The sequence below is a fragment of the Brevundimonas sp. AVps5 genome (assembly GCF_058681515.1).
Map to the genome: position 1 here is coordinate 1,785,341 of NZ_CM178740.1, position 57,671 is coordinate 1,843,011.

Below are 57,671 nucleotides of genomic sequence, written 5' to 3' on the forward strand. Positions count from 1 at the left end.
ACCGCGTGGCGAGACGCCGGCAGGACGGCGACCACGCCGTCGAAGGGCGCGTGCACCTCGCCCTCGGTCGGTTCTATGGCCAGGCCGCCACCGAGCATGGCTTCGGAGAAGACGACGTCCGGCACCTCGCTCAGCGGCGCCGCCCAGCCGGTTAGAGGGGCGAGGATCACGAAGTCCGGCATCAGTTCGCGCCTTCCGGGGACAGCCGGACCCAGTCCACGCCCCACAGGGGGTCGATGCCGTTCCGGGTGAAGGTGAGGCACAGGTCATGGCGACCCGGCACGGCCGGGAGGGCACCCTTGACGATCGTGACGCCGTCGGATCGCGCGGCCTCCGTCAAAGGGATGACCAGGGCCGGAACGCCTGTGCATCCGTCAACGCGCACCTCCAGTTCGCCCGCCGACGTGGCGGCCGGATGGACGACGACCTTGGCCTTGTCGGCACCGATCTGGAAGTTGAACGGAACCTGGCCCACGGCAGCTTCGAACGCGACGCCCCGGGTCAGGTCGGCCTGCTGATAGGTCCAGCAGGGGTTCATGATGTCCATGGTGAAGGCCGCCCGCTCGCCCTCGATCGGGGCATCGTCGATCAGGGCGATGGCGATGGCGCTGCTGCACAGGGTCATCTGGTGATCATAACGGCGCTCGCCGTCGGGCGGCAGCGGGGCGGCAACGGCATCCAGGGCGCTGTCGGCATAGCGGATCCCCAACGCCCGGTACCGCGCCAGTTGCGGCTGCAGACGCTGCCAGAAGTCCGAGAATTCGGTCCGCTCCGGCGCAGACCAGGCCAGCTCCGCGAGGGCTGCGATCCGGGGATAGGCCATGTATTCGACCCGCGCTTCCGTCACCATGTGTTCGGTGAAAATGTTGGCCTGGACGCCCAGCAGGTGTCTGGACTGCTCCGGCGTCATGCCCGCCTGCGGATCAAAGTCGTAAAGTCCTTCCAGGGTGGACAGGACCACACGGCCGGGTGCCCCGTCATTCGGGCTCTGGCGATAGTCGAAATAAAAGGTCGGCCCGGGGGTCAGCACAGTGTCGTGGCCCAGCCGCGCCGCCTCGATGGCGCCGGTGACACCCCGCCAGGACATGACGGCCGCGTCGCCCGGCAGCCCGCCCTCGAGAATCTCGTCCCAGCCGATCAGACGACGGCCGTGGGCGGTCAGATGGTCCTCCATCTGCTTCATGAACCAGGCCTGCATCTGCATCTCGTCGCTCAGGCCCAGCGCGCGCATGTGCGCCTGCACGGACGGCGAGTTCTCCCACTGCTCCTTGGCCGCTTCGTCGCCGCCGAGATGGATGTACTCGCCCGGGAACAGAGCCATGACCTCGTCCAGCACCGAGGTCAGGAAGGCGATGGTCTCCGGCCTGGTGTTGAACAGGTTATGATAGACGCCCCAGTCTGAGGGCACGGCCGTCACGGCGCTCTCGGGCGCGTCCTGTACCCCGAGTTCCGGATAGGCCGCGACCGCGGCGCTGGCGTGCCCCGGTACGTCGATCTCGGGCACGACGGTGATACCCAGCGAGGCTGCATGGGCGACGATCTCACGCACCTGGGCCTGGGTGTAGAAGCCGCCGTAGAGACGGGGCTGTCCCGTCGCCGGATCGATGTCCTTCAGCGGCGCGGCTCCCGCCGGCACCCGCCAGGCTCCGACCCCGGTCAGGCGCGGATGAGCGCGGATCTCGAGACGCCAGGCCTGGTCGTCGGTCAGATGCCAGTGGAACATGTTGAGCTTGTGCAGGGCCATCCAGTCGATGAAACCCTTGATGAACTCGGGCGACTGATAGTGCCGCGCGGAATCCAGCATGACACCGCGCCAGGCGAACCGCGGCTGATCGGCGATGGACACAGCCGCGATCGGCGCGGGCCCTTCCGACGTCTGGGTCGCCAGCTGCCAGAGGCTGACGGCACCATACAGAAGGCCGGCGTCGTCGGACGCGGCGATGCGGGCACCTCCCGGGGTGACCTCAAGCGTGTAGGATTCAGGGGCCGCGCCCGTCGAGCGCGACAGAACCACCTCCCCTGCCCCGCCTTCGCTCACCACAAGGGCCAGGCCGCGCGTTCGCTGCATGAGTTCGACGAATTGGGAGGCGACGCGATGGGCGGCGGCGTCACCGGCGGGCACGGCGATGCGCGCCCCGCTGTTCAGGATGAACTGACCCTGGCCGGGCTCGACGACCAGAGGCTGAGGGATGACAGCGGCGACCGGCGCTGTGACGGTGTGTCCCGGTATCGGGCGGAACTGGTCTGCATCCGGATCGCTCGCACACGCGGCGAGGGCAAGGGCGGCGGCCATCGGGACAAACATCGACTTCAACATCTTGCGCTTTCAATCCGGCGAGCCGCGCGGCCCGGACGGAGCCTAGCGCTCGGCGCGTCGCGAGAAAAAGGAGCGGGACGGCGAACCGTCCCGCTCCAGGTTACGCTGGGAAGTCAGTAGCGGTAGCGAACACCGGCGAAGAGCGCGCGTCCATTGTCATAGACGGCCCGCGGGCGGATCCGATCGCCCGCGAACTGGGTGATCTCCTCGTCCAGCAGGTTCTGACCTTCGAAGGTCAGGGCGATCTGAGGCGTCACGTTCCAGGCGAACGAGCCGTCGAGCGATCCCATCTCGTCCTGGTTCAGCTGGGTCGAACGGTCGAAGGTGACGAAGAACTCCGAACGATAGTTGTAGGCCAGCCGCGCCGAGATCAGGTCGTTCTCGAAATAGACCGCTGCGTTGTAAGAATGCTCCGAGTTGCCGGGCAGCGGATCGCCGCTTTCGGTCTCGACATCCGAATAGGTGTAGTTGGCCTGGATGCCGAAGCCGTTCCAGAGCGGCTTCTGCACCGCCAGCTCGAGGCCCTGCAGTCGCGCCCCGCCGCCATTGGAACGGCGATTGATCACGAACTCGCAGTTGAACAGGACGGCGCTGGCCGGACTGACCCGGGTGCAAAGCGACGTGTTCGGCGTCGATGTCTCGATGTTGAACCGCTCGCGTGTCGGCGCGTCCGTGATGAAGCTTTCGATGTCCTTGTAGTAGTAGGCCGCCGAGAAGATGGCTCCGTCTTCCGGATAGTATTCGACCGACAGATCGTACTGGTTGGCCCGGTAAGGGTCGATGTTCGGATTGCCGCCAACGCCGGTCAGGGAGCCGGGGTTAAGCGAGGTCCGCGGCGCCACATCCGTGAAGTCCGGCCGCGCTATGGTCCGGGCCGCAGCGAAGCGCAGCACCAGATCGTCGGTCAGGTCGAACATGAAGTTCGCGCTCGGCAGGACGTCAGTATAGCTGCGGTCGGCCGAGACCGGGGTGAACGTCCCGAAGGCATTCGAGACATTCCGCGGCGAGGCCACCACGGCGGTGCTGAAGCCGGTCGAGTTCTGATCGGTGTCGACGATGCGAACGCCGACATTACCGCGCCAGCCTTCGCCCTCAAAGCGCCCCATGACGTATCCGCCAAAGGCCTTCTCGTTGACCGAGAAGAGTTCAGGATAGTTGGACACGCGCTGGCGTACCGATGCGGGCAGGCCGTAGAGGATGTTCTGAACCGCCTCGCGGTTGACCTGCCAGTAACGGGTCAGGGTTCCGGACTGGGCGACATCCTCGAGGAAGTCGCCGGGCGTCAGATTACCGGCGAAGTTGGTCGGGCCGCACGCGCGGCCGCCGCATCCCGTGGCGAGCAGCGGCAGGAAAAAGCCGCCGTAGGTCGTGGCCTGGAAGTCGGTCTCACGTTCGTGGTCGGTATATTTCAGTCCTACCTTGACCGACTTCAGGGCGCCCAGATCCAGCGCATACTCGCCGTTGACGTAGGCATAGGTCTCGCTGTCGTCGTTGGTCACCTCGTGCAGTGAGGCGAAGTCAAACACCATGTCACGGGGGTTGGTGGGATTGTGATTCAGGAACTGGACCTGAGGCGTTCCACCCCGGAGGTCGTAACGGAAGGCGGCCGGCGCGCCGAACTCGACGAACGGCTGATTGGTGGTGTCGCCGCTGGCCTGCGTATAGCCGATCTTGAAGTCGAGGGTCAGGCGGTCGTTCGGTGTGAACGTGCCGTCCAGGGCGATGTTGCTGGTGGTGGCCTCGGCGTCGCGATCGATCGCATCAAACACCACGCCGCGGCCGCCGGGGGTGGAGGTGATGGTTCCGGCCACGGCCGTTCCATTGACCACCGTAGTGCCCGTCAGGGTCCCGCCGCCGCCGATGGCGTTGGAGCCCCAGGCCAGGAAGTTCTGGTTGAAGTTGTCGGCACCGAAGCGGGAATAGAGACCCGTTAGCGTCAGGTCGATCGTGTCGTTCGGCCGCCATTGAGCGGCGAAGTTCGCGCCCTGGCGGACCCGTTCCTGTTCGAACAGGGCGGAACCGATCAACGACGGCGTCAGGAGCTCGGCAGGACCGGGATCGCTGTCGAAATAGCCCAGCACCTCGACGGCGTCGCGACGGATGTTGCGCTTCTGATAGATGCCCGCGACCAGCACGCCGAAGGTGCGGTCCTCGTTGCGCCAGCTGACCAGGGCAGATCCGTTGGGGTCGATGTCGCCGGCGTTCTCGTTATACGCGCCCTGGATTGAACCGAAGGCCTCGAACGTCTGCAGGTCGAGCGGCCGGCGTGTGCGGGTGTCGATCGTGCCGCCGATGCCCCCTTCCTCAATGTCAGCCATCGGGCTCTTGTAGACCAGCGACTGGCCGATGATTTCCGAAGGCAGCATCAGGAAATTGAAGCTGCGGGTCGCCGACAGCTGTTCGAGGATGAACCAGTCGGCCGTGGCCAGGCCGTGACCGTCGATCAGGGTGCGGGTCAGGTTCGGCGAGGTGCCACGAAGGGAGACGCGCTCGCCCTCTCCGAACTCGCGGTTGATGACGACGCCCGGGATACGCTGCAGAGCCTCGGCGACGTTCTTGTCGGGAAACCTGCCCACGTCCTCTGCAGTGATGACGTCGACGATGGCGTCCGCGTTCCGCTTGGTGTCGATGGATTCCTCGATCGAGGCGCGGATCCCGGTGACGATGACCTCGTCGATCTCCGTCGCGTCCGAATCCTGAGCCATCGCCGATCCCGCACTCAGCGCAAGCGCGCTGACCGTGCCGATCATCAGTGTCCGACAGTACCGCATCTCCAACCCTCCATGCGCCGGACCGGTCCCCACCGGTTACTCCGACAATGCCAATAGAAGACCATTCAAACGATCTTCCAATCCGGACAATCCCCGCAAACTGGCGATTGAGAGTGCACACTGTCATCGAATATTCACCGCTGGCAAGCCCAAATCGACACATTGGGCTTATCCTTTTTTAATATTGGTTCTTGATTGGTAAGGTCAGATAGGTTGTGATGTTGCTGGCGATGGGCGAAGCATGTCCGTCACGAGGACAGCATGGCTTTTTCAGAACTGATCGGAACGCTCGACCCGACACGGCCCGCTCCGCTGTACCAGCAGCTTCAGCAGGCGGTGCGCGCAGCTATCCAGCAAAAGACGCTGAAGGCCGATGAGGCCCTGCCCGCCGAGCGCGACCTGGCGGAAGCGCTCTCGGTCTCCCGCATCACGGTTCGCAAGGCCTTCGACGGCCTCGTCGCCGAGGGGCTGCTGTCCCGCCGCCAAGGGGCCGGCACCTTCGTCGCCGCCCGGGTCGAGAAGAGTTTCTCGAAACTGACGTCATTCTCCGAAGACATGGCGGCGCGCGGGCGCAAGGCGACCAGTTCCTGGCTCGGCAAGAGCCAGGGGACCGTGACGCCTGAAGAATCGCTCACCCTGGGACTCAGCCCAGGAACCGCCGTCTATCGCTTTCAGCGGATTCGCTACGCCGACAGCATGCCGATGGCGCTCGAATACTCGACGGTGCCGGCGTCCTGCCTGCCATCGCTGGAGGCGGTGGAGGCGTCGCTCTATCAGGCTCTCGACGCCAACGGTCAGAGACCGACCCGGGCGCTGCAGCGGCTGCGCGCCGTCCTGTTCACCTCTGAGCAAGCGGACCTTCTGGGCGTCGCTGCCGCTGCGGCGGGCCTGCTGATCGAACGTCGGGCCTTCGCACCGAGCGGCCAGGCAGTCGAAGTGACCCAATCCTTCTATCGGGGCGACGCCTATGATTTTGTCGCCGAACTGAACGACGGTCCCACGTGATGACTGGCGAGACCACCCAGATGTTCCGCGAAGCGGCGGACGCCGGTCGCGTGGTAGCCGAACAGCTCAGGCTGAACCGACCGATCGCGCAGGCCCTCGGCGAACGGCTGAGGGCGATGAGCCCAACCGCCGTCGTGACCTGCGGTCGCGGCAGTTCGGATCACGCCGCCCTCTATGGCCGCTATCTGATCGAGACCGGAACCGGCCTTCTGGTTTCGTCGGCTGCACCTTCGATCGCCTCGGTCTATGAGGTGACCCCCAGGCTCCAGGGCGCGCTCTGCATCGCCATCTCCCAATCGGGCAGGAGCCCGGACCTTCTGGCCTCGGTTGGTGCGGCGAAATCTGGCGGTGCCTTTGTCATCGCCCTGGTCAATGTCGAGGATTCGCCGCTGGCCCGGATCGCAGACGCGGTCCTGCCGCTCCGCGCCGGTCCCGAGACCTCGGTGGCCGCGACCAAATCCTTCATCGCCAGCCTGTCGGCCCTGGCTCAGTTGACCGGCTACTGGCTGCAGGACGACGACCTGCTCCAGGCGCTGGACGCCCTTCCCGAACAACTGGACGCCGCCTGGGCCCTGGACTGGACGGCGGCTGCGCCCATTCTGATCGAGGCGAACGATCTCTATGTCGTCGGGCGCGGTCCCGGCTATGGCGTCGCGTGCGAGGCCGCGCTGAAGTTCAAGGAAACCTGCGGCCTGCACGCCGAAGCTTTCAGCGCCGCTGAGGTGCGTCACGGCCCGATGGCCCTGGTCAAATCCGGATTCCCGGTCCTGGTCTTGCCCCAGGGCGACGAGACCGAAGCGGACACCGTGGGTCTGGCCGCCGAGTTCGCCGGGCGGGACGCCCGGGTAATGATGGCGGGCGTCGGAGGCGACCCCCGCATCATCGACCTGCCCGTCCTGACGGCGCATGCCGCCATGCAGCCCATTCTCATGATCGAGAGCTTCTACAGGCTGGCGGCCACGGTCTCGGTGGCGCGCGGCTACGATCCCGACCGTCCGCCTTACCTCAACAAGGTCACCGAGACCGTCTGATGATCACCTTCCATAACGGGCGCATACTTCTGGACGGCGTCCTGACCGAAGGCGCCGCGGTCACGATTGAGGGCGACCGTATCAGCCGAATCGATCGGGAAGGATCGTCGCCGGGCGGCGAAACAATCGACCTCAACGGTTGTATGCTGGTTCCGGGTTTCATCGACACTCAGGTCAACGGCGGCGGCGGAGTGTTGTTTAACGAATGTCCGACGGTGGACTGCATCGCTGCGATCGGCGAGGCGCACCGGACCTATGGAACCACGGGCTTTCTGCCGACACTGATCAGCGACGACCTGTCGGTAATCGACACGGCGATCGCAGCGGTGCAGGAGGCGATCGACCAAGGGGTCCCGGGCGTACTCGGTATCCACATCGAGGGGCCCTATCTCAACGAGAGCCGTAAGGGCGTCCACGACGCCTCCAAGTTCCGAACCCTGGACGGCGAGGCGATCGCCCGGCTGACCCGTCTGAAGACCGGCCGAACGCTGGTCACCCTCGCGCCGGAGATGACGACCCCGGACATGATCCGCCGGCTGGTCGGGGGCGGTGCCGTCGTCGCCGCAGGTCACACCGATGCGACCTATGCCGAGACCCGGGCGGGGATGGAGGCCGGAATGACAGGCTTCACCCACCTGTTCAACGCCATGTCGCCACTGAGCCATCGCGCGCCTGGCGCGGTCGGCTTCGCCCTCGAGGATATCCACGCCTGGTGCGGCCTGATCGTGGACGGGCACCATGTCGACCCGGTGGTCTTGAAACTCGCCTTGCGCTGCAGGCCACTGAACCGGTTCATGCTGGTCACGGACTCTATGCCGAGCGTCGGCTCCGGCGAGGATCATTTCATCCTGCAGGGACGCCGGATTGAAGTCAGGAACGGTGCCTGCCTGGCCCCGGACGGCACTCTGGCCGGATCCGACCTGAACATGGCCGCAGCGGTGAGAAACGCCCGGGACATGCTCGGTCTTCGGCTTGAGGACGCCCTCTCCATGGCGTCGACCTGGCCTGCGGCCTTCATGGAGCTCACCAGCACCGGAGTGATCGAGAAGGACAAGAGCGCGGATCTCCTGATCGTAGACGACGATCTCGATGTGATCTCGTCGTGGATCCGCGGCCAACCTCGCGCGCGAGCGAGGGCCCCGAGACGCGGACCCAGCTTGACCCATCCTCGAATTCGTGGCGAAGCGGGGCTTCGGCAGGGCGACATCGTGTGACTGATCACCGCTGGCCGCGCCGTCCACAGGAGATTGCCCAGTGAAACGAGTTACGTTGATCGTCTCGGCGGCGTTGGCCTTGGCGGCTTGCGCGTCCGCGCCGGCGCCGGCGCCTGCGACAGCCCATAAGCCGGAAGCCCGCTCCTATCTGGTGAGCGAGAACGCGTCAGCCGACGTGGACGCTGCGTTGGCGCGGGCGAGGCAGTCGGGCAAACGGGTCCTGTTGGTGATGGGAGCCAACTGGTGCAGCGACAGCCGCGCCCTCGCCGGTTGGCTGGCTACCGATCGCTTCGCCGAACTGATCGAACGCAAGTACGAACTGGTCTTCGTGAACATCGGCATGCCAAGAAGCGGTGACGGACATAATCTGGGCATCGCCTCCCGGTTCGGCATTCAGGAGTTGCCGGGTCTGCCGAATGTGCTGGTGCTTACAGGTGACGGAGTTCTGGTGAACCCAACGACGGCGACCAGTTGGCGGAACGCCGAGAGTCGTACGGGCGACGCAATCTACGATGAGTTGGCGGCCCTTGCCGATCTGCGAGTCTGAACCGGCAAGACCCGTTGACCTGGCGACAGTTGCTGACAGCGGTGAGTGAGCTGGCGCGGCAGCGAGAACTGGCCGACACGCTTGAGGCAGCGCCGACACGTTAAGTCGGCCCAGTCGAAAACGCCCCTCCCCTTACCGCTTCAGGCAGCCAGCGTCGCCGGGGCCCGTCAGCGCGCACTCGGGCCAAACCGTTCGATCCGGAACGGCGACAGGTCAATCGCCGGGTCGGAACCCTCCGCCAGGGACGCCGTCAGTTCAGCGGTGATCGCCGACAGGGTCAGGCCGAGGTGCTGGTGGCCAAAGGCGTATAGAATGCGCGGATCACGCTCCAGCCGACCGATGGCGGGCAGATAGTCGGGCAGGGTCGGCCGCGGGCCGACCCACCGGTCCGGTTTGGCCGAGAACGGGATTCCGAGATCGGCCAGCCGCCGCTCGAGCACCTGCCATTTGCGCGGATCGCCAGGCGCGTCAGGCGACCCGAACTCGATGAAGCTGGAAGCGCGCAAGCCGCTGGTGAAACGCGACACCACCATGGCATGGTCCTCAAAGACCGTCGGCGGCAGGGAGTCGTCCCAGCCGTGTTCGGCGCTCTGCACCGAATAGCCTCGCTCTCCGATCATCGGGGCCGCTGTGCCGAGTCCACGCATCAGTTGCGCCGCCCACGCCCCGGCAGCGATCAGCGCGCCCTCGGCCTCATACGAGCCGCCGCCATCGAGATGGGCGACCACGCGGTCGCTGCGGGACAGTTGGGTCACCTTGGCATCGACCACCTCCCCTCCGTGCGTTCTGAAGGCGGCCAGCAGGGCGTCACGCGCGGCCTGTGGTTCGCTGACCTGGGCCGTGCCTGAAAACCGTATCCCGGCGACAGGCGCGCGCGCCATGACCGCCGCATAGGGTGCAAGGTCGGCCGACCCCATCGGACGGAAGGTGGCACTGCCGGTCGGTGTCCGCTCCCAGGTTCGAAGGCCCTGTTCCGCTGCCCGCTCCGAGGTCCAGACCACGGCGTGGCCGTCAGGTCCGACGACGCCGGGCGCACCGGAAAACTCCGCCAGCCGGCGCCAGGCCGGAAGGGCATGGGCGAGAATCGCCGTCAGGGCCGCCTGCCCACGCGCATGTCGGGTGGGACTTGAGGCCGCGATAAACTTCAGCACCCAGGGGGCCCAAAGGCCGGCGTCACGCCAGCGGAAATCCAGCGGCCCGCCCAGACCGGAAAGACGGCCGGGAAAGGTGCGCAGGTTCTCAAGGGACGCGAGGGGTGACACCTGCTCGGCGGCGATATGGCCGATGTTGCCGAACGAGGCGGCGCGACGCGGATCGCCCGGATCGATGAGCGTGACGGCGAAGCCAGCCGACTGCAGACGCAGCGCCGAGGCGACCCCGATCAGACCACCGCCGATGACGAGATAGGACTTGGGTTGCATAGGACTCCCGTTGCCTCGACCTCAGGATCGTATACGATATGGACGTTAGCTAATGGAAGAGAGGACCTGATGTCGATTTCCTGGAAGGGCGTGATCCCCGCCGCCACTACGCAGTTCACAGCCGATTTCTCGATCGACTTCGACTCCACCGCTACGGTCCAGGATGGGCTGATCCGCGACGGCGTGCACGGCCTGATCGTCATGGGGACGGTGGGCGAGAACAACTCTCTCGACGCCGACGAGAAGCGCGCCATGCTGGCCGCGACGGTCAAGACCGTGGCCGGACGCGTGCCGGTCATCGCCGGGGTGGCCGAGCTGGACACCCGCCGCGCGGCGGCCTTCGCCCGTGACGCCGAGGCCATCGGTGCCGACGGCCTGATGGTGCTGCCGGCCATGGTCTATGTGCCGACCCAGGCCGAGCTGGCCGCCCATTTCCGCACCGTGGCCGAAGCGACCGGCCTGCCGATCATGCTCTACAACAATCCGCCGGCCTATCGGGTCAGCATCGGCTTCGAGGCCCTGCACGCCCTGTCGGACTTGCCCAACGTCGTCGCCCTCAAGGAAAGCGCGCCCGACACCCGCCGCTTCACTGACCTCGTGAACGAGTTCGGTGACCGCTATGTCCTGTTCGCAGGTCTGGATGATGTGGCGCTGGAAGGCCTGATGCTGGGTGCCCGGGGCTGGGTCTCGGGCCTGACCAACGCCTTCCCGAAAGAGTCTCTGGCCCTGTGGGACGCCTTCCAGCGTGGCGACATGGACACGGCCCTGGCCATCTACCGCTGGTTCATGCCGCTGCTGCATCTCGACGCCGACCACGACCTCGTCCAGTCGATCAAGCTGGCCGAGCAGATCATGGGTCGGGGCCACGAACGCGTCCGCCCGCCACGTCACCCGCTGGTCGGTGCCCGCCGGGCCGAGGTGATCGCCATGGTCGAGGCGGCGGCGGCCACGCGGCCGGTGCTGTAACCATGGCGCGCCACGTCTTCCGTTGCATCGACGGCCACACCGCCGGCAATCCCGTGCGGCTGGTGATCGAGGGCGCGCCCGCCTTGACCGGCAACAGTATGAGCGCCCGGCGTCAGGACTTCATGGCGCGCTATGACTGGATCCGGACGGGCCTGTGTTTCGAGCCGCGCGGCCACGACATGATGAGCGGCGGCTTCCTCTATCCGCCGACCACGCCGGAGGCGGATGTCGGCATCCTGTTCATCGAGACCAGTGGCTGCCTGCCGATGTGCGGCCATGGGACCATCGGCATCGTCACCTTCGCGCTGGAGCACGGCCTGATCACCCCGCGCACGCCGGGCAAGGTCATCGCCGAGGTTCCGGCCGGGGTGATCGAGCTGGACTATGTGCAGGATGGCGCACGGGTCCGGTCCGTCCGCATCCGCAACGTCGCCTCCTGGCTGGACCGGCAGGGCATCGAGATCGAGGTTCCGGACTTCGGCCCCCTGACGATCGACGTCGCCTATGGCGGCAATTTCTACGCCATCATCGAACCCCAGGGGGCCTACACGGGGCTGGATAATCTGGGGGCCGCCCGGATCCTGCAGCTGTCGCCGGTCATCCGGACCTTGCTGCGCGAGACCTTCACCCCCGTCCATCCGTTGGACCCGACCATCCGCGGCGTCTCCCATCTGCTGTGGGCCGACCAGCCGAAGGGCGAGGGCGCGGACGGGCGCAACGCCGTCTTCTATGGCGACATGGCCATCGACCGGAGCCCCTGCGGGACCGGCACCTCGTCGCGGCTGGCCCACCTGCACGCAACGGGCCGCCTGCCGGTCGGCCAGGCCTTCGTCCACGAAAGCTATATCGGCAGCCGGTTCACCGGCCGGGTAGAGGCTGAGACCACGATCGGCGGACGGCCCGGCATCATCCCCTCGGTCGAGGGTTCGGCCATCGCCACGGGTCTGAACGAGATCTGGATCGACGACGAGGACGTCTTCGCCCACGGCTTCCAGGTGGTGTGACGATGACCGCCCGTGCGCCGCGCCTCCTGCCGGATCAGGTCTTCGCCCAGGCGCGCGAACGCATCCTGTCCGGCCGCCTGGCCGCCGATGCCCCGATCCGTCAGGATACGCTGGCGCTGGAGCTCGGGGTCAGCAAGATCCCGCTGCGTGAGGCCCTGGCACGGCTCGAGAGCGAGGGGCTGGTCGTTTCCCATCCCAACCGCGGCTACATCGTCCGGCCGCTGTCCCGCGCCGACGCGGAAGACGTCTTCGACCTGCGCCTGCGCATCGAGCCCAACGCCTGTGTTCGAGGCGCCCTGGAAGCGGACGACACTGCGCAGCAGGCCGCCTGCGCCGCCTTCGCCGCGCTCGATGCCGCCCTGCGCAACGGGCTGGCCGATGTCGGTCGCCGCAACCGTGAATTCCATCTGGCGCTGATCCGGCCGTCCGGGCGCAGTGTCACCATCGAGACCGTCGATCGCCTTCTGGCTCTGTCGGAACGCTATGTGCGGGTGCATCTCGGCGAGCATCGTCGGCTCGACCGTGCCAGCCATGAGCACGGGATCCTGCTGCAGTCCTGGCTGGAGCGCCGGACCGAAACCGTTCGCCGGGAAGCCCGGGCGCATATCCGGGCGACCCTGGTCGACCTGCGCGCCCAGTTGCCGGAAGCCTAACGCCCCGGCCAGGCGGGAACATCGGCGAACGGCTCGTCGAGACTGTGCTGGGGTCGGGTGAACCACTCCGGCCCGGCGTCGGTGATGTGGAAATGGTCCTCCAGCCGCACGCCGAACCGGCCAGGGACGACGATCATCGGCTCATTGGAGAAACACATCCCCGTCGCCAGCGGCGTCATGTCACCCTTCACCAGATTGGGAGCCTCGTGGATGTCCAGGCCGATGCCGTGGCCGGTGCGGTGCGGTGCGCCCGGCAGGCGGTAGCCCGGGCCGAAGCCGTCGGCCTCGATCGACCGCCGCGCCGCCGCATCGACAGCCTCGCAGGCAACGCCGGGCCGGGCCGCGTCGAAGGCCGCGGCCTGGGCCCGTTTCTCGGCCTCCCAGACATTGCGGATCTCGGGCGTCGCCTCGCCGAACACATAGGTGCGGGTGATGTCTGAGTTGTAGTCGGCGATCCGCGTGCCGGTGTCGATCAACACCACGTCGCCCCTCGCCACGGCCCGGTCGCCCTCCCCGCCGTGCGGCAGGGCGGTGTCCTCGCCGAAGGAGACGATGCAGAAGGTGCTGCCCGAACCGCCCAGCGCCCGGTGCTGGTCGTCGATGAAGCGAACCACCTCCGACGCGTACTGTCCGACGCGCAGTTGATCGTGCGCACGGCGCTGGACCTCAAGGGTGATGGCCTTGGCATGGCGCATCAGGGCGATCTCGGCCGGCGATTTGCGGCTCCGCAGCGGGTGGATCAGGGGGGCGGCGTCGGTGAGGCGCGCATCGTCGACCTCGGCCCGAAGACTGCGGTACATGGCCAGGGCGATGCGCTCATCGACGGCCATCCGGCCGGTGGTCCCGATCCGGTCGGCGACCAGCCGCCATGGGCTCTCCTCCTCCTCCCAGGCCAGGATCTCGCCGGGGAGGGTGATCAGCCCTTCGACCTTGTCCTGTTCGAAGCGCGGCGTGATGTAGTCCAGTCCCCCGGACGCATGCACCAGGGCACCCAGCAGTCGTTCGGAGGGGTACCAGTCAACGCCGGTGAAATAGCGCAGGCTGGAAGTCGATCCGAGCAGCACGGTCTCGACACCGGCCGCCTCCATCCCGCGCCTCAGCCCGGCCAGACGCGCCTGTCGCTCAACCGCGCTGATGGGAGTTGGCACCGATACTGAAACACTCGCCATGGCCTGCTCCGGACGTCACTGGATTGAATATCGTATACGATCGTGCTCGGTTGGAGGCTGAACGACAAGAGGGGGGGAAGCCTTGATCCTGACAATTCTGCTGACAGCCCTGGCTGTGCTGGCGACAGCCTTCGTGTTGGTGCTGGGGCGCGTGGCCCTGAAGCGCGGGACCGGTCTACCCGGATCCGAGGCGGTCATCCTCGGCGCGGTGGTCAATTTCTTCGACACCCTCGGCATCGGCTCCTTCGCACCGACCACCGCCTGGCTCCGGTTCCGCAAGATGACGCCCGACAGCTTCATCCCCGCAACCCTGAACGTCGGCCACGCCCTGCCCACCATGGTGCAATCGGCGGTCTTCCTGGTGCTGCTGGGCGTGCACGTCGACCCCCTTCTGCTGGTGTCCTGCATCGTCGCAGCGGTGGCCGGGGCTGTGGCCGGAGCCCCGCTGATGGTCCGCGCGCCGGTGCGCGTGGTGCAGGGGATCGTCGGCGTCGCCCTGCTCATCGCCGCGGCACTCTACGCCATGAGCAATCTGGACCTGATGCCGATCGGCGGAACCGCCACGGCACTGGGGCCCCGCCTGATATGGATCGCCGTCGCCGCCCATTTCGTTATGGGGATGCTGATGGCTTTCGGGATCGGCCTCTACGCCCCGGCCCTGATCCTGCTCAGCCTGCTGGGCCTCGACCCGCGCCTGGCCTTCCCGATCATGGCCAGCGCCTGCGCCTTCCTGATGCCGACCACCGGCTTCCGCTACATCCATGCCGAACGGATCGACCTGCGGATCGTGATCGGTATCGCCCTCGGCGGCATTCCGGCGGTTCTGGTGGCCGCCTTGCTGGTCAAGGAAATGCCCATCGAGCCGCTGCGCTGGGCCGTGGTGGTCGTGGTCCTCTATGCCGCCGCCCTGTTGCTGCGGACTGCGCTGCGCCGGCACAGGCCGCAACGGCATCTGCAGTGAAAACCTGATCCGGTCGTTAGCCGTTCGCCGAGGAGAGTTGGAGCGCTTTCTCAGTGGCCAAGCATAGGGCCCGCGAGCTGAAACGCCGCCAGGATCAGGATCAGAAGGCCGATGGCCTGAGCGAACGGCCGGACGGGCAGGATCCTGGCGACACGTGCCGCCAGGGGTGCCGCCAGCACGCCGCCACAGATCAGGCCGGCGACGGAGGTTCCGTAGCGCTGCAGATCCTCCATCTCGCCCCAGTGGCCGGTCAGCAGCGCCGTCAGGAAGGTGGTTGAAACGGCGATCGCGACGACAGCCTCAGCGGCGTTCGCAGTGCCCACGGCCTGACGGGGCGGCTCGCCCACTCCGACCAGGGTGGTGGTGACCGTGGGGCCCCAGCCCCCTCCTCCGAGCGCGTCCAGGAAGCCGCCGAGCACGCCGAGCGGGGCCGCGCCCGGAGGCCGCACCAGGCGGAGGCGGATCTCCCTTGAGGCCCGGAACAGGATCACCAGGCCCATCAAGGCCAGCCATCCGAGCACGAAGGGTTTGATGAACTTGCCGTCAATGGAGGTCAGCAGAATGCCGCCCGCTACGCCGCCGATCACGCCCCCGATGGCGAGCGGCCAGAACAGCACCCAACGCACGTTGCCGTGGAGGAAGTGCGAGACGCCCGAGGCCGTGCCCGTGAACACCTTGGCCGCATGAACACTGGCCGAAGCGGCGGCCGGCGGCGTGCCCAGGCTCAGCAACAGCGTCGATGAAATGACGCCGAACGCCATGCCGAGGGCACCGTCCACGAGTTGGGCCGCAAACCCGACCAGCGCGAAGAGGAGAAAGTCCTGCATCAATGGGTTCCCGAGGCCGGTTTGAGCCAGGGCGGCGTCGGCAGGCCTCGCGCAGACAGAAACTCGGGATTGAACAGTCGTGAGGCGTAGCGGGCACCCGGGTCGCAGAGGACCGTCACGATGGTCTTGCCGGGGCCGAGCTCCCGGGCGAGCCGAGCGGCGGCGACCAGGTTCACGCCGCTGGAGCCGCCGAGCGAAAGACCCTCATCGGCCACTAGATCGAACAGGAGCGGCAGGAAGTCTGCGTCCTCCACCCGGTAGGCGTGGTCCGGGGTGAAGCCTTCGATATTTCCGGTGATGCGACCAACGCCGATGCCCTCGGTGATCGAGGTCCCTTCGGACGTCATTTCGCCCTTGGTAAACCAGTTGAACAGCGACGCACCGGCCGGATCGGCGAGTGCGGTCCGGATCGCCGGGTTGCGTTCCTTGAGGAAGCCGCCGACGCCGGACAGCGTGCCGCCAGAGCCGACGACGCTGACGAAGGCATCGACCTTTCCGCCGGTCTGCTCCCAGATCTCCGGCCCCGTGCCCTCATAGTGAGCCGCCCGGTTCGACAGGTTGTCGAACTGATTGGACCAGAAGGCTCCGGCAGGCAGGGAGGCGTTGAGTTCCTTCGCAAGCCTGGCCGAATGGTGCACGAAATGGCTCGGGCTCGAAAAGGGCGCGGCATCGACCTCGACGAGCCGGGCGCCGACGGCCCGCAGCACCTGCTTCTTCTCCTCGGACTGGGTTCGCGGCATGACGATGACCGCCGGATGGCCGAGCGCCGCACCGACCAGGCTCAGGCCAATGCCGGTGTTGCCCGCCGTGCCCTCCACGATGGTCCCGCCCGGTCGCAACTCGCCAGACGCTCGTGCGCGCTGGATGATGGAGAGCGCGGCCCGGTCCTTGATGGACTGGCCGGGATTCAGGAACTCGGCCTTGCCGAGGATCTCGCAGCCCGTCTCTTCGGACAGCCGGTTGAGGCGCATGAGCGGTGTTCGACCGATCAGGTCGAGAACTGAACGTTGAGACGTCACGGGAGTACTCTTGAATTCGGGTTGTCGGCCGGATCAGCCGGCGAACTTTGCCTGACGCACGAGATGAATGCCGCACTCAGTTTTTGCGGCGCCGGACCAGCGACCGTCGCGGGCCGCGTCGGTCGCTTCTATCGGTCGGGTACAGGGCCAACAGCCTATGGACGGGTAGCCGTTGAGGCTGAGGGGATGGCGGGGCAGCGCCTCGGCCACGAACCGTTCCTCGATCTGCCCGGAAGACCAGCTCACCAGAGGATTGGCGCGCACCCGGCCTTCAAACAACTCGAATGGCTTCATGTCAGCGCGATCAGCGGTCTGGTGACGCTTCCTGCCAGTGATTACGAGATCGATGTCGGCCAGGGCTCGATCAAGAGGGCGAACTTTTCGAACATCGCAGCAGGCGTCCGTGTCGACCTTCCAGAGCGCTTCGGCCGGATCGGACTCTTCCAGTTCGTCCTTGAACGGCGTCACGATGCGGATGTCGGTCAGGCCGAAGTGATGGGCCAGGAGGTCGCGATAGGACAAGGTCTGCATGAAATGCATGCCGGTATCGATGAAAACGATCGGCGTCGTCGGGTCGATCCGGGCGACCAGAGACAGGAGAACGGCGGACTCGGCTCCGAACGATGACAGGACGGCCGGGCGCAGGCCCTGATTGTCCTTGAGAGCGATCCACAGAATGTTATCCGCGCGGTCTTCGCGAACGCGCTTGTTGAAGTCGTCGGTTACCATGGCGCTCACGCGCCGAGGTGCGCGGAGCGGTTCAGACGGGGGGACCGACGCGGCAGGCGCGGCCGGCCGGCGACGTCGCCAGATCGGAAGCTCGCGTGTGGCCGCCGGCTGATAGACGGCGCTGAACACCCCGTCGATGCGACGCCAGGCCTCCACGTCGGCGTTCGCGCCGACGACCACGCCGTCAAAGCCGGTACGGCGAAGATGGCGCGCCTGGTCGGGGATAAGGCGTCCGTCAGCGATCAACTGGCCGCCGAAGCCGCGTTCGCGCAGCACCGATGCCAACGAAAACCCCCGCCCGTCCCGAAAGGCATCGAACTCAAGGATGATGACCTCGGCGGTGGCGGCGGCCGCCTCCACCTCGTCCAGCGAACTGCTTACCGGCAGCCGCAGGCCCTCCGGCGCTTCATCAAGCCACTGCATCGACGGTCTCATAGATCGCGTCGCGGAATGGCCCGACACCAGCACGACGCACGGCAGCGAGGAATCCCTCACCGTCCTCGCGAATCTCCAGATATCGCCTCAGCGCGCGCTCGACCGCAGGCGCCACTTCGTCGGCCGGCAGGCTTCGTCCGACGATCTCGCCGAGGGCCGCCGTCTCGTCCGGCGAACCGCCCAGGGTGATCTGGTAGTATTCCTCACCCTTTCGATCGACGCCGAGAACGCCGATGTGGCCCACGTGGTGATGCCCACAGGCGTTGATGCAGCCGCTCATGTTGACGCGGATCGCACCCAGCTCGTCCTGGAAGTCGAGGTCGGCAAGACGCTCGGACAGGGCCTGCGCGACCGGGATCGAGCGGGCGTTGGCGAGGCTGCAGTAGTCCAGCCCCGGGCAGGCGATGATGTCGGTGACCAGATCGGCGTTGGGCGTCGCCAGGCCAAGCTCGGACAGCCGCTGCCAGAGTTCGGGGACGTCGTCGAGTTTCACGTGCGGCAGGACCAGGTTCTGTTCATAGGCGGCCCGGACTTCGTCGAACGAGTACCGGGTCGCCAGATCGGCGACCGCATCCATCTGGTCGGCCGAAATGTCGCCGGGCACCCCGCCGCGGGGCTTGAGGGAAATGATCACCGCCGCGTAGCCGGACTGCCTGTGGCGTCGCACATTGTTGCGCGCGAACCGGCTGAACTGGCGGTTGGCCAGAACAAGACCGTCGAAAGCGTCGCTGGCCTTGGGAAGGAGCTCAAAAGCCGGAGGAGCAAAGTACGCCCGGATACGAGCCACCTCTTCCTCAGGGATGCGCAGGTCCTCCCGCTTCAGGGTGGCGAAGTGGCGATCGACTTCTTCACGGAAGGCGTCGATGCCGAGCGAGGCGACCAGGATCTTGATCCGGGCCTTATGGATGTTGTCGCGACGCCCCAGCAGGTTCCACGCCCGCAGGATGGCCGTCAGATAGGCCAGCAGATCCTCGGCAGGGACGGCCGGCGCGATCTCCTGGGCGATGTGAGGCAGGCGCCCCTGCCCGCCCCCGACGAAGACGCGGAAAGCGGTCCGTCCGGCATCTCCGCGCACGATCTGTAGTCCGATGTCGTGGGTCCGGATGGCCGCGCGGTCCTTGGCGGCGCCGATCACGGCGATCTTGAACTTGCGCGGCAGGAAGGAAAACTCGGGATGGATCGTCGACCATTGGCGCAGGATCTCGCACCAGGGGCGCGGATCCTCGATTTCGTCGTCGGCGCAGCCGGCGAAGACATCGGTCGTGACGTTGCGGATGCAGTTTCCCGAGGTCTGGATCGCGTGCATCTCGACCTCGGAAAGATCGGTGAGTAGCGCGGGAATATCGCTCAGGGCGGGCCAGTTGTACTGGATGTTCGTCCGGGTCGTGAAATGGCCGTAGCCCTTGTCGTAGGTCCGGGCGATGTGGGCCAGACAATGAAGCTGGCGGCCATCCATGGTGCCGTAGGGAACGGCGACGCGGAGCATGTAGGCGTGGAGCTGCAGATAGACGCCGTTCATCAGGCGCAGCGGCTTGAACTCGTCCTCGGTCAAGGCACCGGACACACGGCGGGCGACCTGGTCGCTGAATTCGGTGATCCGGTCACGGACAATGGCTGAGTCGAACTCGTCGTAGCGATACATCAGGCGTGATCCAGACTGTGACCAACGGTCGGCCCTTGGGCGCGAATGGTCTCCTTGAGCCGGTCCCGGCCGGACGGGCCGTGGACCTCAACCTCGACCAGATAGGGCCCGACAAACACTCCCGGCTCGAGAAGCGCGCGCTCAAGAGCGCGTTCAGACGTTTCCCCGGCGAACCGGGCGGCCTGACGAAGGCTCGAAACCGGACGCCCCGCGACGCCGAGGTAGATGACCCGCCCGTCCGACAGACGGTTTGCAGTCAGGACCTTCATGCCGCGATCTCATCGGACTGACGCCGACCGGAGGCCTCGGTCCAGGCCGCGACCTCGCCGACCACGAGGAGGGCCGGACTGGCGATGGCTTCCCGCCGGACCAGATCGGCCAGGTTTTCAAGCCGGCCGGTAAAGGTCCTCTGGTTGGGTCGGGATCCATTCTCGATCACGGCGACCGGCGTTTGCGGATCACGCCCGCCCGAGATCAGACGGTCCTGCACGTCCTGGGCTCCCGAGACGCCCATGTAGACCGCCAGGGTATGGTTGGGCGCCGACAGCGCTGACCAGTCCGCAGACGCGCCGCCCGAGCGGGTCTCGGCTGTGACGAAGGTCACCGCCTGGGCCTGCTCGCGGTAGGTCAGGGGAATACCGGCGGCGGCGGCGCATCCAAGCGCAGCGGTGATGCCCGGCACCACGATGACGTCGACACCCGCTGCCCGAACCGCTTCCAGCTCCTCGCCTCCTCGCCCGAAGACGAAGGGGTCGCCGCCCTTGAGCCGGACCACCCGATGACCCTTGCGCGCCTCGGCGATCAGGAGGGCGGCGATCTCGGCCTGCGGGACGGAGTGGTCCTTGCGATGCTTGCCGACATAGATCCGGTGCGCGTCGCGACGGCCGCGATCGAGGATGGCCGTCGGCACGAGGCGGTCATGCACGATAACGTCGGCGTCCTGAAGCGCGCGGAGCGCCTTCAGCGTCAGCAGCTCCGGATCTCCCGGCCCGGCGCCGACGAGGTGCACCACGCCCGGCGGCGTGGTCCCGGTGTTGAGCAGACGAAGCATATGCCGACGCGCTTCGGCTGTTCTGCCCTCGACTGCGAGAGCGCTGGCGGGTCCGCGGAAGGCCGTTTCCCAGAACCGGCGGCGCGCGGTGAAGTCAGGCAGGGTGGCAATGACGGTCTGGCGCAGATCCTGGGCCAGTTGTGCCAATCGATCGAGGCCGGCCGGCAGGGCGGCCTCGACGCGAGACCGGACCTCGCGGGCCAGGACTGGGGCAACACCCCCGGTGGCGATGCCGACGACCACGCCGTCGCGGTCGATCAACGCCGGGGTATGGAAGTCGCTAAGCGCGGGCTGGTCGACCACGTTCACCTGTGCACCGCTGGCCCTGCCCCAGGCCGCCACCTGATCGCGCAGGTCGCTATCGGCGACGGCGATGAAGACCAGTCGAACGCCGTTCAGGTCCGACTCGGTCGGCCAGCGCCCGATGGCCGTATCAACCGGCGCAGTCGGGCCGGCAAACCACCGGACGTCGGCGCCGGAGCCATCGAACAGCCGCGCCTTTGCAGCCGCGGCCGATCCTTCGCCCACGATGACGACGGTCGCACCGGGCAGGGGGATGGAAGCAAGGAAGACGCGCATCGGACCAGTCCTGGCGCTCCTATGGCCAGGCTTTCGAACCGACGCCTACGAGCGGGACCATTCGCCAACAAACGATATTGTCTTTGGGTGGCTGATAGGATTTCTATCAAGGATGACCCGCACCGTCCTCCCGCTGAACGCCCTTCGTGCGTTCGAGAGCGCCTCGCGCCATCTCAGCTTCTCGCGTGCGGCCGACGAACTGGCCGTCACCCCCGGCGCCGTCAGCCAGCAAATCCGCCAGCTGGAGGAGATCATTCGCGCTCCGCTGTTCAAGCGTGAGACCAAGGGCCTGCAGCTCACCGACCTGGGGCGTTCGGCCGCGCCGCTCGTCGCGGAGGGGCTTGACCGGTTGAAGGATGCCTCGACCCTGATGCGCGAACCGCCGCGCCGGCGCCAAGTCTCCATCAGCGTCACCCCTTCGTTCGCATCCAAGTGGCTGATGCCGCGGATGGACGATTTCCACCGGGTCCACCCGGACATCGAGGTCTGGGTCTCGGCCGACATGGAACCGGTCGCCTTCGATCACGGCGCGACGGATCTGGCGATCCGTTACGGAGCCGGTGACTACGCCGGCCATGTCTCGGACAGGCTGCTGATCGAGACCGTCCTGCCGGTCTGCGCTCCTGCGCTCATGCAGGGCGCGAACCCGATCCGGGTCCCGGCCGATCTCGGCGGACATGTTCTCTTGCACGATCTGTCCAACGACGGAGATGCCAGCCGTCCCGACTGGCCCATGTGGTTGATGGCCCGGGGAGTGAAGCACGGCGACCCGCGTCGCGGGTCCCGCTTCAACCAGTCCGCCCTTGTGATCGAGGCGGCCATCGCCGGGCGCGGCGTGGCCCTGGCCAAGCGGACCCTGGCTCAGGCGGACCTGGCAGCGGGACGGCTCATCGCACCCTTCCACGACGGCGGGGCGGTCGTCGACTTCGCCTATCACGTGGTGTATCCGAAGACGCGCCCCCTGTCGTCGAGCGCCCAGGCCTTCACCGGCTGGCTGAAGAAACAGGCGGCCTTCCACGACAGCGGGCTGGACCAGCTCTAGCCGGGACCGGCGTCGCAGCAGATTTTCTGATCCGGAGGATTAGAAGAAGTCGTTCGCGCCAGGTCGTGACCGTCTCCTAACAGGCAGGCCTGTTTTCCGGAGGCCCGCATGACCGACCTCGCCACTCTCGAACGACCGGCCGTTTCCGCGGCTTGGCACGACCAGCCGATCCTCTGGACGAAACGCTGGACCGACCGGCTCTTCAGTTTCGCGATCGAAAGGCCGGAAGGCTTCCGGTTCCGGTCAGGCGAGTTCGTCATGATCGGTCTTCCCGCAGAGCAGCCGGGTGGAAAGCCGACGCTGCGCGCCTATTCGATCGCCAGTCCGACGTGGTCCGACGAGCTGGAGTTCTTCTCGATCCAGGTCCCGGACGGCCCTCTCACCTCACGTCTGGGCCTCCTCAACCCTGGCGACCGGGTGCTGCTGGGCAGGAAGCCGACCGGCACTCTGGTGCTGGACGCCCTGACCGGTGGCACCCGTCTCTATCTGATCGCCAGCGGCACCGGGCTGTCACCCTGGCTCAGCGTGCTGCGGGACCCCGACACCTGGGAAAGGTTCGATGATGTGATCGTGACCCACACGGTGCGCGAAGCCCGGGACCTCGCCTACCGCCGGTTCCTCACACAGGAAATCTATGACGATCCGCTCGTCGGCGACCTGGCTCGTGGTCGCCTGCTCTACTATCCCACAGTCACGCGTGAACCGTTCATCCGGACCGGCCGGATCACGGACCGGATCGACAGCGGCACCTTCTTCGAGGACCTCGGCATCTCTGCCGGCTTCGACCCGTCGGTGGATCGCGCCATGCTCTGCGGCTCGACCGCCATGATCCGGGACGTCGCCGCCCGCTTCCAAAGCGCCGGCCTGAAGGAAGGCTCGAACGCGGCCCCGGCCCATTTCGTGCTCGAACGCGCCTTCGTCGGCTGACCGCAGAAAAACTATCCAGCCCATCCAGTTCATATCGTTCGACCCAAACGGTCGGCGCGGGCTTGAGTTGGGCGCACCTTCGAGAAGCCGATGACCTTGACCCCCTCGCTTGTCCGACTGACCGACACGCCGCCAGCCCCCTTGCAGGCGCGGGGACAACTGTCGCCGCACCTCCGCCGACTTGAAGCCGAGGCGATCGAGATCTTCCGGGAAGTCGCGGCGACTGCGCGAAATCCGGTCATGCTCTACTCGATCGGCAAGGACTCCGGCGTCCTGCTGCATCTGGCCGCGAAGGCCTTCTACCCGGCTCCGCCACCCTTCCCTCTCCTGCACATCGATACGACCTGGAAGTTCCGGGACATGATCATCCATCGCGACACGGTGGCTGAAACCTACGGCGTCCGGATCATCGTGCACATCAACGAGGACGGGGTGAAACGGGGCATCTCGCCCCTGGCGTCGGGCTCGTCGGTGCACACTCAGGTCATGAAGACCGACGCGCTCAAACAGGCGCTCGGCCTGCATGGCTTCGACGTCGCCTTCGGCGGTGCCCGGCGCGATGAAGAGAAGAGTCGCGCCAAGGAGCGCATCTTCTCCGTGCGCGGGCCGGGCCACACCTGGGACCCTCGCCGGCAGAAACCGGAGCTCTGGACGCTCTGGAATTCCAGCCTGATGCCGGGTGAATCCTTGCGGGTCTTCCCGCTGTCGAACTGGACCGAACTCGACATCTGGGAATACACGCGCCAGCAGGGCATCCCGGTCGTGCCGCTCTATTTCGCCGCCCCTCGTCCGGTTGTGGTTCGCGGAGGCTCGCTGATCGTTCGCGACGACGACCGGCTTGAACTGGCCGAAGGCGAAGTGCTTGAAACCCGGTCCGTCAGGTTCCGCTCGCTCGGCTGCTATCCACTTTCCGCTGCTGTGGAATCGGACGCCGAAGACATTGATGACGTGATCGCCGAGCTGAGGTCTACCCGCAGCTCGGAACGCCAGGGCCGACTGATCGACGCCGACGAGACGGCCTCAATGGAGCGCAAGAAGCGCGAGGGATATTTCTGATGGACGGCGAGCTTTTAACCCTTCGCCGCATCCAGCCCGATCGCCCTCTTCGCGATCATCTGCGGTTCCTGACCTGCGGCTCCGTCGATGACGGCAAGTCCACTCTGATCGGCCGGCTGCTTCATGACACGGGCCAGATCGCCGACGACCAGCTGGTGACGCTCAAACGCGACAGCACCCGCTTCGGGACCACGGGTGAGAATCTGGACTTCGCGCTCCTGCTGGACGGCCTGGAGGCTGAACGGGAACAGGGCATCACCATTGATGTCGCCCATCGCTATTTCTCGACCGCACGGCGCAACTTCATCGTCGCCGACACGCCGGGGCACGAACAGTACACCCGAAACATGGCCACCGGCGCGTCCGGCGCCGATGCGGCGGTCATCCTTGTCGACGCCACACGGGGCATCACCGCCCAGACCGAGCGACACAGCCGCATCGTCTCCCTGTTCGGGATCCGCCATGTGATCCTGGCTGTGAACAAGATCGACCTGGTCAATCACGATCCCGAGGTTTTCCGGCAGATCGAGGCCGCCTATGCCGCCTTCGCAGCGGGCCTCGCATTCCGCTCGGTCATCACCGTCCCGATCAGCGCCCGGGACGGCGAAAACATCGTTGAACCAAGCCTGGCCTTGAGCTGGTTCGCTGGACCCACACTGATGGAGGCGCTGGAGAGCCTCCCGGTGGAGGACGGACGGTCCGCGCGCCCCTTCCGCTTCATCGTCCAGTACGTCAACCGGCGTGACCAGAGCTTCCGCGGGTACGCCGGAACCGTAGCCTCGGGCCGGATTCGGGCAGGCGATCAGATCGTCATCAGCCCATCGGGAAGCACGGCGACCGTTTCGCGCATCGTGACCTGGGACGGCGATCTGACCTCGGCGGAGGCGGGTGACGCGGTTACACTCGTCCTCAAGGAAGATGTCGACATCACCCGGGGCGACGTCTTCGCCTTGCCATTCGCGCGGCCCGCGACCGTCGAGCGTTTTTCGGCCAGCCTTCTCTGGATGGACGATACGCCCTTCTCGCCCGACCGGGCGTTGCGCATCCGGATCGGATCCAGGACGGGGCCTGTGCGCGTCGCGCTCATCGACACAGAGGTGGGCGAAGCCGCGACCCTCGCGCCCAACGACATCGCCCGCGCGGCCGTCAGCCTGTCTTCACCGGTCGCGTTCGATTCTTTCGCGGACAACCCGGCTCTCGGCAGCTTCGTCCTGATCGACCGCGACACCGGCGCAGTTGTCGCCGCCGGCGTGGCTGAGAAGGCCCTGGATCAGTCGCGCAACATCTACCCGACAGCCAAGGTCGTTTCCCGGCGCGAGCGCTCGCAGTTGAACGGGCACGAGAGCGGCGCGATCTGGATGACCGGCCTTTCAGGATCAGGGAAGTCGACGATCGCCGCCGCACTGGAGCGGGAACTTCATGCCCGCGGGGTTCGTACAATCCTGCTCGACGGCGACAACCTGCGTCACGGCCTCAATCGAGATCTGGGCTTCTCGCCAAAGGACCGCGCCGAAAATATGCGCCGGGCCGCCGAAGTGGCCAGGTTGTTTGCAGATGGGGGCGTGATCAGCATCTGCGCCTTCATCTCGCCCAGCGAAGCCGCCCGTCAGGCGGCGAGGGAGCGGTTCCCGGCCGGGGCCTTCCTCGAAATCTTCGTGGACGCGCCGATCGACGCCTGCAGAGCGCGAGACCCGAAAGGACTCTACGCCCGGTCTGACGCCGGCCAGATCGTCGATCTTACAGGCGTGGGCTCGGCCTATGAATCGCCGCGCCATCCGGAATTGGTAGTCGATACGATGAGCCTGTCCCCCGAAGCGGCCGCTCAGCGCATTCTCGGATTGCTTGAGGAACGTCGTTGGATCGGTGCCATCTGACGACCGACGCGATGATCACCCCACCGCAGTTACACCGCGCGATGGGACACGACCGGTCGGTGCCTCTGAATTGGGCCTCAGCAGAGGCTGCGACTCCTGTCCTGACAACACCATCGGGAATGCGCTGCGCCGCCGGACCATGCAGTTGTGACGGCTCGTCGCAGAGAAGCGGTGAGGGGTGACGCGCCCGTCCGCGTATCGAGGGCAAGACCTGCTTTCGATCGAGGCCCATGTCCACTTTGATAATTCGTCTGGCCGACAGGACGCCGCCGCGTTGCCGTGCAGCCCTGCGTTCGATCCTGGCATTTGGTCTCATGGCGACCCTCGCCGCCTGCGCCACCGTTGATCCGACCGAGGACACGGCAGAGATCAACCAGCTGCTGATCGATCGCGGTGCGCCCGCCCTGGGTTGGGAGACCAACGGTGTAGCCGGGGACGAGGCGACGGTTCAGGCCTGGCTGGCTGAGCCCATGACCGTGGACCGGGCCGTGCAGATGGCGATGGTGCGCAGCCCCCGGCTTCAGGAGCAGTACGGCGAACTGGGGCTGGCCCGCGCCGACATTCTGGAAGCGGTGCAGGTCGCCAATCCGCGTCTCAGCGCCTCGCGGCTGGCGCTCGAAGATGGGCCCGGATCGCAACTTTCCTACGGCCTGGCCATGCCCCTCGTCGATCTGCTGGTGCTGCCGTCGCGGGTTCGGCTGGCGCGCGCGGAGCATGAGCGGGCGCGCTATCAGATCGCCTCTGCGGTCATGGAGGTCAGCCTCGAGGTCGAGGCCGCGTGGTATGCCCATGTCGCCGCCCGGCAGGTCGCCGGGATGCGTGCGGCCGTCGCCGAAGGGCTGGATGCTTCGGCCGATCTGGCGCAGCGCTATTTCAACGCGGGCAACATCTCAGAACTTCAGTTGAGCCGCGAACAGGCCGCCGCCAGCGAGGCGCGGATCGACGCCGCACGAGCGGCGGTGGACGCCCGCATGGCGAGGCTGGACCTGACCACATTGATCGGCCTGACCGGCCCCGAGGCCGACTGGCAGGCCACGACGACGCTGCCCCTGCCGGTCGCGGCCGAGGACGATCCCGCGGACCTCCGGCGCATGGCGGCCGAGAGCAGCCTGACCCTTCTGGCCGCGCGCCGTGAGGCCGAGATCAGCGCCAGTGCCGCCGGCGTTACCCGCGCCTTCCGCCTGCTGGGCGACACCGGCATCGGCTATGAACGCGAGGAGGAGATCGACGGCGCGCGGAACAACGGACCGACGCTCGATCTGGAACTGCCGATCTTCAACCAGGGCCAGGCGCGGGTGGCGCGGGCGCAGGCCCAGCTTCAAATCGCACGCGCGCGTCTGGCGCGGATCGAGTTGAGTTCCGCCAATGCAGTCGAGGCGGGCGCGGAACGGGTGCGGGTCATGAGCGACATCGTTCGCATCCACCGCGAGGCCCTGGTGCCCCAGCGAGAGACCGTTGTGGCGCGCAGCCAGGAGGAACAGAACTATATGCTCATCGGTGTCTTCGACCTGATCCGGGCCAAGACCGAGGAATATGACGCCTGGCAGAGCTATCTGGAGGCCGTACGTGACTACTGGCTGGCGCGGGTCGATCTGATGCGGGTGGTGGGCGCGCGTCTGCCGAGCGAGCGCCAGGCCAGCGAGCCGACCCCGAGCGTGTCGGACATCCTGACGCCGCCAACGGGCGGCGCGATGGAAGGCATGGACCATTCCCGGCATGGTGCCGAACCCGTTGCTGCGCCTCCGCCCGCCTCGGCTCCCGATCACAGCAATCACGGAGGCCGCTCGTGAGCGTGAGCCGCAGAGACATCATGCTGGCAACGGGCACTGTGGCCCTGGCCTCGGCCGCCGGACCGGTCAGCCGCGCCGTGGCCCAGGATCATTCCGGCCATGCCATACCGATGCCGGTGCCGGCGGCTGCGTCCCCGGCTTCCGCACGCGTCACCGCTGGCCCGGTGGAGACCAGCCCGCGCGACGGTCGCTACACCCCGGTGCGGACGCTGAACGGCTGGACCCTGCCCTGGCGCATGAACGGCGGCGTCAAGGAGTTCCACCTGATTGCCGAAGAGATCCAGCATGAGTTCGGCCCGGGTTCGGTCGCGACCTGCTGGGGCTACAACGGGTCTACACCCGGCCCGACGATCGAGGCGGTCGAAGGTGACCGGGTTCGCATCTTCGTCACCAATGGCTTGAGGGAACACACCACGGTCCACTGGCACGGCCTGATTCTGCCCTCGGGCATGGACGGGGTCGGCGGCCTCAGCCAGCCGCACATCCAGCCGGGCGAGACCTATGGGTATGAGTTCACACTGCGCCAGCACGGCACCCATATGTATCATCCGCATGCGGATGAGATGACGCAGATGGCCTATGGACTGATGGGGCTTTTCATTATCCATCCGCGCCAGCGTGACGCCATCGACCGCGACTTCGCCTTCCTGCTGCATAATTGGGCTCTGCATCCGGGGACATGGCGGCCCGATCCGGCGGTGATGACCGAGTTCGACCTGTGGACCTTCAATTCAAAGGTCTTTCCAGCGATCGAGCCGCTGGTGGCCCGCACGGGCGACCGGGTCCGTATCCGCGTCGGAAACCTGTCGATGTGGAACCACCCGGTCCACCTGCATGGCGTCCAGTTCGACGTCACCGGCTCTGACGGCGGGCGGGTGCCCCGGGCCCAGTGGCGCAAGGAAGTTACCGAGACCGTCAGCGTCGGCCAGATGCGCGACATCGAGTTCGACGCCGTGCCCGGCGACTGGGCTCTGCACTGCCACATGGCTCACCACACCATGAACGCCATGGGCCACGACATCCCCAATCCGACGGGCGTCGATCAGACTGGCGTCGAGGCCCGGGTCCGCAGGATGCTGCCTGGCTATATGGCGATGGGTCGCGACGGGATGGCCGAGCATCAGGAACATACCGACGGGGGTCACCAGGGCCCTGCCAACACCCTGCCGATGATGATGGGGCGCGGGCCGTTCGGGAACATCGAAATGGGCGGAATGTTCACCCTGGTGAAGGTCCGCGACGATATCCGCGCGGGCGATTACGGCGATCCGGGCTGGTACGAAAACCCGCCCGGTACCGTTGCCAGCCGTGTCAGCACCGACCGCAATTTCGGCGCGCCGCCCAGACGTCCGGCCTGAGCGCGCATCCGCAGTTTCATCCCAGGGAAAAGACCATGACCAAGACCCTCATCTTCGCCACCGCCGGCCTGTTCGCCGTCCTCGCGGCTGGCACCGCCAGCGCCCAGACCACTCCGGCGGCCGACCCGCACGCCGGACACACCATGCCTTCGACGCCACCGCAGATTGCGCCTCAGACGACCGCGCCCGCCGATCCTCATGCGGGCCACACCATGCCTGCGAGCTCGCACGCCGGACACGACATGTCTGCTATGTCGAGCATGAGCGTCCCGGCACCGACGGGCACCGCCCTCAGGGCCTCCTCGCCTGCCGCCGGAGCCATGCTGAACGCTTCGCCGACCGGGATTTCGATGACCCTGCCGCATGCGATGACGGTGGACTCGGTCGTCCTGACCAATGCTGCGGGCCAGCGTATCCCGCTGTCGGCCACCCTGTCGGACGCCGAGCTCGACTCCCTGACGGTGCCGGTGCCGGCGCTGGCCGCAGGCACCTATACGGTCGCCTGGATCGCCTCAAAGGGCGCAAGCCACACCATGACCGGCACCTTCGCCTTCATGGTCCACTGAGCGTAGCGTTCACCCTCAATTCAACGGAGACGACCATGACCCGAATCCAGAAGATCCTCGGCGTCGCCGGTGCCCTGACCTTGTTCAGCGCTGGTGCCGCCTTCGCCGCCGAAGCCTGCTGCTGCGAAAGGATGAAGTCCGACGGCGCGATGGATCACACCATGCCGATGCCCACACCTGCACCTGCACCTGCACCGGAGCCGACTCCGCAACCGGCCCCGGCACCTGCCGCTGACTGACAGAACTCAACCCTGCCGAACCGCTCTTCGCGGACCTCGACTGAATGACCGACCGATCTGGAGATTCCATGCCTCGTCCTCTCGTCGTTGCCGCACTCGCTGCCGCGCTTCTTTCGTCCACGGCAGGCGGGGCGGGAGCCCAGGTCGGCCCGGGGTCGGTCGGTGCCGTTGCATCCGAAGCGTCAGAAGCCGCTGCGGTCGTCGATGCCTTCCATGCGGCGTTGAAAGCCAACGAGACAGACAAGGCTCTCGGCTTGCTGGCCGAGGATGTGATGGTCCTCGAGGAGGGCGGCGCGGAACGGTCGCGCGACGAATATGCTGCCCACCATCTTGAGGCAGACGCATCCTTCGCTGCCGTAACGGAGGCGACGATCACCCGCCGCGCGGGCTGGGCCGACGGCGCTGTCGCCTGGGTGACGAGCGAAGGCCGGACGACCGGCCTGGCCGGGGATCGAACCATCGACCGGCTGACGGTCGAGACCATGGTGCTGAAACGCGGACCCGACGGCTGGCGCATCCAGCATATCCACTGGTCCTCGCGCGCCTCCCCCGCCGCGTAAGGCATCACGCCCTATCGAAGAACGCTCCCATCTGCGTGCCCAGCGCCTTGCGCGCGCGATAGAGACGGGTTTCGACCGCCTTGGGCGAGACGCCCATGACGGCGGCGGCCTCGGCAGTGCTCAAGCCGTCCAGCGCGGTCAGGATCAGTGGCGTCTTCAGCGCGTCCGGCAGGGTCGACAGCGCGCAGTCGAGCGCCTGAAGCGCCTGTGTGTCCAGGGTCTGGGTTTCGGCGGACGGAGCGTCGCTGGCGATCTCGATCAAGGCGGCTTCTGTGCCCGGCCTCGTCCCGAAGATCAGCCGCCGAACGGTGGCCCGCCGTCCATGATCGCGGCATTTGTTCAGGGCAATGGCGCGCAGCCAGGTCGTGAAGGCGCGGTTCGGGTCGTACCGGCCCAGCGCCGACCAGGCGGAAACGAAGGTCTGTTGCGTCAGGTCATAGGCGTCGTCGGCGTCGCCGACATAGCGACGGCAGAAGCGATAGATACCGTCCTTGTGCCGCCGCATCAGGGTGGAGAAGGCACGCGTGTCGCCGGTCGCCGCCTCGACAGCCAGCCGGGCATCGTCATCGGCCCCCGCCTGGTCGCTCCGGGACGTCACTGCTCCTGTTCGGTCAGGGACGCCGTCACCGTCCGGTCGAACCGGACCTGCTGCTCGGGCGTCAGCACATCGCGCATCTCGAACACATGCAGGATGGTCTGTTCCTGGAGTTCGCCCATCGCACCGTGGAACCGGTTGATCGCGGCCTGGGCTTCCGGTCCATAGGACTTGTCGGCCTCGATGGCGCCGGCCAGTTGGCGGTTGGCAGCCTGCATCTCCTGCTCCAGCGCCACGCGACGGGTGGCGAACCGGGCCTCGGCGGCGTCGATCCGGGTGAGTTGGTCAGGCGTCAGGCCAAGGTCGTCGTGGACCAGCTGGTGCAGCGACGACGTCTGTTCGCGGTGGGACAGCCAGTGCACCGCGCACGCCGCACCGATCGCCCCTGCGATGACCGCCAGCACGATGCTGAGGATCAGGTACCGCCTTGAAGCATTCACGCGTTATCCGCCAGCAGGGTCGAGGGAGCGAGGGGCGAATGGGCCGAGAAGACCGACATCTCGCTCGGCCGGTCGAAGGACGTCATGGCGAAGGTGCCCGTTACGGCCCCTGCGACCAGCGCGGCCGAGACGGCGGCCCACTGGATCGGCCGCAGGCGCATTGCGGACAAAGCGGGTCGAGCGTCGATCACGCGCCAGGCGTCGCGGTCAAGGCCGGTCAGGTCGCGGTCGGTCGGCGTGCCGGCCAGTGCCGTCAGAAGTCGATCCAGAGGTGTCATTGTGTCGGTCCGTGCGTACTTGCCCCGGATACTATACGCGACATCAGCGTCAGACCCTCAACCGCCCGACATGGGCGCGATCCGCCCCATGGCGGCGACGGCCAGAAGGACGAGAACGCCCAGCGCGGTCTCGACGCCGACGCTGGTCTTCAGGCCGGACAGGGCCGAAACCGACCCGACCTTTTCTCGTTCCAGGCGCGGCACCAGGACGAACCGATTGACGGCGGCGAGGCCGAGCATCGCGCCGAACAGGGCGATCTTGGCGATCAGGATTTGACCATACGGATGGCTCGCCATCTGCCCGATCCGATCCACGCCGACGAGGACTGCGCTGTTGATCAGGCCTGTGACGATGATCACAAGCACCGCCAGAGTCCCGAGAGCCGAGAAGGCCTTCAGGTCGTCCCTGACCAAGGCCGCGTTCGGGGGGCCTGAAGCGCTAGCGAGTGCCCCGGTCAGGGCCACCAGCGCCCCGATCCAGATCGCGGCGGCCAGAAGGTGAAGAACATCGGAGATCAGATGGGCGAGCGCCCAGAACCCCTCGGTCGCCGCGCCATGGCCGGACCAGGCGAAACCGGCGACGATCACGCCGCCGATGAGGGTGAGCACCGGCTGCTTCGTGGTCCGGTCGGGCATGATGAGCAGGACGAGCAGGAAGACGGTCGTCAGCACCAGCCGGGCCCCGAGCGCCTTGCCGACCTGGAGACCGGTCAGCACCGACCAAAGGGCCTCGACGTCCAGCGCGTCCGCCAGGGTGCCGTACATGTTCACGGTCAGGGCCAGGGTCGCCGCCGACGCCCCGATCAGAAGACCCAGCGCACTGGCGATCAGGGTCAGCCGAAAGGGGACGCCAGTTCTTCCCGCCGCTTTCCAGGCCCTGCGGCGATAGACGGCGAAGGCCGGCAGGCCGAACAGGACGAGGCCGAACCCGAACTGCGCCAGGCGGATCAAGACCTCCACCCAGGCGAGCGTCATGATCAGCGGACCGTGAAGCCGTAGTCGCCCTGCATCCGGTGGCCGTCGGCCGACACGATCTGCCACTCGACGCGGTAGGTGCCGGGAGGGAGCGGTCGTGCCAGCGTCGCCGTCAGGGTGCGGTTGTCCGATCCGACTGCGCTCTCTCCGGCGACCGTTTGCCCCGAGGCGGAAACGACCTGCACGGTCGAGAAGCGGGTCTCGACATGCGCACTGAACTCAAGCTGGACGCGTTGAATCGGTGCGACCGTCGTGTCCCTGGCCGGGTTGGCACGCACGAGGGCGGCGTGGGCGAAAGCGGGGGTCGCGGCGACGACGACAGTCGCGGCGCTGATGAGGCCCAGGGCTGCGCGGGTGAAATCGACCATCAAACTCTCCTCGTGCAGCGACGTCCGCCGTTCATAGGGAGATACGTTCCAAACGCCACTGTCCCTCAAGGATCTCTCCGTCGCGCCCACGACTGGAGACCCGTCAGCATGACCAGGATTTGGCCGGGACCGTCGGATGTCCGCAGCGGGTTGGTAGAGGTCCTGAACAGCCGGAACGAGCCAGGTGCGGACATCCGCTCCGGTCTTTCGGGGGATGTCCGCGTCTCGCTGAGAGCGACGGTTGGTGATGTCCGCTTTCGGTGGGTTGAACGAAACATCCAGCCCTTGGTGAGGGCGTAGCGATCGGGCTCATAGCCGCAGACCAAACCTCGGCCCGAGCCAGATCATCCCGAGCACCGAGATCAACGGCAGCGAGGCGATGAGCGGACCAAATCCGGGGTGGCGTCTGGACACGGTCGAGATCGCCGCGATGATGACGCCCGAGATCGCTGCCTTGAGGATGAAATAGATCATTTAGACCACCCGCTCGACCTCAGACTATGCGCCCTCGGTGCGCAGCGTGATCGTCACCGGCTCGCCGGTGCGGTTGCGCCAGAACCAGCCGTGGCGGCCCGTGAAGGCGGCGGTCAACAGGCCGTTGACGAACAGGATCAGCAGCCCGGGCAAAAGGACGCCGAAGGGCGTCCTCAGCCAGGCCGCCCATCGATGGTTCGGGGTGGTCGTGCCCTACTCCGGTAGAAGCGAAGACGGTTCATCCAGGCGGGCCGGGTGCCTGCCGGTCGAGGCGGGCGTCCGTGCACGAGGCTGTAGAGGGCGGGCAGAACGAGCAGGGTCAGGATCGTCGAGGAGATGATCCCGCCGATCACGACGGTCGCGAGGGGGCGTTGAACCTCGGCCCCGGCACCTACGTTCAACGCCATCGGCACGAAGCCCAGGCTGGCGACCAGGGCGGTCATCAGCACCGGCCGCAACCGGGTCAGGGCACCCTCGCGGATCGCCTCGCCGAGCGGCTTGCCCTCGGCAATCAGGGTCCGGATGAAGCTCACCATAACCACGCCGTTCAACACGGCGACGCCGGACAGGGCGATGAAACCGACCGCCGCCGAGATCGACAGGGGTAGACCCCGCATTGCCAGCGCCGCCACACCCCCGGTCAGCGCCAGAGGCACACCGGAGAAGACGATCGCCGAGTCCTTGACCGACCGGAACAGGGCAAACAACAGGCCGAAGATCAGCAGCAGTACTACCGGCACCACCAGCTGCAGCCGCTTCGCCGCCGAAATCAGTTGCTCGAAGGTCCCCCCGTAGGTGATCCAGTAGCCGGCGGGGACCTCGACCTCGGCTCCGACCTTCTGCTGCACCTCGGCGATGAAGGAGCCCAGATCGCGACCCCGCACATTGGCCGTGACGACCACGCGCCGCTTGCCGTCCTCGCGGCTGATCTGGTTCGGCCCCTTCTCCACGGCGATGGTCGCGATCTCTTCCAGCGGCACGAAGGCTGTCCCGCCCGAGCCCGGCACGGGGATGCGGAGGCGACCTATGCTCTCGGTATCCTCCCGCAGGGTTTCGGGCAGGCGGACTACCACGTCGAAGCGTCGGTCCCCTTCGAACACCTGGCCGGCGACGACGCCGCCGATCGAGGCCGACACCACCTGCTGGACGTCGTCCATGCTGATGCCGAGTCGTGAAAGCGCGGCCCGGTCGGGTCTGATCTGGAGCACCGGCAGGCCGGTGACCTGCTCAACCGAACTGTCCTCGGCCCCCTCGATGCCGCCGATCACGCCCTCGACAGCGTTGCCGACCTCCAGCAACTGATCGAGGTCGTCACCGAAGACCTTGATGGCGACGTCGGCCCGAACGCCTGACAGCAGTTCGTTGAACCGCATCTGGATCGGTTGGGTGAACTCGTAGTTATTTCCCGGGATCTCGGCGACGGCCGCCTGGAGTTCGGCCAGCAATTCGGCTCGCGGTTTGCGGGGGTTGGGCCAGTCCTTGCGGTCCTTCAGCATGATGAAGGTGTCGGCGACGGATGGCGGCATAGGGTCGGTAGCGATCTCCGCCGTGCCGATCTTGGCCACAACCCGCTCGACCTCCGGGAACCGGGCGATGCGTCGCTCCAGCGCCGTCTGCATCTGAACGGCCTGGCTGAGCGAAGTGCCGGGAATGCGCAGGGCGTGCATCGCGATGTCGCCTTCGTCGAGGTTCGGGATGAACTCCGACCCCATCCGGCTCGCGCCCAGCGCAGCGATGGCGACCAGGGCCAGGGCGACCGCGACGAAGGCGACCCGCAGCCGCAGAGCCATGTCCAGCGCCGGTTGGTAGAACCGACGCGCGCCCCGCATGACGAAGCTGTCCTTCTCCTCGACCTTGCCGGTGACGAACATGGCGACCGCAGCGGGCACGAAGACCAGCGAGAGCACGAGGGCGCAGGTCAGGGCGATGACGACGGTGATCGCCATCGGGTGGAACATCTTTCCCTCCACCCCGGTCAGGGCGAAGATCGGGACATAGACCAGGGTGATGATCAGCACGCCGAACAGCGATGGCCGGATCACCTCGCTGGAGGCCGAAGCCGCAAGGGCGAAGCGTTCGTCGCGGTTCAGCAAACGACCCTGTTTCTTCTGCGCCTCGCCGAAGCGACGCAGACAGTTCTCGACGATGATGACGGCGCCATCGACGATCAGGCCGAAGTCGAGCGCTCCAAGGCTCATCAGATTGCCGGAGACCCCCGTGCGCACCATGCCGGTGATGGTCATCAGCATAGTGATCGGGATAACGGCCGCCGTGATCAGGGCGGCGCGGATGTTCCCCAGCAGCAGGAACAACACCACGATGACCAGCAGCGCGCCTTCGAGCAGGTTCTTCTCGACCGTGTGGATCGCCCGATCAACGAGGTCGGTCCGGTCATAGACGGGAACGGCCCGGACCCCGGCAGGCAGCGCTTTCGCGGCCTCGTCGAGTCGGGCGGCGACAGCCTGGGCGACAGTGCGGCTGTTCTCGCCGACCAGCATGAACACAGTGCCGAGCACGACCTCGCGGCCGTCTTCGGTAGCGGCGCCGGTCCGCAGTTCCTCTCCCATGACCAGATCGGCCACGTCGGCGACCCGGACGGGCACGCCGTTGCGGTTAGAGACGATGACCGCCCCGAGGTCTTCAAGGCTTTCAGCCTGGCCCGGGACGCGGACCAGGTACTGTTCGCCATAGCGTTCGACATAGCCGGCACCGACGTTGGCGTTGTTGCGGTTCAAAGCCTCCACCACCTCGGCCATGGTGACGCCGTAGGCGACCAGCCGGTCCGGCCAGGGGGTGACGTGATACTGGCGCTCGAACCCGCCGATGGTGTTGACGTCGGTCACGCCGGGTGTGTTGCGCAATTGCGGACGGATGACCCAGTCCTGAAGCGTGCGCAGGTCTTCGGGCGTGTACAGTTCGCCGTCCGGTCGCCGGGCACCGCGTTCGGCCTCGATCGTGTACATATAGATTTCGCCGAGACCGGTGGCGATGGGACCGAGTTCGGGGGTCAGGCCATCGGGAAGCTGACCCCTCGCGGCCTGAAGCCGTTCATTGACCAGTTGGCGGGCGAAATAGATGTCGGTGCCGTCCTCGAAGACGACGGTCACCTGGCTCAGTCCGTAGCGTGAGACCGAGCGGGTGTATTGCAGCCCCGGCACGCCTGCGATGGCGGTCTCGACCGGGAAGGTGATCCGCTGTTCGGATTCCAGCGGCGAGAAGCCAGGCGCTTCCGTATTGATCTGGACCTGGACGTTGGTGATGTCGGGTGTGGCGTCGATCGGCAGGCGCTGGAAACTCCAGACGCCGACCGCGCAGGCCAGGACCACGAGCGCCATAACGATCCAGCGGAACCGGATCGACAGCGCGATGATGCGTTCAAGCATGTTGATCAGCGCCCCTAGTGGTCATGGCTCGCGCCGGACTTCTCGACGTCCGCGCGGATCAGGAAGGCGCCGTCCACCACATATTCGGTGCCGGGTTCGATGCCGCCGAGGACCTCGGTCCACTCGGGCGTGCGGCGGCCCAGTTCCAGCATCCTGACCTCATAGGTCGTGCCGAAGCGGGCGTAGACCACGGTGAAGTCGCGGAATGGCTGAAGCGCCCGGGTGCGCACGGCGAGGGGTGCCGGTGCCGAGGCGACCTGAACCTCTCCCGATACGCCGAGACCGGGCCGCCAGATGCCGCCCTGATACGGCAGGTCCACATGGGCGACCAGGACCTGACTGGTCAGATCAGCCGAGGGAAGCACTGCCTCGATCCGACCGTTGAAGGTGTAGTCACCGGCCAGACTCTTGACGATGATCGGCTGGCCCGCGCGGACCCGCTCGGCATCCCGGGGATAGAGCAGGAACTCGGCGTGCAGGCGCGTGGGATCGCCGATCATCAGCATCGGCTCGCCGCCGCCGGTGATCGACCCGACGTTGACGTTCTTGGCCACGATCATGCCGGAGATGGGAGCGGTGATCGCATAGGTCTGAAGGCTCTCGCTGGACTCGACGCGGGCGATGACCTGACCGCGCGAGACCCGGGTCCCGAGTTCGACGTTCAGGGCCATGACCCGGCCCGGATAGCGGGCGTGGACCTCCGCCTGGCCCTCGGGCGTGATCTCGACGCGTCCGGTCAGCGCCAGACTCTCGCCCAGGGTCGCGGGACCGACCCGTTCGACCGTAACGCCCCCCGCCTGGGCAGCGTCGGCGGCGATGACGGTGCGCCCTTCGTAGGAGGCGTAGGCCCAGCGATGCTGTTCTCCGGCGTGGGCCGCTGTGACCATGACGTCAAAGGAGTGGGGCTCGAAGACGATGCCGGGTGAGGTCAGATAGTCGTTCCCGGCTGTGAAGGTGAAGCGGTCCGTCTTCGGACCCGTCCGCACCAGGGTGATCGCCGCCTGGACCTGTCGCGGATCGACCGGCTGGTCGTCGATATAGGGATACAGCCGGAACAGCGGGGCCGGTCCGTCCTCGTAAAGGGTGATTTCCAGCGCAAAGTCTCCGTCGCGCAGCATCCGCCCGCGATGCGGGCCGCGCTCGTATTCGCCGGCGGCGACCTCGGTCCCGGCTTTCTCGGCGGAGCCCTGCCCGCAGGCCGAAAGGCTCGCCGTCAGGGTGAGGCACAGGGCCGCGAACAGGCCGCGCGATGCAAGGAAGCGGATCATGGGCGAGTCTCCGGGCCGAGCAGGTCGGCGTGCGCACCGGTCAGCCGGTCAAGGCGGGCGCGATCGATGTGGAACTGTTTAAGCACGGCAACCCGACGGGCCCTGGTGGCGAGAAGCGCGGTCTGGGCGGCGATGACGTCGTTGTAGGTAAAACCGCCGCGCGCGAAGCCTTCGCGAACGAGCACAACAGCGCGCTCGGCCTGGGGCAGCGGCTCGTCGGCTATGCGCCGGGCTTCCAGCGCGCGGGATGCAAGGAGGACCTGAAGGCGGGCGATCTCCCGCTCGCGTTCCTGTCGGAGCGCCTCCATGTCGGCCTCGGCTGCAACGCCCTCGAACCTCGCACGGTCGATGGCGGCCTCATTCCGATCGTAGCGGCCCAGCGGGATTGACCCGCCGACGACAAGGCCGAGGTCCTGCCCGTCCCAGAAATGACGGACACCGACGCTGACGGTGGCGTCGGGCGTCGCCCGAGCCTGTTCGAGGCTGACCCTCGCCCGGGCGAGGTCGCGCTGCGCGCCCAGAACCGCGAGATCGATCACGGCGGCCGGGCCTGCGATACTGCGGGAGGTGCTGGTGTCCTCGAAATCGGCCGGATCGAGGGAGAAGTCCGGGGTGCCGATCCAGAAACGGCCCAAGGTCGCGCGGGCGAGGCGGGCCTGTATCCCGGCCTGATCGAAGTCGATCTGGGCCTGGGCCAGTTCAGCCTCGGCGCGGGCGCCGGCGAAGAGGGGGTCGCGCGCCATGTCGACCCGACGCTGCACTTCCGTCTGGAAGCGTTCGGCCAGGGCGAGACGTTCGCGGGCGATCTCCAGATCGGCTTGGGCGCCCAGGGCCTCCGCCCAGGCGCGCTGCACCTGCTCAAGCCGATCCAGCCGTCTGATCGCGGCTTCCGCCTGGACCAGGGCGATTTCGCCCCGGGCCAGAGCCACACGCGCCGGCTGATCACCGCCACGCTCAAACCGCTGCTCATAGGACAGGGTCGCCTCGGTGCGGTCGATGACGTTGCCGCTCCCCAGTGTGGGCAGGTTCTCCACCATCAGACCCAGCGTCGGATTGGGCCGCACATCGGCCTGACGCACAGCGGCGTCACCGGCTCTCGCGCGCGCCTCAGCGCCCGGAAGCCCGGGGTCTATTTCGGCGGCGCGGGCAAGCGCCCGCTCAAGGGACAGGGCGGGGGCATTGGCAGCGGGGCTGGATGGCTCCTGCGCCACGGCCGCGGTTGACGGCCAGGCCGCCAGTGAGAGCGCCAGTGCCGAAACGGCCGCCAGACGCGCCCACGATCCGGCAGAGCCGGCAATCGGGGTCTTCAAAGGTATCTCCGGGAAACGGGTTGCACGCAGCCGAAAGGCCGCGCCGGTTCAGACGACCGTGCGCATCCGTTTGGGAGGGTGTTCCGGCCCGTCGCCGGTATGGCTCGACAGGGCAGGATCGGGCCCGGGTTGCCGAAGGGAAGACGCAGGGGACGACATGTCTGTCAGCACCCGACCTGACGAAGGCAAGGCAGCCTGAACGTCGCTGCCTCCGTGATGGTGATGTCCGACCGGGATGGGCCCGTCGCCGTCCTGATCCGTGCCGGTATCGGCATCAGGAAGCTCTTCCGGTGCCACATGAACATGAGCCGTGTGGTGATCGTCACCCGCCTCGATCAGAGCGACAGCCGGCCAGTCGGCTACGTGGCCGAAGTCATGCTGCCACTGCGACAAGCCGTGCAGGTTCATGGCCGCCAGGAGGGCGACGCAAAGACCGATGCAGAGATGGCGAACGACGTGGGTCAGATATCTGGGCTCCGTCGATCCGTCTAACTGCCGACTCGACCCGAGGCAATCAGCGCATGCCGCGTCGGCATGGCACACGAACGTCCGCTTCCCTGCAAGATGCACGTGGCCCGTCGGCGATGGCCGGTTCCGGCGCAGGTTCGCTGCGATCAATGGTCCGAACCTGATCACCCGACACCGGATCGCGTCCCGGCTGACATCGATCCCCCGTTCGGCCCTCAACTCCTCGACATCGCGGGTGCTGAGGGTGAAGTGAAAATGCCGGCAGACGGCCTGCCCGACCACGGCTCCGGGGACCCGAGGCCGCTTGAAACGGATCGGATCCATCTCCTCTTCCGGCCTGTCCGCCGAACCGGAGAACCTTTGGCGTCAGGCGGCCGGCACCATCGCAAGGACCATCCAGAGCCACTCGCTGCAGGACTGCGCCAACGACCTGGCCGCCGCCGGATACGGCGCAGACTGGTCGGGAAATGCCATAGCAAAACTAATCAACTCAACTCCGCATTGCAAAATAGAGAATTCAACCACCTTTATGCTATTCTCTGGCTTAAATTTCATAAAACCTGTCAGTATCTCTCCCATATTTTGCATCTACGATGCGCAACCGTCCAGAATGCTATTTATTAACGCCAAATAAAATTCGTTCGGCTGGCGATATTTATTCATCCAAATTGTCAGAAACATTCTCTGAACAATCCTACCCAAGAACACGCAGAATTCGGCAAATCAATCAATGTCGGGCGATTAGTGTCCGGCACTGATGATATTTGTCGTGCTCTCTTTTCTGAAATTTCTGGGGGACAGAGATGTCATTGTTCAGTTCACGTTCGCGTTCACGACTTCTGATGCTGATGATCAGCGCAGCGATACCATCAGGCGCATTCGCTCAGACCACAGATCAAATATCGGGTCGCTCAGACACGACAAGTGCGACTGAGGTGGGCACTGTCATTGTGACGGGCGAGCGTTCTACCGCCACCGTCGTCGCCACTGAACAGGCCAAATTCGGTACCAGCGTGCAGGTCATCACGGGCGAAACCGTGGAACAGAGTGGCGCAATCAATTTCGCAGAAGCCCTCCAGTTCCTCGTCAAGGGCGTCAACATCGGCTACTCGCCCGATGAAGGCGAATATACGATCCGTCTGGACGGCGGCGGGGACCGCGATACATTGCTGACACTGGACGGTGTTCCTTTGTATGATCGCGGCCCGGTCCTGGAGAACATCTGGGGTGCCACGACCGTCGATAACCACATGATCGAGAACATCGAGGTCTATCGCGGCGGCAACAGCCTGTATTTCGGCTCCAACGGCGGCGTCGGCGTCGTCAACGTGATCACCAAGAAGCCCGACGGTAGCCGCAAGGGTGATTTCGGCGTCTCCTACGGGTCGTTCAATACTCGCGAAATCTGGGGCAACTACAGTTTTCCTCTCGATGCTGCCGGCGACCACTCACTCATGATCTACGGCTCGATGCTCGCCACCGACGGACCGAGAATTTACGATCCCGCCCTGTTCACGGACAACGTGGCTCTGTCGGGCGGCATTCAGGAGTATCCGCTCAACAAGAACGACATCGGCGTCAAATACCTGTGGCAGATCGACGACCAGACCGAGTTCCGGGCGAACGCCATCTATACGGAGAGCTGGTTCCAGGACGCATTCCCATCCGGCGAATCCTATTCTCCGAATACGCTGCGCTATCCGATCATCGACGCGTCTTTCTCCAGGCGCTGGAACGATCGTCTGCTGATCGAGGCCTCGGCCTATTTTTCCAACCCCATGCTCTGGAACGCCGAACTCTATCCGGTCGTATGCCGGATTCGTGCCGGCTGCCCGGTTGCGAACGTCGTGAACGCTGCCGGCGTGTCCACCCGGACTGTGCCGTTCGGTGCCTGGACGGGAACGGTGCAGGAGGCTTTCGCCCACGGTTTCGGCGACAACCAGTTCAGAAGCGGATTCCAGGAAACGGGGGCAACCGCTCGCGCCACCGTCGACTTCAATGAATATCTTGAAGCGGTCTTCGGCCTTCAATACGTGTCGTACAAGGACGACTCGGACGAGCGTTTTGCGGTTCCGAACAACGATTCGACCACGACCGGGGTTTTCGTCGACCTTCACCCGAGACTTCCGTTCAGCCCCAACACCAATATCTCGCTGGCGGTCCGCACCGACTTTTCGGACGCGTTCGACAGCAAGACGATCTGGAAGTTCGGCTTCAGGCATCCATTCCTGACCAACTTCTACATGCGTGGAAACGGCGGCACTTCTTACAGCCTGCCGCAGACCAACGAGCTGTTCATCAACAATCCCCGTCCGCCTTCGGCCGTGTCCGGCGCTGCCTTCACCGTTGTCGGCAATCCTGATCTTCAGCCCGAGGAAACCGAAACCTATAACGGCGCGATCGGATACAACGCGACCTTTGGTGATGTCAGCCTGTTTGCGGAGGTCGGTGCGTTCAGGACCGAGATCACCAACCGCATCTCGACCACCTCAGGTCGTCCGCTCATCGTGGTGGACAATGGCGTCAGTGTCCCGGTGGACACCTTCTTCAACAACAGTGCCGTCAACGAGATCGACGGGCTGACCGCCGAACTCGACCTGCGCATCGGCAGTCAGTGGCATGCCAACATCGGCTATACCAAGCAGGACTCTGTCCTCGCTTCCGGCTCGCGCGCAGGCGTGCAACTGAACGAGACGCCGGAATGGTTTGCGACAGCTTCGCTGGATTGGACCTCGGCTGATCGACGCCTCATGCTGCAGTTCCTGCCGCGTATCCAGGGGCCCGAATGGTCGACCGGTGGTCCGGCTCTGCCGGGAACCACTGTCGCTGCGGTCAATGGCCGGGGCGCTGACACAGGCGTGCCGCGGTATCGTTACAACTTCGGCGACTACACGGTGGTCAATGCGACGGCCACCTACCTGCTCGGCGATGACATGCAGCACAGAATACAGTTCCGTGTCGTCAACCTGTTCGATCAAGAATATGCCGAACGCTGGGGTTACGGAAACAACTTCTACGGCGCTGCGTTCAATCGTGGAGAATACACGAATACGGATGACCGTTACTTCTACGGCTATCCTTTCGAAGGCAAGCCCCGCAGCTACTACGTAACGGTTGCGACGAAGTTCTAGTCTTGTGAAATCGAGTCGTGGACTGCGGTCCACGACTCGAACCCACCTTCGTAATCACTGCCTTCGTTTTCAAGTTCGTCAAACACCATCGTTGGCTCCGTGGGGCCATCGGGAGCCAAGATATGACTGTTCGTCGAAGCGCCAGCAAAACCATGGCTACGCTCCTGGCTGCGACCTCGGCTCTCACGTGGGGAGCGGGTGTTCCGACACCTCTGCAAGCCCAGACCGTTGAGCGCCCGGTGCGCGCGGTGCAAGATCCGGGCGTCATCACCACCCGCCAGGCCATTACACCGGCCGGCGTTCAAACGGTCTTCACCGGACGCGTGCAAGGCGCAGTCTTCGGCGACAACGGGGCTCTCTGGGTCCTGTCGCGAACGGACCTCTACCAGCTCGACTGGCTCGAGAACCGCGTCGTCTCACGCCTGCCGCTCGGTGGCGTCGGCGGCATCCGGGGCCTGGCGATCGACCAGACCGGCAACCCGCTGATCAGCCTGATCGAGACGCGCACCGGCCAAGCCGGGGCGGTCTTCCTCGCCAGGCCTGGTACAGAGGCGCAGGGCGGACTGGTGAAGCTGGGCGAAAGCCTGGGGACGGACAATGTCGGTTCCCCCATCCTCCACGGTCAGGATGCCCTGACCCCTTTGACTTTCAACAATGCGCTGGCGGTCAGCAACCTGTCGACCGGACAGGCCAGACAGATCCCCGTCGGGGTCGCGCCGGTCGCGGTGGTGGCCGACGGTACACGGGCCTATGTCGCCAACTGGGGCGGACAGGCCGCAACGGCGGACATGTTGAGCGCCACGACGGGTTCAAAGCCTGACGCGGACCGTCTCGGCATCGATCCGCGCGGCGTCGCCCTGGCCGGTTCGATCAGCGTGGTCGATCTGACGACCGATACCGTAACGGCCAACATTCCCGTCGGTCGGCACCCGACCGGCCTGGCGCACGACGCCGCCAATGGCATCCTCTATGTCGCGAACACCAACGACGACAGCGTGTCGGTGGTCGATGTGCGCACGGGTCAAACGACACGGACCATCGGTCTGCAGCCGTTTTCCGAGGCGGCAAACGGCATCGCCCCGGCCGGTATGACGCTGGATCGCTCCGGCGAACGCCTGTTCATCACCTGCGGCGGCATCAACGCCGTGCTGGTCTATGACCTGAAGAACGATCGCATCGCAGGTTTGATTCCCACCGGCTGGTACCCCGTGTCGGTGGCTTTGAATTCGGACGAAACCCAGATGGTCGTGGCAACACTGCTGGGCGTCGGCTCGGGGCAGAACGAAGGGCCGGGACGGCGTTTCGTGCACGCCAATCGCGGCAGCGCCCATGTCGTCGCCATGCCGGATACGGCCCAGCTCGCCAGCTACACGGTCGCCGTCGCCGAGAACAATCGTATGTCGTTCCGCGATGGCGTTGTCCCGCAGCCCAACGCCCTGGCGACAGCCCGCGCCCTACCCGAGCGATCCGGCGAGCCCTCGCTGATCGAACACGTCGTCTACATCATCAAGGAAAACCGCACCTACGACCAGTTGTTCGGCGACCTGGAGCGCGGTAACGGCGATCATGATCTTGTGATGTTCGGCGAAGACGTCGCGCCGAACCAACGGCGGCTTGCACGCGACTTCGTCTTGCTCGACAATTTCTATACGACCGGCGGCAACAGCGCGAATGGTCACCAATGGGTGACCCAAGGCAACGAGACGAGCTACACGCTTTGGCCGGGCTACTCGGGTCGCTCCTATCCGTTCGACGGCAGCGACCCACTCGCCTATTCGTCGGGCGGATTCATCTGGGATTCTGTCCTGGCGACCGGCAAGAGCGTCGCCGTCTTCGGCGAATACGCACCCGGTGTGCTGAGTGAAACGCCGAACAGGCGGGCAGCACTGTTTGATCGCTGGCGGGCAGGTGACCGCTTCGCAAACGACTTCGATACCCGGTCACCCATCCCTCCCCTGGACCGATCACTGGTACGCAACTTCCCCGCCTACAGCATGGACATCCCCGATGTGGTCCGGGCGCGCATCTTCATCGATACGCTGAAGACCTATGAAGCGGCCGGTTCGATGCCGAACCTGACGGTCATGCTCCTGCCCAGCGACCACACGAGCGGGACCCGGCCCGGCGCCAACACGCCCAGCGCCATGGTTGCGGACAACGATCTTGCCCTCGGGCAGGTTATCGAGGCGCTCAGCACGTCGCAGTTCTGGCCCAAGATGGCGATTTTCGTCGTCGAGGACGACTCCCAGAACGGCGTCGATCACGTCGATGGACACCGCACGGTGGCGCTGGCGATCAGTCCTTACACGCGGCGCGGTGCCGTTGATTCGACGATGTACTCTCATCAGAGCATGCTGAAGTCGATCGAGCTGATCCTGGGTCTGCCGAGCCTGTCGCTGTTCAACCTGATCGCCAACGATATGCGGGCGAGCTTCACCGACACTCCCGATTTCAGGCCCTTTGCCGCAATCACGCCCAGGCAGGATCTGTTTGAGCTGAACCCCCTCGCCACCGCCTTGTCCGGTCCCCGTCGCGCCGGTGCGCTTGCATCGGCAAGGATGAATTTCTCCATTCCCGACGCAGTCCCCACTGCGGAGCTCAACCGGATCGTCTGGCACGACGTCCGGGGCTGGTCGACGCCCTACCCCGGCGTCAGGGAAGCCGCGTTCAGCCCGTTCAGGTTTGAAGATGAGGATGATTGACCGGCGATCGAGGACGCGTGGCCAGGCAGGCGTATCAGGCGGCGGCTGTCTTGTCTGGACACTCGCCGGTTTAACGTTGGCGAACGTTCCCGGCACCGCCCTCGCACAGACCGTCACGACAGAACTTGACCCGGTCGTCGTCACGGGAGGCATCCTGCGTCCTGCCAACCCGGGGGCCAATTTCCTCATACCCCGGCGAGTGCTCGACAGCGTGCCCGCCCTGGGCATCAACAGCGTTCTGCGCCTTTCGCCCGGCGTTCAGGTCGTCGACGAAGACATTTTCGGCCAGAAGCTGAATATCTCCGTACGCGGCCTGACGCCCCGTCGCTCCGCCCGCACCTTGCTGCTGGAAGACGGGATGCCGATCCAGCCGGCCCCCTATTCCGAGCCCTCGGCACACTACAGCCCCTCGCTGGAGCGGATCGAACGGATCGAAATCCTCAGAGGCTCGGGTGAAATCCTGGAGGGCCCGCAGAGCCTGGGCGGCATGATCAACTGGGTTACCCGTCCCGTGCCGCGCTCACCCACCGCGAGCGGTCAGTTCGCCCTTGGAACCCGCGACTTTGCCGCCGTCCATCTGTCGTTGGGAACGGGCGGGGACGATGGAGGCGTGGTTTTCGACGCCGCCGCGAAACGCAGTGATGGAATCCGGGAAGGGCACCATAGCGTCTTTGGCGAGATGGCGTTGAAGGGGACCTGGGATGTCTCGGCGAACCAGGCCCTGACGGTGCGCCTGACGCATCACGCCGAGGACACGGCCCTGACGGAAGCCGGTCTCGACGCGCGGCGCTACGCTGCCGATTCCTATGCCAACCCGTTTGAGAACGACCGGTTCGAGCTGGAGCGGACGGCATTTCAGATGGTGCACGAAGGCCGATGGTCGACGAACCTGCGAACGCGGGCACAGGTTTACTCGGCCAACACCTTTCGAGCCTCCTACAGGCAGACCGACACCTCCACGGACACGATGACGGCGAACCCGGCCACCGGCTGCGTGGGGCCGGCGAGATTGGACTACGAGGCGGCGGCCCGCCTTTGCGGCAACAAGATGAGACCCCGCGATTTCCATTTTCATGGGCTGGAGGTTCGGGCATTCCTTGATAGCGAACTGTTTGGCCTCGAGAACTCAGCGGTCGTGGGTGTCCGTCTGCATCATGAAGACGTCGACCGGCGTCGCTACAACGGGTTGATCCCCGCCGCGAGGGAGGACACTCCCGGCACGGCATTGCGGGACCACAACGAAATCAAGACCGACGCCCTGTCTCTGTTCGCCCAGAACACGGCAACCTGGGGTGACGTGTCAATCAGCGGCGGCCTGCGAATGGAGCGGATCGTCAGTGAGAACACCTCGATCGTGGCCAACTTCGTGCCACGGGGCCTGTCGGTATCGAAGGACCAGACGGTGTTTCTGCCTGGTCTCGGCCTGGCCTGGCAAGCCATTCCGAACACGACCGTGTTCGCTGGCGTTCACCGGGGATTTGCGCCTCCCAGACCCGACCGCGATGTGGACCCGCTGCTTCCAGCCAACAATGTACGCCCGGAAATGAGCGTCAACTTCGAACTTGGCGCGCGCTCGAATCCTCGGCCCGGCATTGAGATTCAGGGCACGCTCTTTGCGTTGGACTTCAGCGAACTGATCGTCTCTGGCCCACTATTGGGATTGCCGAGCGGTACGCTGGTCAATGCCGGCAAGGCGCGTCACGCCGGTGCTGAGTTCTATGCCCGAGCCGATTTCCGCGACCTGATGGATTGGGCGGACAATCCGTGGATCAGTCTTTCGCTCACACATCTCGATACAGCCGAATTCCGAAGCGACGTGGGAGAGGGCGTGATGAATGTGATGGGCAATCGCATCCCCTACGCCCCCCGGATCATGGCCGCGGCTGGCATCGGTATCGAATTGGCCAACGGGTTGGGTGCACAGTTGGGGCTGAGCCATGTGGGAAGTCAGTTCGCGGATGGTGCCAATACGGTCGCCGGGTCTGCCGATGGCACCCGGGGAATTGTGCCCCCTCACACGACATACTCCCTCGGCCTTGATTGGCGGCCGAATGGCGCGAACTGGACTGCGTCGCTGACAGGCATGAACATCACCGACGAAGACTACATCTCCACCCGCACCGACGGCCTGTTCGCGGGCCCCAGAAGGCAGATCTACTTCGGCCTGCGCTGGAGCCGCTAGGAGGGTGCTGTCAGGATGGGCACGCCGTAGTCAGCGATCTTCTCGGCGATCGACACCACGGCCGCCCGGCGCGACGCATGGTCCCGTTTCTGATCCAACACCAACCGCCCCGCGCGATCGCGAACCTCAGGTGAAAACTTGCTCGTCGCCTTGCTCGTCGGGCTCCATCCTGCTGAGGAGTTGGAGCCTCCGGGAAAACCGGGCGGTTCAGTCCAGCATTTGACAGCCTTCCTGAATCGGGACGTTCTGGTGTGGAGTAGATGACGCCGGTTTGCGCCGCGCAAGACGTCATTGGCAGCTTGCAGCAGGCTTGAGCAGCATTCACTCAGGGACGTGTCCAATCTGATGTTCAACGACAAGTCTATTCTGATCACGGGAGGTTCAGGCTCGTTTGGACGCACGTACGCGCGCACGATTCTGGCGCGCTACAACCCCAAGCGGGTAATCGTCTACTCCCGGGACGAGTTGAAGCAATTCGAAATGCAGCACGAGTTTTCGGACCCGCGCATGCGCTTCTTTCTGGGTGACGTGCGCGATAAGGAAAGGCTGATCCAGGCCACACGCGGCGTCGATTTCATCATCCACGCCGCAGCGATGAAGCAGGTGCCCGCCTCGGAATACAATCCGACCGAATGCATCCGAACCAATATCAGCGGTGCCGAAAACGTCATCGCAGCGGCGCTGGCAAATGATGTCGAGAGCGTCATTGCACTGTCCACAGACAAGGCCGCCAGCCCGATCAATCTGTATGGTGCCACCAAGCTCGTGTCCGACAAGCTCTTCGTCGCCGCCAACAACATGGCCGGCAGCCACAGGACCCGGTTCTCGGTCGTCCGTTACGGCAATGTCGTCGGCTCGCGTGGGTCGGTCCTGCCCTTCTTCCAGAAGCTCGTGGCCGAGGGCGCGGATTCGCTGCCGATCACTGACGCCCGCATGACCCGCTTCTGGATCTCCCTGCAGCAGGGCGTCGACTTCGTTCTCACCAATTTCCAGCGGATGCACGGCGGCGAGATCTTCATTCCCAAAATCCCGTCTCTGCGGATGACGGACCTTGCAGAGGCCTTGGCCCCCGGCATGCCGACTCACATCATCGGCGTCCGGCCGGGCGAGAAGCTGCACGAGGTCATGTGCCCGACCGACGATTCGCACCTGACCTACGAGTTCGCTGATCACTACGTCATCGCGCCGACGATCCGCTTCCACAACACTGAGGCGGACTTCGGCAACAACGGTATGGGCGAGATCGGCGAGCGGGTCACGCCTGGCTTCCAATATGATTCCGCGACCAACCCCCACTTCCTGACGGTCGAGGAGACGCGGGCGTTCAACGCCTCCGCCGAGTATTGAACCCGCCCCGTATCCTGTTCATCGCCAACGCCGGCCGGGAGGTCGGCGGCGGCCATGTGATGCGTTCGCTGACCTTGGCCAGGACCTTCATCGAAAAGGGTGCCGACGTCCGGTTTCTGGCGTCTCCCGAAGTGCAACTGGTGCTGGACGTGTTTGGGCCTGACATCGTGACGGTCGCTGTCCGGTCGTCGGCGCCGGCCCATCTCATCGCGGCCGCTCATGGCCTGGTCTTCGACGCGGCGGTTTTCGATCACTACGACCTCGGCAAGACCGAGCATCAGGCGGTCGCGCGTGGTCGCCCCGCCCTGATCATCGACGATCTCGCCAACCGCTCCCTTGGAGGCGACCTTATCCTCGACCCCGGCCCGGCCCGAGGGGCGCACGACTATGACGGCCTCATCGGCAAGGCACGGTTGCTGCTCGGACCGACCTACGCGCCTGTGCGCCCCGCCTTCGCCGACCTTCGGGAGGCAACGCTGCCGCGGCGCGCTGCCCCCGTTCGCCGCGTTCTCGTCGCCCTCGGCCTGACGGACGTCGGCGGGATCACGGCGCGGGTGGTCGAGCAACTTCAACGGATCGACGGCGATCTGGACTTCAGCGTGGTGGTGGGCGGCAGCGCCGTCAGCCTGCTGCGGCTTCGCGATCTGGCCGCGCAGGATCCCCGCATCCAGATCCACGTCGACGCTCATGATATGGCGGAGTTGACGGCCGCAGCGGACATCGCCGTAGGAGCTGCAGGCTCAACAACCTGGGAGCGCTGCGTCCTGGGCCTGCCTTCGGTGCTTGTCGTGCTGGCCGACAACCAGCGACCGGCCGCCGAGGCGCTCGGAGCGCGCGGAGCCGCGCTGGTTCTGGACGTGGCTGACGCGGGATTCGATGCAGGCCTCGACGCCGCCGTCGACCAGCTCATGTCCAACGACGCCTTGCGTCACCGGATGTCAGCAACGAGCGCCGAGCTTTGCGACGGACTGGGTGCCGGACGGGTCGCCGACGCCGTTCTGGACTTCAACGCCCAGCGCCATCCTTAACAGAATGTTTGCGTCCCGCCCGGCAAGCTCGCCCCGACAGGTTGCCTCCGCGCCAGGCGGAGATGCGCCGGTTCAGAACGTCAGGTCGGGGGCGCTAGGGTTCATGCGGACGATCACCCAAGTACGCGGCCTGAAATTTCCCGACGAGTTCGTCGTCCGCCACTTCTTCAAGCAGGGGCTCGCCAACCAGACCGGCCGCGTGCTGGAACTGGGCTGCGGCACGGGCAACAATCTGGCGCTCTACGCCCAGTACGGCTGGACCGTGACTGGCGTGGACTACGACCCGTCGGCCCTGGAAGACGCTCGCTGGAATCTCGGCGACGAACCGGTCCTCATCCAGGCCGACCTGTCGGGCGGCCTGCCCCGGTTGCACGGCCGTTTCGACGCCCTGATCATTCCGAACCTGCTCTGCTATCTGACGCTGGAGCAGGCGCGCGCAGTCCTGACCGGGCTCCAGCCCCTTCTGGCGCCCGGTTGCCATATCTTCATCCGCACGCGGTTGATCGATGACTACCGTTACGGCCGGGGCGAGATGATCGAGGCCGACGGCTTTCGCCTCAACACGCCCGAGACGGGCGAGGCGGGTCTGTTCAATCTCTTCTATACCCCCGCCGGACTGGTCGGCCTGCTGGACCAGACCCTTGGCCTTGTCGAGCGACAGGACCTTGCCGTCCGCTTCGACAATATCCAGTCCGGTCGCCGCGTGCCCGGTAACAGCGATCTGGTCGTCTGGGGGATCGTCCCTTGAGCACCAAACGTGTCCGCATCGTAGGCGGAGGCCTGACCGGCATCCTGGCGGCGCTGAAGGCGCACGACCTGGGCAGTCGCGAGATCGATCTTCACGAGCGGTTCGACGACCTCGGCGGCGTCGCCCGACCGCGTCAGGCGGACGGGCTCGAGGTCCGCGACGGCTGCATCTATTTCGGCCCGCGCGGCGACGCCATGCGCGGGCTGCTCGAAGACCATGGTGTGCGGTTCGAGGATTTCGACAACCGCTTCGGGTCCGTTAGTCCCGGCCGGGATCACGAGGTGGCCACCCATGATTTCGGCGGCCCGGCCCTGGCGACAGCCAATGCTCTGCTGACACCCCCGGGCGGCGACAGTCTGCGCGATCGGCTGGCGGCCTATCCCGAGGACATCTCACGGGACCTGACGCGGTATTGCGAATGGCACCTCGGCCCGGCGCTGGCTGAAGTGCACCAAAGCGCCGCCATTCCCCTGGCCATCAACCGGGTCTTCCCGCTTGGGCCCGCCATCGAGGACATCGCCGCCGGCAAACGCTCGGACCCTCTACAGGACGAGCTGTACGGCATCCCGCGGGGGCTTTGGGGGTGGCGCAACAATGCCACCGCCTCCCTGCCGCGCGACGGTTTCCAGGCCTTTTTCGCCAGGTGCAGAACGAGGCTGGAGCAACTCGGCGTCCGCGTCCACGATACCTCCCTGGTCTCGCCGCGCCAGCTGCTGAGCGAGCCCACGCCGGGTGAAGCCGTCGTCTGGGCCGCCAACCCCATGCCCCTGTTCAAGGTCGCAGGCCTCGCCGCCCCGAGCCTGATCAAGAAGAGCTTCGCCACCTATGCCTTCAAGGCCTCCTACGGCGGCCCCCTGCCCTTCTACGTCCAGAACTTCACCGCCAGGGGCGCGGTTTTCCGCCTGTATCTCTATGAGACGCGCGGGCAGGCCGTCGTGCTGGCCGAGTGCGTGCGCGAGGCGGATGAGGCCGAACTGCGCAGCGAGATCGCCAGGCTGATGACCGGCTTCGATGGAGCCAGCCTCAGCATCGGCGAACAGATCGGCGCCAACGTCGGGCCGCGCTGGATCTATCAGTCGGTGGACGCAATGCGAAAACTCACAGACTTGCGAGCGGCCTTCGCCCTGACGATGGGGGCCACCTTCATCCCCGGCGCCTGGGAGCCCTATGCCAAGGCCGAAAAATTCTCCGAGGTGAATGCCGGCCTCGGGGCCGCCCTCGAGGTTTCGGGCCAGGCCGCCGCCGCGTGAATACGCCCCGGCCTCGCCGGACGGCGGCCATCATGCAGCCGACCTACCTTCCCTATCTCGGCTATTTCCATCTGATCGCAGCCAGCGATGTCTTCGTCTTCCTCGACGACGTCCAGTTCGCCCGCCGCTCCTGGCAGTCCCGCAACCGCATTCTCGGCGCAGCCGGCGAGGTCATGCTGACCGTCCCTGTCCGGAAGCACGCCCGCGACACCCCCATTGCCGCGATCGAGATTTCGGAGGCCGAAGCCTGGCGCGACGATCATCTCGCCTCGATCCGCCACGCTTACGCCAGACGCCCCTTCCTCGTTGAGACCATGGCCTACCTGGAGGATGTGCTCGCCGCGCGGGGCAGCCTCGCCCGATTGAACCGCGCGATCATCGAAACGGCCGCCCGATACCTGGGCCTGAAGACCGAGTTCGTGAACGCTTCCGACCTCGCCCAGCCGGGGCAACGGTCGGACCATCTGTTGGCGATCTGCCGGAAGGCGGGCGCGACCGACTATCTCTCGCCCATGGGTTCGAGGGACTACATGATGGAGGACGGCGTGTTTGCGGCGGTCGGCTTCCCCGTCGCCTTTCAGGGCTTCGTGGAGATCGAATATCCGCAAGGTCGCGAGCCGTTCACCCCCTATATGGCGTTCATCGACGCAGTGATGAACCTCGGCTGGGAAGGTACGCGTGCCCTGCTCGACGACATGGCAGAGAGCTCTGCTCAAGCGGTCTGACCGCCCTCGACCATCTCCCAGGCCAGGGGTTCGCCGCGCGCGATGTCACGGGTGGCGGTCCGTCCCAGAACCACGTCCAGATGCACGGGTGCCAGGCCGTTGCCCGGCCGGACCGATCGGACATTGGCGCGGCTCAGGGTCTCGCCCGCCTTCACGTCTGCAGTGACATACAGCGAGCGCCGGAAGAGCAGTGAACCCCGCTCGGACCCCAGAATGTCGAAGTGAGCGGCCCCCAGCGCGCTCCAGGCGTCCTTGCAGTCCCGCACCAGGGCCGTGAACTCTGCCGGCTCCAGACTGAAGGCGGCATCGGGTCCGCCGTCGGCGCGGGCAAGGGTAAAATGCTTTTCGATCACGCAGGCACCCAGAGCGACCGCAGCGACCGCAGCGGCGGAGCCTGGCGTATGGTCCGACAGGCCGATGACGCTCGACAGGCGTCGGGCCATTTCCGGGATAGTTCGGACATTGGCGTCAGCGAAGGTGGCCGGGTAGCTGGACACGCAATGCAGCATGACCACGCCCGGTGCCCCGGCAGAGAGGGCGGCGTCGCGGGCCGCGATCATCTCGACTTCATTCGCCATGCCGGTGGAGATGATCAGAGGTTTGCCCTTGGCCGCCGCATAGCGGATCAATGGCAGGTCCACCGCCTCGAACGACGCGATCTTGTAGGCGGGTGCGTCCAGCCCCGCGAGAAGATCCACGGCCGTCTCATCGAACGGACTGGAGAAGATCGTCACCCCCCGCTGTCGGGCCCGCTCGAAGATCGCCGTATGCCACTCGAACGGCGTGTGAGCCTCCTGATAGAGCTCATACAAACTCCGGCCGTCCCACAAGCCACCGTGGATGCGGAACTCGGGCCGGTCGACGTCAAGGGTAATAGTGTCGGCTGTATAGGTCTGCACCTTGATGGCGTCGCAGCCGGTGTCGGCCGCCGCATCGACCATGGTCAGGCAGCGCTCGAGGCTGCCGTTGTGATTGCCCGACAGCTCGCAGATCACGTAGGGCGGATAAGACGGCCCGATCTTGCGGCCGGCGATCTCGATCTCGGGGGCATGGGTCATCGGCGAAACTCGATATTGGCTGAGGCAAGGTTAGGCCTGCCCCTTGAAGGCGGCGTTAACCCAGGGTCTCCCGCCGGGCCTGCATCTTCAGCTCCGCCAGCCGCCAGTCGCTCAGGGTGTCGATGTCCTGCGCCTCCATTTCGTCGATGACGAAGCTTCCGGCCCGGCCAGCGAACATGGGCTGTTTGCTCAGGCACACCTCGCGGGTCATCCAGTAGAACTGGCCGGCGTCATGATAGGCGGGCTCCAGGTCCTGGGAGCGGCTGGCATAGTGTTCGGGTTGCCGCATTTCGGTCCGCCCGGCCGCGTCACGGCGAAGGGCTCGCTGGATCGGCGACCCGAACGCGACCACCGGGAACACCGTATCGAACCCGCCTTCGTCCATCAGGGCCAAGGCGTGCCTCAAAGTCGAGGCCTGCAGCAGGGGCGCGGTCGGCAGGATGCAGCACAGACGCTCGAACCTCTGACCCTCTGCCTCGTAGCGACGGACCACCTCGGCCATGACGTCGAGCAGGATGGCGTGATCGTCGGCGGTCTCGGCGCTGCGCAGAAAGGGCACGCTCGCCCCGGCCTCGACAGCGACGGCGGCGATCTCCTCGCTGTCGGTCGACACCATGACAGAGTCGAACAACCCGCTTTCCAGCGCCGCCTCGACCGACCAGGCCAGCATGGGCTTGCCTGCGAATTCGCGGATGTTCTTGCCCGGCAGTCGTTTGCTGCCGCCCCGCGCCGGAACGACGGCGAGTGCTTTCACGCCAAACCCCGGACGGCGGCGATGACCCGTTCGACCTCGTCATCCGTCATGGCCGGGAACAGCGGCAGGCTCAGTGCCCGCTCGTAGTATCGATCCACCGCCGGCAAGTCGGGGCCCTCACCGTAGGTCTCGCGAAACCAGGGCTGTCGCGGCACGGGAATGTAATGGACCTGCGTGCCCACGCCCTGCGCGGCCAGAGCGGCCATCGCCTCATCGCGGGACCGGCCGATGCGCTCGAAGTCGATCCGGGTGACATAGAGGTGGAAGCCAATCCGGTCGGCCGCCGCGTCCTGTGGCCGCTGCAGCCAGTCGAGATTTGCGAACGCCGCCTGATACCGGGCGACGATGGCCAGGCGGCGGTCGATAAAGCCATCCAGCCTCTTCAACTGACTGGAACCCAGCGCCGCCTGGATCTCGGTCATTCGATAGTTGAACCCCAGCATCTGCTGTTCGTACCACCACCGACCGGGCTGTTCGGACAGGCGGGCAGGCTCGCGCGTGATCCCATGCGAGCGCATCATCAGCAGCCGCTCATAGAGCTCGGGGTCATTGGTCGTGACCGCCCCGCCCTCGCCCGTGGTCATGGTCTTGACCGGGTGGAAGGAGAAGACCGTCGCGTCCGAGTAACGGCAGTCGCCGACCTTGCCTCCGGCATATTCCGAACCGATGGCGTGGGCAGCATCCTCGACGATCCTCACACCATTCGCGGCGGCCATCTGTCCGAACGCGGCCATGTCCGCAGGGCGACCGGCGAAATGAACCGGCGCGATCAGGCGCGTCCGCTCGGTCAGAGCCGCCATCGCCGTCTCGGGCGACAGGTTGAGCGAGGCTGGATCAATGTCGGCAAAGACTGGCGTCAGGCCGACGTAGGCCATGGCATTGGACGTCGCCACGAAGGTGATGGGACTGGTGATGCCTTCGCCGGAGCCGAGATCGAGGGTGGCCATGGCCAGGTGCAGCCCCGCCGTAGCATTGCTGACGGCCACCGCGTGGCGGGCCCCGACGTAGTCTGCCAGCTCAGTCTCAAACTGCCGCGTCGCAGGCCCCTGAGTCAGATAGTCCGACCGCAGGGCGGCGAGCACGGCCCGCTCATCCTCCTCATCGATCGACTGTCGACCATAGGGGATGAAGGTCTCAAAGGGCATGTTCAGCCCCTCACGCGATTTTCCGGTCGTCCGCCGCCGGGAAAAGCTCCTGGCGCAGGGCGTCCGCCATCTGCTGGATCACCGGCTCCCATTGTCCGGACTGCTCCGCATGGAAGACGCGCGCCGAGGGATAGCAGGGATACTGGTCGGTCCCGAACCGCGTCCAGGAGCCCGGCCCCGCGCTCAGCCACACCCGCGCACCCGCCGCCGCCGCAAGATTGGTGGTCGCCGTGGCCGGCCCCATGACCCCGTCGAGGGCGAGGCAAAGCGCCGCCAGGTCGTCCAGATCCGTCTTCAGATCAATGCCGGGCGGCGTCCAGATGTCGAAGCCCTGCGCCCTGGCCGCTGCGAGATCCGCCGCCGCATCACCGTACTGAAGACTGACAAAACGGACCCCGGGCGTGGACAGGATCGGGCCCCAAAGGGCGAGGGGCGAATAGCCGCGCTCACGCGACCCGCCGACCTTCATGCTCTTCCACAGGACGCCGACATGGAGGCCCGGCGCCGCCTGTTTCAGCACTTCGCGCCAATGGGCGACCCGATCCGGGTCCGGCGTCAGATATCCATCCTGGCGCGGGAAGGATTCCAGGGTCGTCCGGAAGCCGCGGAACAGGCTGGCCATGGGGGTCCAGAAGTCGATGTCCGGCGCGTCTCCGGGGAACGCGGGCGATCGGAAGAAGCGCGCCATATGGCGGACGCTCGTATGGGCGATAACCGTGGCGCTCGGGTAGCTGCGCTGGAACAAGGCCACGAGCCTGTGTTCCACGGCGATGATGAGCCGGCCGTCCGGACCGATCGCGTCGCTCACATCCTTGAGCGGATTGGCGAAGAGCACCTCGTCACCGAGCCCCTGTTCGCCATAGACCAGCAGGGTGCGCCCGCTCAGATCGTGCTCGGGGGTCCAGCGCGCGCCGAACTCGGCGAATTGCACGGCGTCCTCCAGGGACTGGTCGAACCTGACCTCGTAGGTCTCGAAGCCAGAGACCAGATCTCCCACCAGAAACTGCGTCAGGGCCTTGGCCATGCGGATGGTCGCGATCTCGTGCGGATCGCTCAGCCCCTCGAGGGCGACTTCCATTTCCCTCAGCGCTTCGAGCGGCTGACCCAGAGTCACCAGGCAGTTGGCCCGGTTGTAGCGCGCCTTGTAGAAACCGGCATCAAGACGCAGGGCCTCGTCGTAGAACACCATCGACCCGGCGGCGTCCCCGCGCTCGCTCAGCACGGTCGCAAGCGTGTTCCACAAGACCGGGCGATCCGGATAGATTTCCAGAATGGCACGGAGCATGTCG

At 65.9% G+C, this 57,671-nt stretch carries 51 protein-coding genes (2 of these 51 running past the window's edge); 25 read left to right on the top strand and 26 right to left on the bottom strand.

The window, feature by feature from the left end; all coding sequences use genetic code 11:
• From ptsP to ACW18A_RS09210, 3 genes are all read right to left on the bottom strand, one after another.
• On the bottom strand, positions 1–182 hold the start of the coding sequence (gene ptsP / locus ACW18A_RS09200) for a phosphoenolpyruvate--protein phosphotransferase (RefSeq protein WP_492021428.1). It extends 2,353 nt beyond the left edge of the window; the window shows 182 of its 2,535 coding nt (coding positions 1–182); it begins with the start codon at positions 180–182; its stop codon lies off the left edge, out of view.
• On the bottom strand, positions 182–2,317 hold the full coding sequence (locus ACW18A_RS09205; protein ID WP_492021429.1) for a family 20 glycosylhydrolase: 2,136 nt from the start codon (positions 2,315–2,317) through the stop codon (positions 182–184). Before ACW18A_RS09205 ends, ptsP begins: the two co-directional genes overlap by 1 nt.
• A gap of 113 nt (positions 2,318–2,430) precedes the next feature.
• Positions 2,431–5,022, bottom strand: coding sequence for a TonB-dependent receptor (locus tag ACW18A_RS09210; protein WP_492021430.1), 2,592 nt, complete (start codon positions 5,020–5,022; stop codon positions 2,431–2,433).
• A gap of 327 nt (positions 5,023–5,349) precedes the next feature.
• On the opposite strand from ACW18A_RS09210, the gene ACW18A_RS09215 reads away from it, so the two are divergent.
• Genes ACW18A_RS09215 through ACW18A_RS09230 form a run of 4 tightly spaced genes read left to right on the top strand, consistent with a single transcriptional unit; the run spans position 5,350 to position 8,885 of the window.
• Positions 5,350–6,093 (top strand): GntR family transcriptional regulator, encoded by a 744-nt coding sequence (locus ACW18A_RS09215; protein WP_492021431.1) that lies wholly within the window; start codon positions 5,350–5,352, stop codon positions 6,091–6,093.
• Positions 6,093–7,124: an SIS domain-containing protein gene (locus tag ACW18A_RS09220; RefSeq protein ID WP_492021432.1), complete on the top strand. Its 1,032-nt coding sequence runs from the start codon at positions 6,093–6,095 to the stop codon at positions 7,122–7,124. The genes ACW18A_RS09215 and ACW18A_RS09220 overlap by 1 nt, the downstream gene beginning before the upstream one ends.
• On the top strand, positions 7,121–8,338 hold the full coding sequence (nagA, locus tag ACW18A_RS09225; RefSeq protein WP_492024374.1) for an N-acetylglucosamine-6-phosphate deacetylase: 1,218 nt from the start codon (positions 7,121–7,123) through the stop codon (positions 8,336–8,338). The genes ACW18A_RS09220 and nagA overlap by 4 nt, the downstream gene beginning before the upstream one ends.
• 40 nt (positions 8,339–8,378) lie before the next feature.
• Positions 8,379–8,885 carry a thioredoxin family protein gene (locus tag ACW18A_RS09230; protein ID WP_492021433.1) on the top strand — a complete coding sequence of 169 codons (507 nt, stop codon included), beginning with the start codon at positions 8,379–8,381 and terminating at the stop codon, positions 8,883–8,885.
• Positions 8,886–9,052: 167 nt separating this feature from the next.
• Here ACW18A_RS09230 and ACW18A_RS09235 read toward each other — a convergent pair whose 3' ends face one another.
• Positions 9,053–10,306, bottom strand: coding sequence for an NAD(P)/FAD-dependent oxidoreductase (locus ACW18A_RS09235; RefSeq protein ID WP_492021434.1), 1,254 nt, complete (start codon positions 10,304–10,306; stop codon positions 9,053–9,055).
• 69 nt (positions 10,307–10,375) lie between these two features.
• Between ACW18A_RS09235 and ACW18A_RS09240 the strand changes: the two genes are divergently transcribed.
• The 3 genes from ACW18A_RS09240 to ACW18A_RS09250 are packed head-to-tail and all read left to right on the top strand — an operon-like array spanning position 10,376 to position 12,929.
• Entirely contained in the window at positions 10,376–11,272 is an 897-nt protein-coding gene (locus ACW18A_RS09240; protein ID WP_492021435.1) for a dihydrodipicolinate synthase family protein, read from the top strand.
• A 2-nt stretch (positions 11,273–11,274) separates the two neighbouring features.
• On the top strand, positions 11,275–12,276 hold the full coding sequence (locus ACW18A_RS09245; protein ID WP_492021436.1) for a 4-hydroxyproline epimerase: 1,002 nt from the start codon (positions 11,275–11,277) through the stop codon (positions 12,274–12,276).
• A 2-nt stretch (positions 12,277–12,278) separates the two neighbouring features.
• Positions 12,279–12,929: a GntR family transcriptional regulator gene (locus tag ACW18A_RS09250; protein WP_492021437.1), complete on the top strand. Its 651-nt coding sequence runs from the start codon at positions 12,279–12,281 to the stop codon at positions 12,927–12,929.
• Here ACW18A_RS09250 and ACW18A_RS09255 read toward each other — a convergent pair.
• Positions 12,926–14,098 carry a M24 family metallopeptidase gene (locus ACW18A_RS09255; protein WP_492021438.1) on the bottom strand — a complete coding sequence of 391 codons (1,173 nt, stop codon included), beginning with the start codon at positions 14,096–14,098 and terminating at the stop codon, positions 12,926–12,928. The genes ACW18A_RS09250 and ACW18A_RS09255 overlap by 4 nt on opposite strands.
• Before the next feature lie 82 nt (positions 14,099–14,180).
• Here ACW18A_RS09255 and ACW18A_RS09260 point away from each other — a divergent pair, with 82 nt between their 5' ends.
• The gene (locus ACW18A_RS09260) at positions 14,181–15,059 is read left to right on the top strand and encodes a TSUP family transporter (RefSeq protein WP_492021439.1); all 879 of its coding nucleotides are present in this window, start codon (positions 14,181–14,183) and stop codon (positions 15,057–15,059) included.
• A 50-nt stretch (positions 15,060–15,109) separates the two neighbouring features.
• Here ACW18A_RS09260 and ACW18A_RS09265 read toward each other — a convergent pair whose 3' ends face one another.
• From ACW18A_RS09265 to cysG, 6 genes are all read right to left on the bottom strand, one after another.
• Positions 15,110–15,886 (bottom strand): sulfite exporter TauE/SafE family protein, encoded by a 777-nt coding sequence (locus ACW18A_RS09265; protein ID WP_492021440.1) that lies wholly within the window; start codon positions 15,884–15,886, stop codon positions 15,110–15,112.
• Positions 15,886–16,857, bottom strand: coding sequence for a cysteine synthase A (locus ACW18A_RS09270; protein ID WP_492021441.1), 972 nt, complete (start codon positions 16,855–16,857; stop codon positions 15,886–15,888). Before ACW18A_RS09270 ends, ACW18A_RS09265 begins: the two co-directional genes overlap by 1 nt.
• Before the next feature lie 81 nt (positions 16,858–16,938).
• Positions 16,939–18,102 carry a phosphoadenylyl-sulfate reductase gene (locus ACW18A_RS09275; RefSeq protein ID WP_492021442.1) on the bottom strand — a complete coding sequence of 388 codons (1,164 nt, stop codon included), beginning with the start codon at positions 18,100–18,102 and terminating at the stop codon, positions 16,939–16,941.
• Positions 18,044–19,711, bottom strand: coding sequence for a nitrite/sulfite reductase (locus ACW18A_RS09280; protein ID WP_492021443.1), 1,668 nt, complete (start codon positions 19,709–19,711; stop codon positions 18,044–18,046). The genes ACW18A_RS09275 and ACW18A_RS09280 overlap by 59 nt, the downstream gene beginning before the upstream one ends.
• The gene (locus ACW18A_RS09285; RefSeq protein WP_492021444.1) at positions 19,711–19,980 is read right to left on the bottom strand and encodes a DUF2849 domain-containing protein; all 270 of its coding nucleotides are present in this window, start codon (positions 19,978–19,980) and stop codon (positions 19,711–19,713) included. The genes ACW18A_RS09280 and ACW18A_RS09285 overlap by 1 nt, the downstream gene beginning before the upstream one ends.
• A complete protein-coding gene (gene cysG, locus ACW18A_RS09290) occupies positions 19,977–21,341 on the bottom strand; it encodes a siroheme synthase CysG (protein ID WP_492021445.1) in 1,365 nt (454 codons plus the stop codon). Before cysG ends, ACW18A_RS09285 begins: the two co-directional genes overlap by 4 nt.
• Before the next feature lie 112 nt (positions 21,342–21,453).
• On the opposite strand from cysG, the gene gcvA reads away from it, so the two are divergent.
• The 9 genes from gcvA (at position 21,454) to ACW18A_RS09335 (ending at position 30,753) form a co-directional block, all read left to right on the top strand.
• Positions 21,454–22,383: a transcriptional regulator GcvA gene (gene gcvA / locus ACW18A_RS09295; protein WP_492021446.1), complete on the top strand. Its 930-nt coding sequence runs from the start codon at positions 21,454–21,456 to the stop codon at positions 22,381–22,383.
• Positions 22,384–22,491: 108 nt separating this feature from the next.
• The gene (locus tag ACW18A_RS09300) at positions 22,492–23,310 is read left to right on the top strand and encodes a ferredoxin--NADP reductase (protein ID WP_492021447.1); all 819 of its coding nucleotides are present in this window, start codon (positions 22,492–22,494) and stop codon (positions 23,308–23,310) included.
• Between the two features lie 90 nt (positions 23,311–23,400).
• Positions 23,401–24,366, top strand: a complete 966-nt coding sequence (cysD, locus tag ACW18A_RS09305; protein WP_492021448.1) for a sulfate adenylyltransferase subunit CysD — start codon at positions 23,401–23,403, stop codon at positions 24,364–24,366.
• Positions 24,366–26,240 (top strand): adenylyl-sulfate kinase, encoded by a 1,875-nt coding sequence (gene cysC / locus ACW18A_RS09310; RefSeq protein ID WP_492021449.1) that lies wholly within the window; start codon positions 24,366–24,368, stop codon positions 26,238–26,240. The genes cysD and cysC overlap by 1 nt, the downstream gene beginning before the upstream one ends.
• 230 nt (positions 26,241–26,470) lie before the next feature.
• Positions 26,471–28,030, top strand: a complete 1,560-nt coding sequence (locus tag ACW18A_RS09315; RefSeq protein WP_492021450.1) for a TolC family protein — start codon at positions 26,471–26,473, stop codon at positions 28,028–28,030.
• Between the two features lie 20 nt (positions 28,031–28,050).
• A complete protein-coding gene (locus ACW18A_RS09320; RefSeq protein ID WP_492021451.1) occupies positions 28,051–29,388 on the top strand; it encodes a multicopper oxidase family protein in 1,338 nt (445 codons plus the stop codon).
• Positions 29,389–29,423: 35 nt separating this feature from the next.
• Positions 29,424–29,954, top strand: a complete 531-nt coding sequence (locus tag ACW18A_RS09325; protein ID WP_492021452.1) for a copper resistance CopC family protein — start codon at positions 29,424–29,426, stop codon at positions 29,952–29,954.
• 35 nt (positions 29,955–29,989) lie between these two features.
• Entirely contained in the window at positions 29,990–30,193 is a 204-nt protein-coding gene (locus tag ACW18A_RS09330; RefSeq protein WP_492021453.1) for an ammonium transporter family protein, read from the top strand.
• A gap of 68 nt (positions 30,194–30,261) precedes the next feature.
• Positions 30,262–30,753 carry a YybH family protein gene (locus tag ACW18A_RS09335; RefSeq protein WP_492021454.1) on the top strand — a complete coding sequence of 164 codons (492 nt, stop codon included), beginning with the start codon at positions 30,262–30,264 and terminating at the stop codon, positions 30,751–30,753.
• A gap of 4 nt (positions 30,754–30,757) precedes the next feature.
• Here the strand turns inward: ACW18A_RS09335 and ACW18A_RS09340 are convergent, their stop codons facing one another.
• From ACW18A_RS09340 to ACW18A_RS09390, 11 genes are all read right to left on the bottom strand, one after another.
• Positions 30,758–31,351 carry an RNA polymerase sigma factor gene (locus ACW18A_RS09340; RefSeq protein WP_492021455.1) on the bottom strand — a complete coding sequence of 198 codons (594 nt, stop codon included), beginning with the start codon at positions 31,349–31,351 and terminating at the stop codon, positions 30,758–30,760.
• Positions 31,348–31,788, bottom strand: a complete 441-nt coding sequence (locus ACW18A_RS09345) for a Spy/CpxP family protein refolding chaperone (RefSeq protein ID WP_492021456.1) — start codon at positions 31,786–31,788, stop codon at positions 31,348–31,350. Before ACW18A_RS09345 ends, ACW18A_RS09340 begins: the two co-directional genes overlap by 4 nt.
• Entirely contained in the window at positions 31,785–32,066 is a 282-nt protein-coding gene (locus ACW18A_RS09350) for a hypothetical protein (RefSeq protein WP_492021457.1), read from the bottom strand. The genes ACW18A_RS09345 and ACW18A_RS09350 overlap by 4 nt, the downstream gene beginning before the upstream one ends.
• 57 nt (positions 32,067–32,123) lie before the next feature.
• Positions 32,124–33,041, bottom strand: coding sequence for a copper homeostasis membrane protein CopD (gene copD, locus ACW18A_RS09355; RefSeq protein ID WP_492021458.1), 918 nt, complete (start codon positions 33,039–33,041; stop codon positions 32,124–32,126).
• A gap of 2 nt (positions 33,042–33,043) precedes the next feature.
• A complete protein-coding gene (gene copC / locus ACW18A_RS09360; protein WP_492021459.1) occupies positions 33,044–33,409 on the bottom strand; it encodes a copper homeostasis periplasmic binding protein CopC in 366 nt (121 codons plus the stop codon).
• A gap of 309 nt (positions 33,410–33,718) precedes the next feature.
• Positions 33,719–33,883, bottom strand: a complete 165-nt coding sequence (locus ACW18A_RS09365) for a hypothetical protein (RefSeq protein WP_492021460.1) — start codon at positions 33,881–33,883, stop codon at positions 33,719–33,721.
• 24 nt (positions 33,884–33,907) lie between these two features.
• Positions 33,908–34,036 (bottom strand): hypothetical protein, encoded by a 129-nt coding sequence (locus tag ACW18A_RS09370; protein ID WP_492021461.1) that lies wholly within the window; start codon positions 34,034–34,036, stop codon positions 33,908–33,910.
• 20 nt (positions 34,037–34,056) lie between these two features.
• On the bottom strand, positions 34,057–37,266 hold the full coding sequence (locus tag ACW18A_RS09375; RefSeq protein ID WP_492021462.1) for an efflux RND transporter permease subunit: 3,210 nt from the start codon (positions 37,264–37,266) through the stop codon (positions 34,057–34,059).
• 14 nt (positions 37,267–37,280) lie between these two features.
• A complete protein-coding gene (locus ACW18A_RS09380) occupies positions 37,281–38,534 on the bottom strand; it encodes an efflux RND transporter periplasmic adaptor subunit (protein WP_492021463.1) in 1,254 nt (417 codons plus the stop codon).
• Positions 38,531–39,844: a TolC family protein gene (locus ACW18A_RS09385; protein ID WP_492021464.1), complete on the bottom strand. Its 1,314-nt coding sequence runs from the start codon at positions 39,842–39,844 to the stop codon at positions 38,531–38,533. The genes ACW18A_RS09380 and ACW18A_RS09385 overlap by 4 nt, the downstream gene beginning before the upstream one ends.
• Positions 39,845–39,892: 48 nt before the next feature.
• Positions 39,893–40,636: a hypothetical protein gene (locus ACW18A_RS09390; protein ID WP_492021465.1), complete on the bottom strand. Its 744-nt coding sequence runs from the start codon at positions 40,634–40,636 to the stop codon at positions 39,893–39,895.
• A 518-nt stretch (positions 40,637–41,154) separates the two neighbouring features.
• On the opposite strand from ACW18A_RS09390, the gene ACW18A_RS09395 reads away from it, so the two are divergent.
• The 8 genes from ACW18A_RS09395 (at position 41,155) to ACW18A_RS09430 (ending at position 53,425) form a co-directional block, all read left to right on the top strand.
• Positions 41,155–43,443, top strand: coding sequence for a TonB-dependent receptor plug domain-containing protein (locus ACW18A_RS09395; protein WP_492021466.1), 2,289 nt, complete (start codon positions 41,155–41,157; stop codon positions 43,441–43,443).
• Positions 43,444–43,460: 17 nt separating this feature from the next.
• Positions 43,461–46,145 (top strand): bifunctional YncE family protein/alkaline phosphatase family protein, encoded by a 2,685-nt coding sequence (locus ACW18A_RS09400; RefSeq protein WP_492021467.1) that lies wholly within the window; start codon positions 43,461–43,463, stop codon positions 46,143–46,145.
• Positions 46,146–46,221: 76 nt separating this feature from the next.
• Positions 46,222–48,327 (top strand): TonB-dependent receptor family protein, encoded by a 2,106-nt coding sequence (locus ACW18A_RS09405; RefSeq protein WP_492021468.1) that lies wholly within the window; start codon positions 46,222–46,224, stop codon positions 48,325–48,327.
• A 345-nt stretch (positions 48,328–48,672) separates the two neighbouring features.
• Entirely contained in the window at positions 48,673–49,674 is a 1,002-nt protein-coding gene (gene pseB / locus ACW18A_RS09410; protein WP_492021469.1) for a UDP-N-acetylglucosamine 4,6-dehydratase (inverting), read from the top strand.
• Complete coding sequence (pseG, locus tag ACW18A_RS09415; protein WP_492021470.1) at positions 49,671–50,702, top strand: UDP-2,4-diacetamido-2,4,6-trideoxy-beta-L-altropyranose hydrolase; 1,032 nt, start codon at positions 49,671–49,673, stop codon at positions 50,700–50,702. Before pseB ends, pseG begins: the two co-directional genes overlap by 4 nt.
• A 103-nt stretch (positions 50,703–50,805) precedes the next feature.
• Positions 50,806–51,450 carry a class I SAM-dependent methyltransferase gene (locus ACW18A_RS09420; RefSeq protein ID WP_492021471.1) on the top strand — a complete coding sequence of 215 codons (645 nt, stop codon included), beginning with the start codon at positions 50,806–50,808 and terminating at the stop codon, positions 51,448–51,450.
• Positions 51,447–52,700 carry an NAD(P)-binding protein gene (locus ACW18A_RS09425; protein WP_492021472.1) on the top strand — a complete coding sequence of 418 codons (1,254 nt, stop codon included), beginning with the start codon at positions 51,447–51,449 and terminating at the stop codon, positions 52,698–52,700. Before ACW18A_RS09420 ends, ACW18A_RS09425 begins: the two co-directional genes overlap by 4 nt.
• 32 nt (positions 52,701–52,732) lie before the next feature.
• The gene (locus tag ACW18A_RS09430; protein ID WP_492021473.1) at positions 52,733–53,425 is read left to right on the top strand and encodes a WbqC family protein; all 693 of its coding nucleotides are present in this window, start codon (positions 52,733–52,735) and stop codon (positions 53,423–53,425) included.
• Here the strand turns inward: ACW18A_RS09430 and pseI are convergent.
• The 4 genes in view from pseI to ACW18A_RS09450 are tightly spaced (at most 55 nt apart) and all read right to left on the bottom strand, a layout consistent with a single transcriptional unit that may run on beyond the window.
• Complete coding sequence (pseI, locus tag ACW18A_RS09435; protein ID WP_492021474.1) at positions 53,413–54,483, bottom strand: pseudaminic acid synthase; 1,071 nt, start codon at positions 54,481–54,483, stop codon at positions 53,413–53,415. The two genes, ACW18A_RS09430 and pseI, sit on opposite strands and share 13 nt — an antisense overlap.
• 55 nt (positions 54,484–54,538) lie before the next feature.
• Entirely contained in the window at positions 54,539–55,237 is a 699-nt protein-coding gene (gene pseF, locus ACW18A_RS09440; protein ID WP_492021475.1) for a pseudaminic acid cytidylyltransferase, read from the bottom strand.
• On the bottom strand, positions 55,234–56,382 hold the full coding sequence (gene pseC, locus ACW18A_RS09445; RefSeq protein ID WP_492021476.1) for a UDP-4-amino-4,6-dideoxy-N-acetyl-beta-L-altrosamine transaminase: 1,149 nt from the start codon (positions 56,380–56,382) through the stop codon (positions 55,234–55,236). The genes pseF and pseC overlap by 4 nt, the downstream gene beginning before the upstream one ends.
• Before the next feature lie 10 nt (positions 56,383–56,392).
• Positions 56,393–57,671 carry the 3' portion of a tetratricopeptide repeat protein gene (locus ACW18A_RS09450; protein WP_492021477.1) on the bottom strand. It continues 533 nt past the right edge of the window, so the window shows 1,279 of its 1,812 coding nt (coding positions 534–1,812); the start codon falls outside the window, past its right edge; the stop codon is at positions 56,393–56,395.

Bases quoted from the DNA above. Each gene is read 5' to 3' on its own strand.
- ACW18A_RS09205 (WP_492021429.1), bottom strand. From the start codon at position 2,317: ATGTTGAAGTCGATGTTTGTCCCGATGGCCGCCGCCCTTGCCCTCGCC.
- ACW18A_RS09210 (WP_492021430.1), bottom strand. From the start codon at position 5,022: ATGGCTCAGGATTCGGACGCGACGGAGATCGACGAGGTCATCGTCACC.
- ACW18A_RS09215 (WP_492021431.1), top strand. From the start codon at position 5,350: ATGGCTTTTTCAGAACTGATCGGAACGCTCGACCCGACACGGCCCGCT.
- ACW18A_RS09220 (WP_492021432.1), top strand. From the start codon at position 6,093: ATGACTGGCGAGACCACCCAGATGTTCCGCGAAGCGGCGGACGCCGGT.
- ACW18A_RS09235 (WP_492021434.1), bottom strand. From the start codon at position 10,306: ATGCAACCCAAGTCCTATCTCGTCATCGGCGGTGGTCTGATCGGGGTC.
- ACW18A_RS09240 (WP_492021435.1), top strand. From the start codon at position 10,376: ATGTCGATTTCCTGGAAGGGCGTGATCCCCGCCGCCACTACGCAGTTC.
- ACW18A_RS09245 (WP_492021436.1), top strand. From the start codon at position 11,275: ATGGCGCGCCACGTCTTCCGTTGCATCGACGGCCACACCGCCGGCAAT.
- ACW18A_RS09250 (WP_492021437.1), top strand. From the start codon at position 12,279: ATGACCGCCCGTGCGCCGCGCCTCCTGCCGGATCAGGTCTTCGCCCAG.
- ACW18A_RS09255 (WP_492021438.1), bottom strand. From the start codon at position 14,098: ATGGCGAGTGTTTCAGTATCGGTGCCAACTCCCATCAGCGCGGTTGAG.
- ACW18A_RS09265 (WP_492021440.1), bottom strand. From the start codon at position 15,886: ATGCAGGACTTTCTCCTCTTCGCGCTGGTCGGGTTTGCGGCCCAACTC.
- ACW18A_RS09270 (WP_492021441.1), bottom strand. From the start codon at position 16,857: ATGCGCCTCAACCGGCTGTCCGAAGAGACGGGCTGCGAGATCCTCGGC.
- ACW18A_RS09280 (WP_492021443.1), bottom strand. From the start codon at position 19,711: ATGTATCGCTACGACGAGTTCGACTCAGCCATTGTCCGTGACCGGATC.
- ACW18A_RS09285 (WP_492021444.1), bottom strand. From the start codon at position 19,980: ATGAAGGTCCTGACTGCAAACCGTCTGTCGGACGGGCGGGTCATCTAC.
- cysG (WP_492021445.1), bottom strand. From the start codon at position 21,341: ATGCGCGTCTTCCTTGCTTCCATCCCCCTGCCCGGTGCGACCGTCGTC.
- gcvA (WP_492021446.1), top strand. From the start codon at position 21,454: ATGACCCGCACCGTCCTCCCGCTGAACGCCCTTCGTGCGTTCGAGAGC.
- ACW18A_RS09300 (WP_492021447.1), top strand. From the start codon at position 22,492: ATGACCGACCTCGCCACTCTCGAACGACCGGCCGTTTCCGCGGCTTGG.
- cysD (WP_492021448.1), top strand. From the start codon at position 23,401: ATGACCTTGACCCCCTCGCTTGTCCGACTGACCGACACGCCGCCAGCC.
- cysC (WP_492021449.1), top strand. From the start codon at position 24,366: ATGGACGGCGAGCTTTTAACCCTTCGCCGCATCCAGCCCGATCGCCCT.
- ACW18A_RS09315 (WP_492021450.1), top strand. From the start codon at position 26,471: ATGTCCACTTTGATAATTCGTCTGGCCGACAGGACGCCGCCGCGTTGC.
- ACW18A_RS09320 (WP_492021451.1), top strand. From the start codon at position 28,051: ATGCTGGCAACGGGCACTGTGGCCCTGGCCTCGGCCGCCGGACCGGTC.
- ACW18A_RS09325 (WP_492021452.1), top strand. From the start codon at position 29,424: ATGACCAAGACCCTCATCTTCGCCACCGCCGGCCTGTTCGCCGTCCTC.
- ACW18A_RS09330 (WP_492021453.1), top strand. From the start codon at position 29,990: ATGACCCGAATCCAGAAGATCCTCGGCGTCGCCGGTGCCCTGACCTTG.
- ACW18A_RS09335 (WP_492021454.1), top strand. From the start codon at position 30,262: ATGCCTCGTCCTCTCGTCGTTGCCGCACTCGCTGCCGCGCTTCTTTCG.
- ACW18A_RS09350 (WP_492021457.1), bottom strand. From the start codon at position 32,066: ATGACACCTCTGGATCGACTTCTGACGGCACTGGCCGGCACGCCGACC.
- copD (WP_492021458.1), bottom strand. From the start codon at position 33,041: ATGACGCTCGCCTGGGTGGAGGTCTTGATCCGCCTGGCGCAGTTCGGG.
- copC (WP_492021459.1), bottom strand. From the start codon at position 33,409: ATGGTCGATTTCACCCGCGCAGCCCTGGGCCTCATCAGCGCCGCGACT.
- ACW18A_RS09365 (WP_492021460.1), bottom strand. From the start codon at position 33,883: ATGATCTATTTCATCCTCAAGGCAGCGATCTCGGGCGTCATCATCGCG.
- ACW18A_RS09375 (WP_492021462.1), bottom strand. From the start codon at position 37,266: ATGCTTGAACGCATCATCGCGCTGTCGATCCGGTTCCGCTGGATCGTT.
- ACW18A_RS09380 (WP_492021463.1), bottom strand. From the start codon at position 38,534: ATGATCCGCTTCCTTGCATCGCGCGGCCTGTTCGCGGCCCTGTGCCTC.
- ACW18A_RS09390 (WP_492021465.1), bottom strand. From the start codon at position 40,636: ATGGATCCGATCCGTTTCAAGCGGCCTCGGGTCCCCGGAGCCGTGGTC.
- ACW18A_RS09395 (WP_492021466.1), top strand. From the start codon at position 41,155: ATGCTGATGATCAGCGCAGCGATACCATCAGGCGCATTCGCTCAGACC.
- pseB (WP_492021469.1), top strand. From the start codon at position 48,673: ATGTTCAACGACAAGTCTATTCTGATCACGGGAGGTTCAGGCTCGTTT.
- ACW18A_RS09420 (WP_492021471.1), top strand. From the start codon at position 50,806: ATGCGGACGATCACCCAAGTACGCGGCCTGAAATTTCCCGACGAGTTC.
- ACW18A_RS09430 (WP_492021473.1), top strand. From the start codon at position 52,733: ATGCAGCCGACCTACCTTCCCTATCTCGGCTATTTCCATCTGATCGCA.
- pseI (WP_492021474.1), bottom strand. From the start codon at position 54,483: ATGACCCATGCCCCCGAGATCGAGATCGCCGGCCGCAAGATCGGGCCG.
- pseC (WP_492021476.1), bottom strand. From the start codon at position 56,382: ATGCCCTTTGAGACCTTCATCCCCTATGGTCGACAGTCGATCGATGAG.